This is a genomic window from Pseudomonas sp. 18058, from assembly GCF_902706155.1.
GTDB classification, from domain to species: Bacteria; Pseudomonadota; Gammaproteobacteria; order Pseudomonadales; family Pseudomonadaceae; genus Aquipseudomonas; species Aquipseudomonas rustica.
The window spans coordinates 1-54,409 of record NZ_CACSJY010000040.1 but is presented as its reverse complement, the minus strand read 5'-3'; the positions used below and the strand labels follow the sequence as shown (position 1 = coordinate 54,409).

The window sequence follows — 54,409 nt, the reverse complement described above, 5'->3', positions numbered from 1 at the left end:
CCAAATAGCCGCCTTGAACGCTGTATCCGCCTGCCGCAGCCAGGAGGACAACCCCGCCAAATTTGGGATACAGCGTACCGGCATTAAATCCAAGATTTTCGAGGGCATTGCCCGCAGTGGTGGCGCCAGTTCCGCCTTTGGCTACGGGCAAGATGTCGTAGTTGCCAGTCGTGCCCAGTGCGGCCAGCTTGTCGCCAAACTGATTGACCAGCGCACGCAGGGCGTCTGCTGAATCCTTGACGTAACCCTGCATGGGCGCCAGTGCATAAATCTGCAGGCGGAAGTGTTCGATCTGGAAGCGCTCATCAAGGCGGTTGCCTACGGCCAAGCCCCTATTTCGGTGCTGACCGTGAATTGGGAAAACCTCGACGCGCTGGTTGCCTCTCAGGGCAGCGAATTCAGCATGGCCGGCGTGAAGCTGGTCAGGGCGGCGGCATGATTAGCAACCACCTCAACCTCGTCGAGCAGCACCGACCCGACGCCGAGTCGATCGCTGAACGAATCGCTCAGCACCTGGCCGCCGGCGGGCGGATCGAATTGCCGAAGCCTGCCCCAATCAAGTTCACCAGCACCTCGGAGTGGAAGGGACGGCCAAGCTTCCTACGACTGGCGGTGGGGGACGAAACAACCGCACGTGTATCCCCATTTGCGAACTTGCCAATAACGTCATCCGAATGGAGTTCTGCGCGAAGACAGGAATAGAACTGCGCACGCTGAAAGGCGCCGCACCGCTCTATCCGATCAAGCTCCACGTTAAGCAGAGAACACGAAAACATGTCGCAGGAGGTTTTTCGTGATGACTTTACTTATTAAAAATACTTGGCCCAAGCGATAAGATCTATGAGTCACTGTTTGCAAAAATTTTCAATACATCTTCATTTCGCCCATAAGCCTCTCTGTCGAGCCGCAAAACGTGAGAGATACTGAGCAAAAGCTTCGGATCCAAGTTGTCAAACAACGCAAATTCATTTGCAAAATTTTTAAATTTAGCACCTCGAAGCGAAAGGCAATTATAAAAAATCATTACCAACTCGTAATCAGAAATTAAAGATCGCACCACTGTACCAAGCCACCGACTATCGGCATATTTGCAACGAGAGCAAAATTTAAAGAGACTATACAAACTTCTAAAATAAATACTTAAATCCCCGCGATGCTTATTCCAAACCAAGTCGTAAGCATCGATTGTAAAATCCACATCATCGTCATCCAATGCATTTTCGAGCTCTTTATAAGCACGTTTTAGTTGCAAGGCCCACGTCCTAAAACAATCCCTCCCTGTTATTGAGTCTGGGCGCGTAGTATTTCCGATTGTATCAAAGTGAATTTTTACCACATCAAAGCCACGAACCACACTTTGTTGCAAGCCTAGCATATTATAAAACTGCGACTCTTCTTGCTGTCGAGCAGCTTCAACCTGCTGCCTCTCAACTTGCTCTTGACTATTTTTTATATCCTTTCGCTGAAGATAAAGAGTGACTACCACACCAGCAAATGCCAATCCTGAAAATAAAGCATTTAGAGTTCCGAACGCGTCTCCAAACGTACCAGACCTTATACCAATAAGCGCACCAGAATCATCAGCGGCTATAGGGAAGCCGGAGAATAAAAACCAATAATAAAGGGCGTAGCCCCCAAGCACGAATAGAAAAACCAATGCAATAGTCAACACTACCATAAAATCTCGTTTCATTTTTACGCCTTAATGCGGCTCCATGCCGGATCCCCGATATACGCCAACCGAAAACAAATTGCCACCATAGGCTTCCGGGCTGCCTCTGGCTTTTTGAGATGGCTGCGTGAGACGAAACATCAACCGTGCGGCCGACAGACCTGGCTGGACTTGCCAGCCAGCGGTATTGAAGAGGTAGGCCATGGCCAAGAGCAATGCAGATCGCTCAGCGAAAGCCGCGGCGAAAAGGAAGGAGCGCGGCGAAGAGGAAATCAGATTTCACGCGATGGCTGGCACACGCCAAGCACTTGTTGATCTGATGGCGTGGAGCGGCATTGAAGAACAGGGCGAAGCAATTACGCTGATGATTCATCATCTACACGGCCTTGGCCCGGGCGGCGCTCTTCCCCTACTCACGCCGCCGCGACACGAATACGTGATATCCGAAAACGTGTCGAGGAAATTGAAACTTGCTCATGATCGCTAAGCCGTTCGCATCTGTAACGATGAGTCACTTCGACGAAACAAATCAGAGTGAAGTCTACTCTAGTAGTTTCCCGTGTTTCGCTTCATGAGCATCTTTAAAAGTTCCAAAACCCGCCTGCATTAAAGCATTCTGTTGCTTCATTCCCTCCAATGGCCCCATATTTTCCGGAAAATCCATACTCTGTCCTCCAGCCACAACAATCTCCGTTTCGCTGATGAACTTAACGAACGTGGCGAGTACGGTTCCATGAGCGACAACTAATTCATACGAACCAAGCTCATACACTGGTATTCCACGAAGTGCATGAAGGTTAGCTTGGGTAACTTCTTTAAGATGAGTATTCCAAACAGCTTTCATCATTTCTATCGACTGATCCTCGGCAACAGTTTCGTAAATTGCATTGCACAACGTTGCGGCGCAATCAACGACTGCCAAAAATGCTATTGCACGATCAGTCACTTCCTGCTTTTTGGCGGCTATTTGATGGTTAATTTGCTCCACAGCTACGGCGTTTTGCGTAGCGCTCTGGCTGCGCCCTACAGCCAATGCGCCAACTATAGCGAGTATTGAACCCACTGCCTGAACCCAGCTAGCCAACTCACCGCTAGTGAGCTCCGACCGCTTAACCAAAAGAACTAAAACAAAAAGTGCTGACAAACCCAGAACAACGTTGGAAACCGAAAGCCAGGGTTTAAAAAGGCTCTTTCCATAATCATTCAACATCATAGCTCCCCCCTCTAAACAGCCAAATATACCCGGCGAGGCCCCTCTATGTCCGCAAAACAGATCGACGAAAAGAAACTCGAGCGCGCGATCCGTAAGATCAAGCACTGCTTGGCACTGGCCCAGAGCACCAACGAGAACGAGGCCGCCACGGCGCTCCGGCAGGCACAGGCCCTGATGCGCGAGTACAGGCTGACAGAAATGGATGTGAAGTTGAGCGACGTCGGTGAAGTCGAGTCGGAACTTCACCGCGTAAAGCGTCGGCCGGCATGGGATCAGCAACTGAGCATCGCCGTAGCAGATGCATTCAACTGCACGACCCTGCGGCGCAGGAAGTGGAGTTCTGCGAAAGAACAAGTCATCGAGTGCGCGACATTCGTCGGCGTTTCTCCCGCTCAGAACATCGCCCTGTATGCGTATGAGTCACTGCACACCAAGCTCACCCAAGCGCGCAAGGAATACTGTTCAGCAGTCAGGTCTGGAGTTCGGCGCAGTGAGTATTCGGCAGAAACTGCGGGCGATCACTTCGCACTGGGGTGGGTCTGGGAGGTTCAAACGAAGCTGAAAGGGCTCGTGCCTCAAGGTGAAGACGACTCAGCCGGACATCCCGGCACTGGGCAAGACCTCATTGCGGTTCAAGCGCAGGACAAGGCATTAATAAGCGAATACCTTGCGACTCAGGACATCAGAGAGTCGCGGAAAAGAAAGGGCGTCGAGCTGGATATTAACGCCCAGATCGCTGGGATACTTGCCGGCAGCAAAGTAGAACTGCACGCAGGCATTACGCGGGGCGGCAACGAAATTCTGGCCCTATCCGCAAGCACATGAGCCGCCCTCACCTATTTCGATACCCCCCCGATACCGACGCCGCAAGCATCTCACGCCACCGAGCAAGATCAGCAATCAGACGAAGCCCGTCTTCTACCTCGGCATCCAACTGCTCATCAGGAAGGCTGAGCAAGCGAACAACCTCGTAGCCGGTCAGCCGTAACGCCTGAACATCGGTTTTCCCGCTCATACCTGTCACTGCTCAGTGTCACCAAGCTTCACAGATACTCCATTTGTGCAAATCACGCCAGCCGGCGAGGTATTCGGCTGTCTGGAGCAACTCCACGGGCATATTTGAACTGTTTGGAATGGCAATCGAGGTAGCCACCGAAGAGGCGTGTAAGGTGGGCGGATTTGTTCTAGAACGTCACGAAGTGCTTCTCTTAATAAACTTTCTTTGGATCTCCGAGAACAGCGGCGAGAGGGCATGATCCATAGCCTTCTCAACGCTAGCTTTCCCTGTGCCAACTATAGGAATCACATAATTGAACGCGTCAGTAATTTGCTCTGCAAGCGCATCTTTGGCGGCATTTGAGGTGTCGCCGCTAGACCAGAGCAGATACCCTTCGATGCACTCAGAGTATTTTTCGCCTGGAAGAAGCACACTCTTAAACTTCAGAAACACCCGCTCTCCCCAAACAATTTTGCACTCTAGGGACAAAGCTTTAAGACTTTCAATCGCCGACTCAAGGCGCTCAAGCTCACGTCGAATGCCATCTGTTTGATGTGGTTTTATCCCGCCTTTTCCGATTTCGGATGCAACCCTTACCTCCAGAAATTCGGCAACCTGGCTGGCACGTATAACTGCTGCCAGATAAGTGTGTAACGCAATAGATGCTCTTCTTGCCAAATCGTGATCTGAGGTGGCCAGAATTTGTAGTTTCCATGCGTTGAGCCCTGCCGCAGCTAGACATACCGCTAACACCGTTGCGCCGGCACCAGCAATTTCAAACAGGTCATGGACATCTTCAACTTTAAAAAAATCGGTCGGAATCGGAACCCGGCCCCAGATTACTCCTGTCACGAAAAGTGAAACACAACCAATCCATACAACCCAATCCGTTCTCATGGCGCCCTGCCGCAGTAGGTGAGTACGCATTATGCCAGCATCGTGGAGATACCAGACCCATGCCCACAGAAAACAAACCGAACGCACCCGTCACAGCAGTTGAAGAACTTGACGCGGTGTTGCACTGGCGCGACAAGCATGCGACCGCGATCAAAGAACGTGACGCCATGCAACTGCGCCTGAACGCAGCGGATCAGCAGATTGATGAGCTGGAGAGAGACAAGCACCGGCTGGATTCGCTGGAATCGAACTGCTGGGACATCCGCTTCGACAGCAGCCCCAACGGCGACGCTGGCGACAGCAGCATCAACATCGAAGTCGTCGGCCACTGGATGGATAAGCCGTTCGAGCGCGTCATCGGCGAGAACTACAGCGAGAACCTCCGCGCTGCCATTGACCAGGCGATGACGGCACCAGCTTATCCGCCTGAGCGCCCTGAATATCCAGAACCAGACTCCGTAAAGGATGATGACTGGCATATGAACCCGTGCAAGAAAGGTCACCGCGATGTCGGCGCGGCCGGCGGCGTTGCCCACTGCTACACCTGCGACGAGAAGATCGAAGCCGCAACTACTCAGGAGGCTTTCGAGCGCTGGAACGCCACACACCCAGCCATCGAAACAGCCGAATCTCGATAAGAGTACATCTGTACTCCTGCCGCAAATCTACTCCCTCCTCCTTCAAAGTCAGCCTCTATAGCGGCAAGGACGAAGTCATGCCTGAAGAAATCAAATTGATCCAGCCAGCACCAGTCGTGCGCGACGAAATGGGTTCGTTCCAACATCCGTATATGCCCGACTTCGACGAGGGTGACGGCGACAAGTGCAAGACCTGGGTACCGGAGCAGGGTTTGACCGTTAGACCTGCGGAAGGATCAGCAGCATGCACCACCATCAATTACTGCTGCTCAGCCGACCTGCCAATCTCTTCGCGCGCAGGCATTGTCCAATCCGAGGCTCTTTTCTCATAGATTGATTGTTCTTGCTTTGTAGGCTCGTAACCAAAAGCTAAAAAATAAACTGCGAGTGAAAATGCCGCTAATCCAGCGCGGCCAACTGGATCCGCGTCCTTGGAAAGACGTCCGCCAGGCGCAATGTGAATGGCTGCTCCCCTTATAAATGCGAACACTGCTTGACCAAAAAACACCTGAATAAGAAGCACAGTCCAAAAACTCTTCCAATCTCCAATGAACCGAATACAGACGTTTAGAAGCGAGGCCGTGGTCATGAGCAAGAGCAACCAATACTGACAGCGCGTCAAAAACCCCATAACTCGATCGACCGCTCTCAAACCTAATACTCCATTCAGTTAGTTTTCAAATCAGCGTACTCAGATATCGGCCAACGTAGCGCGATCCTAAACCACAACCCGCTCCCCTTCAAAGTCAGCCGCTATAGCGGCAAGGGCCGGGATTAACTCCTCACCACCTTCTGCCGCCACGCGCGGCATGGAGCATCACCTCATGGCAAACGCCACAGCGGCAAAGGCCAGCAGCATTCAACCGCGCTTCATCAGGTTTGGCGATGCTCCTGGTTACCTCGGCATGTGCCGGGACGAATTCAACAAAACAGTTCGCCCAAGCGTTCGGGAATTCCCGATCGGGAAACAAGGCGTGGCGTTCGACCGGATTGAGCTTGATGAATGGGCGGACGCCTACGTCGAGCGCAAGTCGGTTGAAAAGGCGGTGAATCAGGACAACAATCACCCCCGCAGCGAGCGCCAGGGTGAAGCCAAAGGAGGCAAACCATGGCGAGAAAAGCGATCTCCGGTCTCTACCAGAAAGGTGGAGTCTGGCAAATCGACAAGGTTTTCCGAGGTGAGCGACTTCGAGAAAGCACTGGAACTGGTGACAGGCAAGAAGCAGAGCAGTACCTGATTCATCGCCTTGAGCAGCTTCGGCAGCAAAAGGTGTATGGCGTGCGCCGAACCCGAACTTGGGAAGAAGCAGCAACGAGGTTTTTGATCGAGAGCAAGGATCAGCCGTCAATCAAACTGACGGCGCACCACCTGAAGCACTTGCACCCATATCTCAAAGACCTGCCATTGACCCACATCGATGACCAGGCACTTGAGCCGTTCGTGAAGGATCGTTTGAAGGGAATGGTGTTGCCGTGCGGGAAGCAATTAAAGCCGGTGGCACCTCGTACGATCAACATCTCAATCGAACGGGTAATTCGGGTTCTTTCGCTTTGTGCAAGGAAGTGGCGGGATGAAGAACGCAGGCCATGGCTCGATTCGGTGCCGATGCTTGCGAAGCTGGACTTGAAGAAAAAGGTTCGCGAGCCCTACCCCATGACATGGGACGAGCAGTCGATACTTTTTGGCGAGTTGCCGGCTCACCTGCAAACGATGGCCTTGTTCAAGGTGAACACAGGATGTCGCGAGCAAGAGGTCTGCAAATTGAGGTGGGACTGGGAGATATCGGTGCCAGAACTTGGCACCAGCGTGTTCCTGATCCCGTCAGACTTCGGCGGGCGCAACGAGCGATCAGGCGTGAAGAACGGCGACGAGCGATTGGTCGTGCTCAATACCGTGGCCAAGTCGATCATCGACAAACAGCGAGGCCTGAGTAAGGACTGGGTTTTTCCATACAACGGTAACGCGCTTCATCGCATGAACGACTCGGCGTGGAAAAAGGCGCGGGTGAGAGCGGCGAAACGCTGGCAGCAGGAAAACCTTCGCCCCGCTCATCTAGGGTATGCATCCATCAGGGTGCACGATTTGAAGCACACATTTGGTCGTCGCCTTCGGGCGGCTGGTGTCACTCAGGAAGACCGAAAGGCTTTATTGGGACACAAGAATGGCAGCATCACCAGTCACTACTCGGGCGCTGAACTCGGGCATCTGATCGAGGCTGCAAATATGGTATCAGCAACAGACTCACGTGGGCCGGTACTGACCATACTGAAAAGGAAAACTGGATGAAGTCCCGAAAAACTCCCCACCAATGAAAAAGCCCAACTGGCTAGAGTTGGGCTAAGTCATTGAATTATATGGTCGGGACGGAGTGATTCGAACACTCGACCCCTAGCACCCCATGCTAGTGCGCTACCGGACTGCGCTACGCCCCGACTGGTTTTTCATCTCACCCTTCACCTCGAAGAGCGCTCAAGAATATATCGCAAGCTTTTGAAAACTGGAAGTATTCAAAAGCAGCTTTTTATTTCTTGAGAACCACCAGCACGTCTTCCAACTCGGCAATCATCTGGCGAATCATCTGTTTGTATTGGGTGGTGTCGTCTTTGGCTTCATCGCCGGACAGGCGCAAGCGTGCGCCGCCTATGGTGAAACCTTGATCGTAAAGGAGCGCGCGGATTTGCCGGATCATCAGCACGTCCTGGCGCTGATAATACCGGCGGTTTCCGCGGCGTTTGACGGGGTTGAGTTGAGGAAACTCCTGCTCCCAGTAGCGCAGCACGTGTGGCTTTACGGCACACAGCTCGCTGACTTCACCGATGGTGAAGTAGCGTTTGCCCGGGATGACGGGTAGTTCGTCGTTATGACTTGGTTCCAGCATAAGCCTCAACTCGGGCCTTCAACTTCTGCCCTGGACGAAAGGTGACCACACGGCGAGCCGTGATCGGGATTTCTTCCCCCGTTTTCGGGTTGCGGCCAGGCCGCTGGCGTTTGTCCCGAAGGTCGAAATTGCCGAAACCGGACAATTTGACCTGCTCGTTGTCTTCAAGAGCGTGCCTGATTTCCTCGAAAAACAGTTCTACCAATTCCTTGGCTTCCCGCTTGTTCAGGCCCAGCTCTTCATACAGACGTTCCGCCATCTCAGCTTTCGTCAAAGCCCCCATACGTCACTTCCTTAACGTGGCGTTCAACCTTTGTTCGAGCGAGGTGAGGATATTTTGCGTCGTCGAATTCACCTCATCGTCATTAAGAGTGCGCGATGGATGCTGCCAGGTCAAGCCAACTGCGAGGCTTTTTCTATCAGGATCAATGCCTTTACCCTGATATACGTCAAACAGCCTGAGATCTGTGAGCCATTCGCCTGCATTTTCACGGATTACGTCCAGTACTGCCGAGGCCGCGACGTCTTTGTGTGCAATTAATGCAAGGTCACGACGCACCTCAGGAAAGCGCGACAACTCGTGGAATTTCGGCATTTTACCAAGTGCCACTTCAGCCAGAACCAGCTCGAAAACGAAGACTGGACGATCCAGACCCAAGGCTTTCGACAATTCCGGGTGAATGGCGCCGATGAAACCGACTTCACGCCCTTCTCGCTCGATGCGCGCGGTTTGACCCGGGTGCAGCGCCGGGTGTTTGCCCGGTGCGAAAGTGAACGAATCCAAGGCACCGGCGAAGCCCAGTACTGCTTCCACGTCAGCTTTGACGTCGAAGAAGTCGATGGTGTCGCGACCTTGTGCCCAGCCTTCCGGAAGACGGCTACCGCAGACAACACCCGACAACATCGGCTCTTGCTTCAAACCTTCGAGCTGACCGACGAAGCGCAGACCGCTTTCGAACAGACGCACGCGATCTTGCTGACGATTGAGGTTGTGCTGCAGCGCTTTGACCAGACCCGGCCACAGCGACGAGCGCATGGCGGCCATGTCGTTGGAGATCGGATTGGCCAGCAACAGTGGCTCAACGCCCGGATTGAACAGTTCGAACTGACGAGGATCGATGAAGCTGTAAGTAATCGCTTCCTGATAACCACGAGCCACCAGCAGACGACGCAGTTCCGGCAGATCGCTACGCGCTTCAGCCTTGGCTTGCGGCGCGAGACGCGCTTGCGGGTAACGAACTGGCAGACGGTTGTAACCGTACAGGCGAGCCAGCTCTTCGATCAGATCGACTTCAAGGCTGATGTCGAAGCGATGGCTTGGCACTTCTACACGCCATTGGTCAGCGCCGTCGGCGGTAATGCCCAGACCCAGGCCGCTGAGCAGACGCTCAACCTGAGCCGAATCCATTTCCATGCCGAGCATCTGAGTGATGCGCTGCGAACGCAGGGTGATCGGCGCGATCGACGGCAGGTGCTGCTCGCTGACGGTCTCGATGATCGGGCCGGCTTCGCCGCCAGTGATTTCCAGCAGCAGGCCAGTGGCGCGCTCCATGGCTTCACGGGCCAGTTGCCAGTCAACGCCACGCTCGTAGCGGTGCGAGGCATCGGTGTGCAGACCATAGGAACGAGCCTTGCCCGCCACAGCGATCTGGTCGAAGAAAGCACTTTCCAGAAACACGTCGCGAGTGGTCGCGGAAACACCGCTGTGCTCGCCACCCATCACACCGGCAATCGCCAGAGCGCGAGTGTGGTCGGCAATCACCAGCGTATCGCTACGCAGGCTGACTTCCTGACCGTCGAGCAGTACCAGCTTCTCGCCCTCTTCCGCCATGCGCACACGGATGCCGCCATTGATTTCAGCGAGATCGAAAGCGTGCAGCGGCTGACCCAGCTCGAGCATCACGTAGTTAGTGATGTCGACGGCAGCGTCGATGCTGCGCACGTCGGCACGACGCAGACGCTCAACCATCCACAGCGGCGTAGGCTTGGACAGGTCGACGTTACGAATCACGCGACCGAGGTAACGCGGGCATGCAGCCGGCGCCAACACTTCGACCGAACGCACTTCGTCGTGCACGGCAGCTACGGCCGGCACTACTGGACGGGTGACCGGAGCGTCATACAGCGCGCCAACTTCACGGGCCAGACCAGCCAGGGACAGGCAGTCGCCACGGTTCGGGGTCAGGTCAACCTCGATGCTGGCGTCTTCCAGATCCAGGTACACGCGGAAATCTTCGCCCACTGGCGCATCGGCCGGCAGTTCCATCAGACCGTCGTTGCCTTCACCAACCTGCAGCTCGGCTTGCGAGCAGAGCATGCCGTTGGACTCAACGCCACGCAGTTTGGCTTTCTTGATTTTGAAGTCGCCCGGCAGTTCGGCACCGATCATGGCGAACGGAATCTTCAGGCCCGGACGCACATTTGGCGCACCGCACACGACCTGAAAGGTTTCCGCGCCATTGCTGACCTGGCAAACGCGCAATTTGTCGGCATCAGGGTGTTGCTCGGTGCTCAGCACCTCGCCCACAACCACGCCGCTGAATACACCGGCGGCCGGCGTAACGCTATCGACCTCAAGACCGGCCATCGACAGACGAGCAACCAGCTCATCGCGATCTACCTGCGGGCTAACCCAGCCACGCAGCCATTGTTCACTGAATTTCATCCTGCTCTCCTAAGAATTCGTTACGACTAGCGAAATTGCGCGAGGAACCGCAAGTCGTTGTCGAAGAACAGACGCAAGTCGTTCACGCCGTAACGGAGCATGGCCAGACGCTCGACGCCCATGCCGAAGGCAAAGCCGGAGAACTCTTCCGGATCGATGCCGGACATGCGCAGCACGTTCGGGTGAACCATGCCGCAGCCCATCACTTCCAGCCAGCCGGTCTGCTTGCAGACGCGGCAGCCTTTACCGCTGCACATCACGCATTCCATGTCGACTTCAGCGGATGGCTCGGTGAACGGGAAGTACGAAGGACGGAAACGTACGGCCAGTTCTTTCTCGAAGAACACCCGCAGGAATTCTTCGATGGTGCCTTTGAGATCGGCAAAATTGATGTCGCGATCAACCAGCAGGCCTTCGACCTGGTGGAACATCGGCGAGTGGGTGATATCGGAGTCGCTGCGATACACGCGACCTGGGCAGACGATGCGGATCGGCGGCTGCTTCGATTCCATGGTGCGAACCTGTACCGGCGAGGTATGGGTGCGCAGCAACATGTTGGCGTTGAAATAGAAGGTGTCATGCATCGACCGGGCCGGGTGGTGGCCTGGGATGTTGAGCGCTTCAAAGTTGTGATAGTCGTCTTCGACCTCAGGGCCTTCGGCAATGCCGTAGCCGATGCGGGTGAAGAACTGTTCAACACGCTCCAGAGTGCGGGTAACCGGATGCAGACCACCGGAGGTCTGGCCACGGCCCGGCAATGTCACGTCAATGGATTCGGCGGACAGTTTGGCAGCCAGTTCGGCTTCTTCAAACAAGGCCATGCGCGCATTGAGAACGCCTGTTACACGTTCCTTGGCAACGTTGATCAGGGCGCCGACTTGCGGACGCTCTTCTGCCGGCAAATTCCCCAGGGTCTTCATCACCTGAGTCAATTCACCCTTTTTGCCAAGGTATTGAACCCGGATTTGCTCCAGGGCATTGATATCTTCAGCGCTTTGCACAGCCTCTAGTGCTTGAGAGACCAGCGCATCCAGGTTTTCCATGTACAGACTCCAGATACAAAATAGGGGAAGAGCTTGAAGGCTCTTCCCCTATTTAAGACGTTTACCACCTGACCCCACGGAAGTGAGGCCGGGTGATTGTCGGGGGTACTTAAGCCAAGGTGGCTTTAGCTTTCTCGACAATCGCAGCAAACACCGCTTTTTCGTTCACTGCCAGATCAGCCAGAACCTTACGGTCGATCTCGATGGACGCTTTTTTCAGGCCAGCGATGAAACGGCTGTAGGACAGACCGTTAACACGAGCACCAGCGTTGATACGAGCGATCCACAGAGCGCGGAACTGACGTTTTTTCTGACGACGGTCACGGTAGGCGTATTGGCCTGCCTTGATTACCGCTTGCTTGGCAACACGGAATACGCGCGAACGTGCACCGTAGTAGCCTTTAGCAAGTTTCAGAATTTTTTTGTGACGCTTACGGGCAATGACGCCACGCTTTACACGAGCCATGAGTTACTTCCTCTATTCTTGACTAAAATTAACGAAGGCGCAGCATGCGCTCGACTTTTGCCACGTCAGACGGATGCAGCAAGCTGCTACCGCGCAGTTGACGCTTACGCTTGGTCGACATTTTAGTCAGGATGTGGCTCTTGAAAGCGTGCTTGTGCTTGATACCGTTAGCAGTTTTCAGAAACCGCTTAGCAGCACCACTTTTGGTTTTCATTTTTGGCATGTTCGGATACTCCGCATTCAGTTGATAAACATAATCAGAAGGCCTGCCGTGCCCTGTTGATTACTTCTTCTTTTTCGGGGCGATGACCATGATCAGCTGGCGTCCTTCCATCTTAGGATGCTGTTCGACCGAACCGTACTCGAGCAGGTCAGCTTCAACCCGCTTGAGGAGTTCCATCCCCAGCTCCTGGTGGGCCATCTCACGGCCGCGGAATCGCAAGGATACCTTGGCCCTGTCCCCATCACTCAGGAAACGTACCAGGTTGCGCAGTTTTACCTGGTAATCCCCTTCCTCCGTCCCTGGACGAAACTTGATTTCTTTAACCTGAATCTGCTTCTGGTTTTTCTTGGCCGCGGCAACCTGCTTCTTCTTCTCGAAGATCGATTTGCCGTAGTCCATCAGTTTGCAAACAGGGGGTACTGCATCGGCGGAAATTTCCACCAAATCCAGTTTGGCCTCTTCAGCCTTAAGAAGCGCGTCTTCAATTGACACAATCCCAAGCTGTTCACCTTCAGCCCCAATTAACCGAACCTCGCGTGCCGAGATATTCTCGTTGATCGGGGCTTTCGGTGCAGCTCGTTTATCTTGTCTCATTTCACGCTTAATAATAATTACTCCGAATCTGGGCGACCACGCCGGGAAACCGCTTGCGCGAGAAACTCAGCGAACTGGGCGACGGGCATCGAGCCCAGGTCAGCACCTTCACGAGTACGCACAGCGACAGTCTGCATCTCGACTTCCTTATCTCCGATTACCAAGAGATAGGGAACCTTGAGCAAAGTATGCTCGCGGATTTTAAAGCCGATCTTTTCATTTCTCAAGTCGGACTTGGCACGAAATCCGCTTTCGTTGAGAGTTTTTTCAACTTCTGCAACAAAATCTGCCTGTTTATCAGTGATATTCATGATCACCGCCTGGGTCGGCGCGAGCCACGCAGGGAATGCACCTTCATAGTGCTCGATCAAAATACCGACGAAACGCTCAAAGGAACCGAGGATCGCACGGTGCAACATCACTGGGTGTTTGCGGCTGTTGTCTTCGGAGACGTATTCAGCGCCCAAACGGACAGGCAGGTTAAAATCGAGCTGCAAGGTACCACATTGCCAGACACGACCGAGGCAATCTTTTAGCGAAAACTCGATCTTCGGTCCGTAGAACGCACCCTCACCCGGCTGCAGATCGTACGGCAGGCCCGCAGAATCAAGGGCTGCAGCCAATGCGGCTTCAGCGCGATCCCACAGCTCGTCGGAACCGACGCGTTTTTCCGGACGAGTGGACAGTTTCATTTCGACGTCGGTGAAGCCGAAGTCGCGATAAACGTCCATGGTCAGCTTGATGAATGCAGCGGATTCGGCTTGCATCTGCTCTTCGGTGCAGAAGATGTGGGCGTCGTCCTGAGTGAACGCACGCACACGCATGATGCCGTGCAGCGCACCCGACGGCTCGTTACGGTGGCAGGCACCGAACTCTGCCAGACGCATCGGCAGCTCGCGGTAGCTCTTCAGGCCTTGGTTGAAGACCTGCACGTGGCATGGGCAGTTCATCGGCTTGATGGCGTAGTCGCGGTTTTCCGACTGCGTGGTAAACATGTTGTCGGCGTAGTTGGCCCAGTGCCCGGATTTCTCCCAGAGGCTGCGGTCAACGACTTGAGGGGTTTTGATCTCAAGGTAGCCGTTGTCACGCTGGATCTTGCGCATGTACTGCTCGAGCACCTGGTACAGAGTCCAGCCGTTCGGGTGCCAGAACACCATGCCCGGGGATTCTTCCTGGGTGTGGAACAGGCCCAGACGCTTGCCGATCTTGCGGTGATCGCGTTTTTCAGCTTCTTCGATGCGCTGGATGTAAGCCGCCAGCTGCTTCTTGTCTGCCCAAGCGGTGCCGTAAACGCGCTGCAATTGCTCGTTCTTGGCGTCGCCACGCCAGTAGGCGCCCGACAACTTGGTCAGTTTGAAGGATTTCAGGAAGCGAGTGTTCGGCACGTGCGGGCCGCGGCACATGTCGACGTATTCTTCGTGATAGTACAGACCCATGGTCTGTTCGTTCGGCATGTCCTCGACCAGACGCAGCTTGTAGTCTTCGCCGCGGGCCTTGAACACTTCGATCACTTCGGCGCGCGGAGTGACTTTCTTGATGACGTCGTAATCTTTCTCGATCAGCTGCTGCATACGCTGTTCGATCGCAGCCATGTCGTCCGGAGTGAAAGGACGTTCGAAGGCGATGTCGTAATAGAAGCCTTCGTCGATGACCGGGCCGATCACCATTTTTGCAGTCGGGTACAGCTGCTTGACCGCATGCCCCACCAGGTGAGCGCAAGAGTGGCGAATGATCTCCAGCCCCTCTTCATCCTTTGGCGTAATGATTTGCAGGGTCGCGTCGCTGCTGATGATGTCGCTGGCGTCGACCAGTTGACCATTGACCTTGCCGGCCAGTGTGGCTTTGGCCAGGCCAGCACCAATGGATGCGGCGACCTCGGCTACGGAAACCGGGTGATCGAATGAACGTTGACTGCCGTCGGGAAGAGTAATAGTTGGCATGGCGCCTCCTCTCCTAGTGGTGACCCCTACCAAAGGTCACGTGGGTTGGGATGAGCCAGTACAAGATCCGATCCAGGCCATTCAATGACGAACGCCTGCCTTACAGCGGCAGGAGCCTTGCGGCCAACCGGAAAACCGAACCAGAGTGACTGGGATTCAAATCAGAAATATTCGCACGTTGACCGCGTCCGGGACTGTAGGTCATCCGGCGCCTGAGAACGCTTGAGCCTGGCATGCTAGCACAGATGAGCGGTCACTTATGCCTCTGTTTGATCAGAAGGCAAATCGTCCGTTTTTATGCCAGAGTGCTGAACTTGATCGGCCTTTCAGCCCTCAGATAACAAGACATTGACCCACAAGGAGCATCCTCGCATGCGTCTGAATACCCTGTTCGCCGTCGTCGCCCCTATCGTTATGCTGCTGCCGTTGACTGCCCACGCCGATTGGCCGAAGGGCGAGCGCGAGAAGTACATGGCACAGTGCACTCAGGCTGCGACCCAACAAATCGGTGCTGCGGCAGCGAAATCTCATTGTGCTTGCGGCGCTGACGCCATCAAGTCTTATCCGGCCAGCGACATTCAGGCGCTGATGGACAACAAGGCGACCCCTGAATTGCAGCAGAAAGCGCTGGGCCAAATCGCCAAATGCAAGGCAAATACACCGGTGAAAAAGTGATCAAAAAAGTCTTTTGAATCGACTCAGCGCCTCTAAAAAGGGCTGAATTTGAGCCTTTTCGGAGGATTTATGCAGGTTTTACAGGTTTTTTTATTGTCTTTACGTTCCGCGCAAACCCTTGTAAACCGGGGCTTTCAGCCGAAACAGGCAGTAAAGAAAACACGACTGATTGGCAAACAGCACGTCCGGGGGGCTACCAAAGCGAACATTTCGACTATGATACTCCGGTGTGCCCAGTTGGCCTGAGCAGCACAGCACTACTGAAAATATATGTTTCTTGGAGATACACCATGTCTAATCGCCAAACCGGCACCGTTAAATGGTTCAACGATGAAAAAGGCTTCGGCTTCATCACTCCTCAAGGTGGCGGTGACGACCTGTTCGTACACTTCAAAGCTATCGAATCCGACGGTTTCAAAAGCCTGAAAGAAGGCCAGACCGTCTCCTTCGTGGCTGAGAAAGGCCAAAAGGGTATGCAAGCTGCACAGGTTCGCCCAGAGTAATTTCTCGGCGCACTAAAAAAACCCCGTCCATGTGACGGGGTTTTTTATGCCTGCAACAAAAGCCTTGTGAAATTAGCCGCAGTTGACGCGGGTGATCACCAGGTTGTTGTCGGTGTTGAGGTTCAAGCGATCGGAACGGTACTCAAGCGTGATCATGTCGTTCGGCTTGAGGAAGCGGGCATTCTGCGCGCCTGCTTTGGTGCGGGCTTGCTCCAGCAGTTCCGGCGAGGCTTTCTTGCCGATGGTGAATTGCGCTGCCGAAGCATCACAGCGGCTGTGACCGGCTTCGGTCGCCACGGTATCCTTTGCCGACTCGCTGGAGGTCGTGCTGCAACCGGCCAACATGGCAGCGGCCATAAGTGCACCCAGTGTCGCGAACTTCAAAGGCATGAAGCCTCCTTATTTCAAAAAGTTAAGCTGAGATCGTGCGACCGCCATTCCGGCGTTTGGTTTCACGGGCGATGCCATCACCCTGCCCCACGATCGGAAAAACGCCGAGTGTGCCTGAGCGGCGTTCATGACTTCATCAATCAATCGTGACTGAATATTAACGGCGCTCAATAGACGTCGATGTAGTCAAACGGCGGATTCGGCCAGTTGTCCTTGAGCGCGTTGAAAATCTGCATCACCCAGACCTCATCACTGGCCGCGACATTGCCCACATAGCCCGAGCCCTTGGCCCAGGTTTCAAGGCGAAACAACAAGCCGTCGATGTCCTGCCCACCGGTAATACCCGAAGAAAGGTAAGCGATGCCGCCCTTGGTTACGCGCAGTTGCGTATGTTCGTCATCACTGGCTGAAGCGAGCAACTGGCGCACCGCGTCGAGCGTAAGGCCGTCAGGGGTATTCAAATCGATCTGCACAGCACGATCCTTGGAAAGCCGGAAAAGACCAAGTGTCGCATAGCGCTCCGCTCATGCCTAAGTCGCAGTGCCAAACGCCCGACAAAATGGTTAACTCGGCACACAGACTTCCCGACTTTTCGAGCGCACCTCATGACCACCATCAGCATCGACGCCGACATCAAAGCCAAATGGGCAGACGGACACAGCTCCTATAGTCCGGGGACGACGGAAGAATTGGCGCTGATCGGGATCGATTTATTGGTCAAAGAGCTGGGCACGGAAGCGGCCAAGCAATTCATCAAGCAGATTTTTGAGCGTTACCCGAGCGAACAGGTCGAGCACGCAGAGAAAGGGTAAACACCCGCAGGCTTGCACCTGCGGGCTTAAGACTTATTTCAAGCGCTTCAGGCGCTCGGTCAGCAAGTCGAAGAAGCCCTGAGCGTCACCGTTTTCAACCCAGAAGGCATTCTTCGGCGCTTTCAGGCCGTCATACCAGTCAACAACGGTCTGGCCGAAAGTCGGGCCTTCACGACTATCAACCACGACATTCACCGAACGACCGGTGAACAGCTCAGGCTTGAGCAGGTAAGCGATGACGGTAGCGTCATGCACCGGGCCACCCGGGATGCCGTAATGCTCCATGTCGCCTTTGATGTACTCGTTGAGGATGTCGCCAACAATCTTGCTCGCATTGTTGTTGAGCGCAGCGATCTGCTTCAGGCGTGCGTCGCTGGTGAGGATCTTGTGGGTCACGTCCAGCGGCAAGTAGGTCAGTTTCACGCCGCTTTTGAGTACCACTTCAGCCGCTTGCGGATCGGCAAACAGGTTGAATTCGGCCACCGGGGTGATATTGCCGCCATTGAAGTGCGCACCGCCCATGATCACCACTTCCTTGATGCCCTGCACAATCTCGGGCTCCTGGATCAGCGCCAGAGCCAGGTTGGTCTGCGGGCCGAGCATGGCGATGGTAATGCTGTGCGGCTTGGCGCTCTTCAGGGTATCGATCAAGTAGTTGACAGCATTGCCTTGCGCCAGGCCTTTTTTCGGCTCATGCACGGTGACACCCGACAGGCCTTCCTTGCCATGGATGTTTTCGGCGTAGATCGGCGTGCGCATCAGCGGCTTTGGTGCACCGGCGTAAACCGGCACATCCTCGCGACCTGCCCACTCGCGAGCCAGACGTGCATTACGCGAGGTTTTGTCGAGACGCACGTTGCCGGCAACGGTGGTCAGCGCGCGAATGTTCAGTTCTTCTGGCGAGGCCAGTGCGAACAGCAAAGCGACCACGTCGTCAGCACCCGGGTCGGTGTCGATGATCAGGTCGATTTTTTCCGCCGCCTGAGCGCCGGTGGCAGTGATGACGGACAAAAGCAGCAGACTCCGGAGCAAATGGTGCAGTTTCTGAGCATAGCGTTGCATGGCGCATTCCTTGTGCTGGTGAAATCAAAAGTTAGAAGGTGACCCCGGCGACCAGCACGATGTTGCAGTACGGCTGGCATTCGCCCGTACGAACAATCGCTCGCGCCTGTCGGCTAAGAACCTTGAATTGCTCATGACTGAGCAGATCGCGGCGCCCCAAAGCGCCCTCTTCGTTCAACGCGTCCAGCGTACTGAGCGCCGTCGGTTGCTTGTCGAAAATTTCTTTAGCCAGCGCATGGCTTTCCACCTGCATCTCGCTGAGCACGACTTTCAACGTGCTGACGAAATCCGGCACGCCATGGGTCAGCGCCAGATCGATCAGCTCGACACCCGGCGGCACCGGCAGCCCGGCGTCACCAATGACTACCATGTCGCCATGGCCCAGGGAGGCGATCAATCGCGACAGGGCGACGTTGAGCAGAGGAGTCTTTTTCATGCGGGTTTAAACGCCTGTACGTCGGATTGGGTGGGAATGGACGGTTGCGCGCCAGCGCGAGTGACCGACAGCGCGGCGGCAATCTGCCCGTAGCGAATCGCTTCGGCCTCGGACTTGCCAGCGGCCAGCGCAGCGGCGAAACCACCGACAAAGGTGTCCCCCGCTGCCGTGGTGTCGACGGCTTTCACCTTCGGCGCCGGGAAATGCTCGAAGCTTTGACCATTGGCGAACAGCGAACCTTGCGCGCCGAGGGTGATGATGACTTTGCCCGCGCCCATGGCGATCAGGTGGCTGGCCGCTTTTTCTGCGGACTCCAGCGAGTCCACCGGCAATCCACTCAACGCGGTCGCTTCGCTTTCATTGGGAATCAGGTAATCAATGGCGGTGAACCAGTCAGCGGGCAGCGGGCGGCTAGCCGGTGCCGGATTGAGGATCACGGTTTTACCGAGTGCGCGGGCACGTTTGAGCGCATGGCCCACGGTTGCGTCGGGAATTTCCAGTTGGCAGATGACCACGTCGGCCGCCTGCAACACCGCATCGAACTGGTCGATCACCGCAGGCGTCATCGCGCCATTGGCCCCGGCGACGATAACGATGGCGTTCTGACTGTTGTCATCGACCACGATCAACGCCACACCGCTGGAATCCTCAACGACACTCACTGCCTGGTAATCGATCTGCTCGGCCAGCAAGGCGTCGCGCAATTGCACGCCATAGTCATCGCTGCCCACGCAACCGACCATCGCCACCTGCGCGCCCAACCGGGCAGCAGCGACGGCCTGATTGGCACCCTTGCCGCCGGAAACCGTGGCGAAGGAATGACCGATCAGCGTTTCACCGCCGACGGGAAGGCGTGGCGCCCGGGTCACCAGATCCATGTTCAGGCTGCCTATTACCACTACATTTGCTGGCATACATCACTACTCGTCAATTCGGTTTCAGCGGTATTCGGTGAACACGCCGGACAGCGGCGCTGTCGATTCGCGCAGGACAATACTCGGGGTCACGATGCGTTGATCGGTGCCCAGATTCGGGGTGGCAATCCTTCGCAGCAGTACTTCGGCCGCCATCTCGCCCAGTTGCAGGATCGACTGGCCGACGGTGGTCAGCGCCGGGTACACGTAACGGCTCATCTGAATATCGTCGAAGCCGATCACCGACAACTCGCTCGGCACGCGCACGTTGCGCTCAGCCGCCGCGCGCAACACGCCGATACCGATCATGTCGTTACCGGCGAAAATCGCGCTCGGCGGATTGTTTTCCAATAGGATCGCCGCCGCGTTGTAGCCGCCGGTGCTGGTGAAATCGCTTTCCAGCATGCGTTCCTGCCGGACTTCGATACCGGCCTCTTTCAGCGCTCGGCAATAACCGGCCTGACGCATCTGCGCCACGCTGGTAGTCGCCGGCCCACCGATGGTGGCGATGTCGCGATGGCCCAATTCCAACAGGTGGCGAGTCGCGAGGTAAGCGCCGTATTCGTGGTCGATGCGCACCAGATCCGCGTCGACACCGTCCAGTCCCCGGTCGACGATGACCATCGGCGTTTTAACACCGGCCAAGCCTTGCGCCAGACCGCTGTCACCCCCGGCGGAGGCGACGATCAAACCGTCGATGCGTTTTTCCAGCAGCACGCGTAAATAACTGCGCTGCTTTTCCGGGTTGTCGTCGGAGTTGCAGAGGATCACGCAGTAGCCGTTACGCTCGCAATAATCCTCGATGCCCCGCGCCAGCTCGGCGAAGTACGGGTTGAGACTATTCGGCACCAACAGGCCGATGGTCGCAGTGGTTTTGGCTTTCAGTGAGCGCGCCACGGCACTCGGCACGTAGTCGAGGCTCTTGATCGCCGCCTCGACTTTCAGCCGCACTTCCTGGCTGACTGGCCGGGTTTTGTTCACCACATGGGACACGGTCGTGTAGGAAATCCCCGCGAGCGCCGCCACATCCTTGATCGTTGCCATAAGTCTTTCTCAGCCCCGTCGACTGGCGCGTTGACTGCGATAAGTGTCGAGCACCACGGCAATGACGATCACCGCACCGGTGATGATGCGCTTGGTCGGCTCGCTCGCGCCAATCTGCGCCAGACCGGCCGCCAGCACCGAGATGATCAATACGCCAAAGAACGTGCTGATCACCGAACCGCGTCCGCCCATCAGGCTGGTGCCGCCGATGACCACGGCCGCAATCACTTGCAGCTCAAGGCCAGAACCGGCGTTCGGATCCGCCGCTTCCAGTCGCGAAATCTGAAACAGCGCCGCGATACCGGCCAGCAACCCCATCAGGCTGAACACCAGAATCTTGTACGGCTTCGGATTGATCCCGGCGAGGCGCACGGCCTCTTCGTTGGTGCCGATGCCGATCAGGTAGCGACCGAACACGGTGCGGGTCAAAACTGCTTGGGCAATGATGATCACCAGCAAGGCAATGATGAACGACGGCGAGATACCGAACGCCACCGGATTCGACAGCCAGGCGAACGAGTCACCAATGTACGCGGTGCGCGACCCGGTCATCTGATAGGCCAGACCCCGAGCCATTTCCAGCACACCGAGGGAGACGATGAACGACGGAATGCGCCAGGCCACGGTGATCGAACCGGTGACGGTACCGGCCAGTGCTGCCACTGCCATGCCGAGCAACGCCGAAGGCAACACACCCCAGCCCCAGCCGAGAATCGCCACGCTGACCGTCGACGCCGCCAGCGCCAGCACCGAGCCCACTGAGAGGTCGATGCCGCCGATGATCAGCACGAACGTCATGCCGACCGCCAGCACCATCAAGTCCGGAATCTGGTTGGCCAAAGTGCTGAAAGTGTTATAGGACAGAAAATGGCTGCTCAAGACCGAGAACAGCGCAATCATCGCCAGCAAGGCCCCGGCCAGGCCCAGATAAGTGCCCAGACCGTAGAAATTGCCACTACGTTTGCTGGCAGGAGATGCAGTTTTCATGGGAGATCCCTAGGCGCCGCTTCGTTGAGCAACGCATCACGTTTTTGGTAGCCGGCGAATGCGGCGGCAAGCAAATCATCCTGAGTCCAGCTGTCACGCTCGAAGGTGTCGATCAGGCGCCCCGCCGACAGCACACCGATGCGGTCGCAGATCAGCATCAACTCACGCAGATCGCTGGAGACCACCACCAGCGCTTTGCCTTGGCGAGTCAGTTCGCCGAGCAATGCATAAATGTCGAATTTGGCGCCGACGTCGATGCCTCGGGTTGGCTCGTCGAACAGCAGTACCGAGCAATCGCGCTCCAGCCAACGGCCGATCACGACCTTCTGCTGGTTGCCACCGGACAACTCTGAAACAAGCTGTGTCGGGCTCGAACTGCGGATGCGCATGGCGTCGATCTGACGCTTGGCCAAGGCGATTTCATCGCTGTTATTAACGACGCCGCCACTGGAAATTTCCGGCATGTTGCCCAGTGCGATGTTGGCGCTGATCGACTGACTGAGCAGCAGACCTTCGCCCTTGCGATCTTCGGTGATCAGCGCGATACCGTTGCGCACCGCATCAACCGGCGAACGCACGCTGACTACTTTGGCGGGCGAACCGAGGGCGATGGTGCCGCTGTCGGCCAGATCCGCACCGAAGATCAGCCGCAGCAATTCCGTGCGCCCTGCCCCGATCAATCCGGAAATCCCGTAGATCTCGCCGGCGCGCACTTCGAAGGAAACATCGCGAACCTTGTCGGAGCGAGTCAGGCCGGTGACCGTCAACGCTGGCGCGCCAATATTGCGCGCGCCCATATCAATATGCTCGCCCAGCTCGCGGCCGACCATCAGCGTGACCAGTTGCTCGCTGTTGTAATTGGCCATCGGCTCGACGCAGACCAGATTGCCGTCACGCAGCACGGCGATGCGCTGCGCCACACGGGCAAGCTCTTCGAGGCGATGGGAAATGTAGATGATCGAGACGCCGCGCGCCTGCAATCGGGTGATCTGCTCAAAAAGCATTTCGACTTCGCGCGCCGTCAGCATCGCGGTCGGCTCATCGAGAATCAGCACATGGCAATCGCCGATCAGGTTGCGGGCGATTTCAACCATCTGCTGATGGCCGATGCCCAGCTCGCCGACCAGTGTGTCCGGGTCGATCGCGTCGAGGCCGACTTGCGCCATCGCTTCGATCGCCGCTTTACGCAGTTGCTTGCGACTGATCCAGCCACCGTTGCTCGGCAAGTTGTCGAGAAACAGGTTCTCCGCCACCGACAAGGTCGGCAACAAATTGAGTTCTTGCATGACCATGCGCACGCCAAGCTCTTCGGCCTGAGTACGACTGCCCGGGCGATAGTCCTTGCCCTGAAACTGCATCTGGCCGGTGGTCGGAGTGACCAGTCCGCCAATGATTTTCGACAAGGTGCTTTTGCCGGCGCCATTCTCGCCGGTCAGCGCCAGCACTTCACCGCGCATCAGCGTCAACTCGATGCCGGTCAGCACCGGTTGCGCATAGGTCTTACCGATACCGCTGACCGAGAGGACAGCGTTCGGGGCGGAAACTGACATAAAAACTCTCCATGCGCTCGCCCGGACGGACGAGCGCCGTTGTGCCGCCAGAAGACTTACTTGGTGACCAGCTCGACCGGCGTTTCGATCACGCCATTCGGGCCGCTGTCGACTTTCTCGCCTTTGATGATTTTCAGCGCAGTCTCGATGCCGAATACAGCTTGTTTGGCAGCGTATTGATCAGCAGTGGCGAGCACACGACCGTCCTTCAGCATCGGCTTGATCGCGTTGATGTTGTCGTAACCAACGACCTGCACCTGACCAGCCTTGCCGGCGGCACGTACGGCGGAAACGGCGCCAACGGCCATGCTGTCGTTACCGGCCAGCAGTGCTTTGACGTCCGGGTATTCGCTGAGGATCGAGGCGGCAACCTTGTTGCCCTTGTCGATTTCCCAGTCGCCGGATTGCAGCGACACCACTTTGATCTGCGCCGCGTCCATCGCGTCCTTGAAGCCCGCGGTTCGTTGCTGGGCGTTGGTGGTCGTCGACACACCTTCAATAATGCCGACTTCGTCACCGGCCTTGAGCTGCTTGGCCAGGTATTCACCGACCAGACGCGCGCCTTTACGGTTATCCGGGCCTACGAAAGGCACGCTGATGTTTTTGCTTTTGACGATTGCCGGATCAAGTTGATTATCGATGTTGATCACGGTAATACCGGCGTCGACGGCTTTCTTGATCACCGGCACCATGGCCTTGGAGTCAGAAGGCGCGATCACCAATGCGTTGACCTTGGCGAGAATCATCTGCTCGACGATGCGCGTCTGGCCGGCGGTATCGGTTTCATCTTTGATGCCGTTGGAGATCAGATCGAAATCGGCGGAGTGTTCTTTCTGGTAGGCCTTGGCGCCGTCTTCCATGGTCAGGAAGAATTCGTTGGCCAGGGATTTCATGACCAGTGCGACTTTAGGTTTTTCGACAGATTCGGCGAACGCCGAGGAGACAGGTAGCGCGGCGGCGGTGGCAGCCAGCATAGCGACAGCAAGAAGACGTCCAGCGAATGGCAGCTTCATGGGTTCACTCCGATCTTATGATTATTGTGAGCAAAGGTTGCGCTGGCGTAAGCTGCGTGGTCTTCCCTACAAGGGAAACCAGCCGATAAAGTCGCGCAAACGTTTGCGTAGACCGAACTATGCGAATCCCGCCGACATTTGTCAATAAACAGAAATCAGTATTTTGCGGCAGGGCAAGTCATCGGACTCGCCCTCGTCTCATGCCGTGGTATTGACCACGCTGCCGGTGCTCGAACCCTTGGCCATCTCTTTGACCAAGCTGGCCGCCACCTCCATAAGCGCTGCGTTGGTATCGGCGATCTGCCCCTGAATCGACATGACTGCGGTAGTCTTGGCTTCCGGAGTTGGATACTTAGCGGCTTGCGCGGCGGCTAGTTGCTGCTGCTGTTCCTGCAACTGCTTTTGCAGTTCCTGCATGCGCTTGAGCAGCAGTTTTATGGTGACGCTTTGATTGCCGCCGCTTTCAGCCTTGCTCTCTTCCTGCGCCGGCCCGCCGGTTCTCACCGTTTTGCTATCAGCCTCTTCCTTGCCCACTGCATTGGGTGACGCTTCTGCATCCGCTTTGGCCAGCGCATCGATCGTTGCCGCCGTTTTACCACCGATGGTGACCGCGCCGGGGTTGGCAAAACCGACTGTCAGTGACATGTGAAACTCCTGAAAAAATGGATTCCTTGAACAGGCATCGGCCTGCCTGACGCTTTCTTTAATAAGACGCTGGAAACGTCGGACTCCCGACAGGCAATCAACATCGCCATGCTTTTCGGTGAGCCGAACATAAAAGCCCGTTCTGTTCGGAAAGCCGGATATGCACTTGGTTACGACACGCTATCGATCGAATAAATCATGATATAAATCATTAACTTAAACATTTTTCTCAAACACAGTACGAATGGTACAGATCCTGCTCCCTACCCTGCACCCCGGCATCCAGATCGGCCGGGGCGCATCTAGATGAACCTGCATCAGCACCGTCTCACTACTAGAGAGAAAAATAATGAAATCTGCTTTCAACACTTTGGTTCCGGGCGCTTTGGCCCTCCTTATGCTCCTGCCCACCGCCCTCCAGGCAAAAGAAGTCGAAACCCAGACCAAACTCGCCAACGTTGTGGTGCTTGCCACGGGCGGCACCATTGCCGGTGCGGGTGCCAGCGCCGCCAACAGCGCGACGTATCAGGCGGCCAAGGTCGGCGTCGAGCAATTGATCGCCGGTATTCCCGAACTGAGCAAACTGGCGAACGTGCGTGGCGAACAAGTCATGCAGATCGCGTCCGAAAGCATCACCAACGACAACCTGCTGCAACTCGGTCGTCGTGTCGCCGAACTGGCTGACAGCAAAGACGTCGACGGCATCGTCATCACCCACGGTACCGACACCCTCGAAGAAACCGCGTACTTCCTCAATCTGGTCGAGAAGACTGACAAGCCGATCATCGTTGTCGGTTCGATGCGCCCAGGCACCGCCATGTCCGCCGATGGCATGCTCAACCTGTACAACGCCGTGGCCGTGGCCAGCAGCAAAGACGCGCGCGGCAAAGGCGTACTGGTGACCATGAACGACGAGATCCAGTCGGGTCGCGACGTCAGCAAAATGATCAACATCAAGACCGAAGCATTCAAAAGCGCCTGGGGCCCGCTGGGTATGGTCGTTGAAGGCAAATCCTACTGGTTCCGCTTGCCTGCCAAGCGCCACACCATGGATTCGGAATTCGACATCAAGAACATCAAGAGCCTGCCTGACGTAGAAATCGCCTATTCCTACGGCAACGTAAGCGATACAGCCTACAAAGCCCTGGCCCAATCCGGCGCCAAAGCAATCATCCATGCCGGCACCGGCAACGGTTCGGTGTCTTCCCGCGTGGTGCCAGCGCTGCAAGAGCTGCGCAAGGAAGGCGTGCAAATCATTCGTTCGTCCCACGTCAACGCCGGCGGTTTTGTTCTGCGCAACGCCGAACAGCCTGACGACAAGTACGACTGGGTGGTTGCTCACGACCTGAACCCACAGAAAGCCCGCATTCTGGCGATGGTCGCGTTGACCAAAACCAACGACAGCAAAGAGCTGCAGCGGATGTTCTGGGAATACTGATTGACCTTCGCCCGATCATTTCTCGATTGGGCACACTTCACACCACTCGTTTACCGGGCGAGTGGTGTGTCGCTCACAACCCTTCTGCATTTTTCCTACAAAAAAATCGACTCGCCTCACATTAAAATCAAAAAGCCGCTGTCAGAGGATTTTCTTGAATTTTAAGCAGTTGCGAAAATGCCTACAGTTAAATACTGTATGCACGTACAGCTTAATAAGGATAACCTCGTGGCCACCTCCCCTGATGCTCCTGACGCCTTTGAACGCATGGGTATGCGCGTTCAAAAGATCATCAATTCCCCTACCGCACAAAAAGCCAAAGCCGCACTGATCTTCCGTCTGCCGGACGAGCCGATGGATGACTGGGAGCGCTTGCTTGAGGAAATCGACGAGAACGACAACGTTACCCTCGCCTATCGCGACGATGGTGGTGTGCAGATTTTTTGGGTTGTGCCGAAGGAAGATTGATTCAATGAGTGTCCGCTGTTTTGTTCTGCTGTTGTTGTCGTTCATCGCTCTTGGCGCACAGGCCGGAGCGCCACGCACGTTTTCTGAAGCCAAGAAGGCTGCGTGGAAGCTCTACGCGCCACAGTCCACGGAGTTTTATTGCGGGTGCAAATACTCCGGCAACAAAGTGGATTTGAAGGCCTGCGGTTATGTGCCGCGAAAGAACGCCAAGCGTGCGTCGCGCATCGAGTGGGAACACATCGTGCCGGCCTGGCAGATTGGTCATCAGCGCCAATGCTGGCAGGACGGCGGCCGCAAGAATTGCACGCGCTACGACCCGACCTATCAGAAGGCCGAAGCCGATTTGCACAACCTGGTGCCGAGCATTGGCGAGGTTTATCTGCTAGCGGTCATCTGAAAGCGTTTTGTTGACATACCTCCTCCCTGTTCTACGCTTTCAGGTAGTGCTTCAGAGGAGCATGCCAAATGCGTTTGCAAGAAGTGGAGAACATCGATTGGGCAGGAGGAGTGCTTGGGGCTTACGTCCTTCTCAAGGATGGGCAGCTTGAGCAAGACTCAATCATCCTAGCTCCTAGCCTGTATCTATTGCAGGTAGCAAGGCAGAGCCCCGGCAAGCTAACGGTACGTGCTGCCGGGTACGATCTGAAAAAATACTTTGAAGCATTAGCCCAAAGCGGACGCCGATGGCAGGACATCACCGATGGTATGATGTCGGGTTATTTAGAAAGCACGTTACATCATGATTTAGGACTAAGCGAAAAATCGATACAGCGCCATTGCGCGAACTTGAATGGTTTCTACAAGTTTGCAGAAAGTCGCGGCTTGATCAGCCATGCTTGCGACTTCAGCTTCTTATATCACACCATCAATGGCGAAACAAAAATCGGTAGAGGCAAAAAAAACTTTAATCTAGCCCTTAATAAAAAATATATAAACCAAGAAATATTTGAAATTCTTCTTTCTAATGTAAATGAAACTCCAGGTTTCCTGCGGGCACGAGACGAACTAATATTAGAAATCGGCCTGCACATGGGCCTTCGTGCTTCTGAGGTTGTAGATCCTCTTAACTTTAAAATTTCAAAAATAAAAAATACTTTAAACAAAACCGGAGAATCAGGAACTGATTCAACGATAACTAATATTTTCGGGAAAGGAGGCAAGAAACTTCGCGGTGTTGAAATGCATCCGATTATTATTGAAAAAATCAGAAATTTTTTAGAGAAACATCGTCACAGCATACCAGGCGACCAATTAATATGCACAATCGATGGTTTCTCATTATCAGAAAGCCATGCAAGTAGGGTCTTCAATAGAGCAAAAAAAATCTCTATCCCAGCCATAAAAGAAAAAATTAAGGATCTAAGCAAACTTGAGACGGCGCCTTTCACAATATCATTCGCATCGGCAAAATCTTTAACATTTCATTGTTTGAGGCATACGTTCACTACTAATTTAGTTACCTTCTGCTATGCCCATGGGATCGATCCTAAATTCTACGTACCTGAACAGTTAGGTCATTGCGATTGGCGAACTACTAAGCAGTACATTGTGTTCGAGGCGAACGTATATAACCGTGACCAAACACGCAAAAAATTAAGTCCAGTCATGGGTGCATAGATGAATACCCCCGATAGAAATACCAATTCCGAATCTTCATTAAAAATTATCGATAACACTATCGCACATATCGAATACAAAGGTAGATGCAAAAAGATAATATATAAGACAATCTCTATACCCGCCAGATTTAGCACCATGCTTTTTCTTCAAATCATAATTCAATTTTTGAAGAACAAAACTGAAGAAAATTACGAATACCTGTATAAATTTTCCAGTGAAGCTGAGCGTTTTTTTGAATATCTAGATGATCATTACAAAACTCCAAGCGAAATTCCCACCATAGTTCTTCAGCTTTTCGCTACCTATTTATCTAAGGAAAAAAGTCAGAAACCATCCAGTATCCGTACATCATTAGGAATTCTGCAAGTAATGCTGGAGTGGGCGCTTGATGCATCTTGGATGAATACTGTTGACCACAAGGAAAGAGCTTTCTATTTAGCTGTCACGTCTAGTCGCCCCTCTATTCCTAAGTCTGACGAGTTAGATGGGAATGATCCCGCTATGTCAGAGCTTCTGCCATCACATAATTTTGATGACGGACAGCTTCTAATTTCCCTCCAAAGTTTCTGCTTCGGCTTTTTGAAAATATTCCAAGACCATAGAGCGACTATTTTAAATTATTCAGAAGTAAAAGAGCGCTTGGCTGAACTCCAACAGAACCCGACAAAGGATATAGACTGGCACTTTAAACTTCCAAACTCGCAAGACTACGATGCGATTTTTAACTCTATTATATTTAGCCAAAATGAAACATTGATAGAGCGGATAATTTTCTCCAATGAAAAATTTCGAAAGATTAGCCTCGAATCAGAAAGTACCGACTCACTGGAAACCCACTATAAAAAAATAAAAACTTGCGTCAGAACCAAATCCACAGGAACAATTCTACCCATATCAAAACTGACGGAATCCGCGCAGTACTTGACTTTTGAGGGCTTAGACTTACGTAGTCTTCTATCTGCTTGTGAGGCTGAAGAGATATGCCTTAGGTGGCTACTCGCAAGTGACCGAATTCAGCTCTCAGGTCAAGAATTGCTGACTTTGGAGGATGTGGATGTAACAGTTACTCATGCAACAGTGAATTACCTCAAAAACAGGGCAGAACCTAGAGAACGTGTATCAACAATGCATCATAGGGCAAGCTGGCAATATAAAATCCTATCGTATTATAAAAAACTAAAAATTCGCTTTGACGAGCTATATCCAACAGTAGCACAACGACCTGGCATGTTCTTTCAATATGAAACCCCATTCTCACGCCGACAGAACCTAAGCTCGATTTCTTACCGCCCATTATTTTTGGCTTGCTGGCCTCAAACCCACGCCGCTATCACGATAAACGATAGCAATCCAGGGGCAGATTACTTTCAAAAGTATTATCAACTTCTCATTCAAAAAAACAGCGTGCATTACCGTAACCGAAAAGCAGCAAATTCTCCCCGCTTAGACTGTGATATTGATGATGCGCCTCAAAATAATTCGGGAGAAATCACCAATACGTCTTTAACGGCGAATGTAATAGGGGTATCGCGCACAATCGTTAGCTATGACCATCCCGTGTCTACTTCTCCCTATGACCGCTTCTCTCGCGTCGAGGTTTCTGCAGACTCTACCGCACACACGCCTTGGACGAAAGAGTTCATCTACAAGCATCGTAGCATGACAGTTCATAGAATCACGGCACGAGGTAATTTTGTTGAAGCGGTAGGCCATCTCCAGGTCGTCGATGCTCAGAAACTAGCGTTTCTCGCCGAAAAAACCAAATGCATCACACTAGACGAAATAAACGACGTTCTGGGTCTAAAAATCAACCTATTTTCTAAAAACGCAATATCCGATTTCAATTATTTGGTAACACAACTCGAAGCAAAAAATTATACCTGCACGCCATTTGGTTATTTTCAATCAAAGAAAAACAAGAATAGAATTATTATTATACTACCAGTAACAGCTGCTCTAATAATCTCATATAAATTTACATGTGAGAGTGAACTCACAAAGGCAGACAGTGCCGAACGAAGAATGGATATCGCATTAAAATATGCCTATGCTGACTTTATTCTTACTAAATTCGACCAGCGTACAATTGAAGAAGGCAAGTCAATTTTAGCAACGCATAAGCTTCCGACGCCCTTCATTTGAGGTGCATAATGGCTACTAAAAATACCTTTGGCGACGACAAACTACTGATTCACGATATTATTACTAAAAAAAATAGATCAATCACTTTTGACTGGCAGTGTAATAACAACAAACGCCATTGGGCGCAGCAGTTGCTTCTGCAAACATCCTGCGTGGTAGGCAATGATCGCAAAGGGCCCATATTAGTAAAATCGGCAACACAATTCTGGAACACCACTCAACTTTTGAAAAAATTATGTGAACGTTGGGAGATATCAAATCCTCACAAGCCTCTTTGGAACTGGAGCAGACATGAGATAATTGAGCTTCTGAGACTACTCATGCAAAGGAATCAAAACAAAAATGGTGAAATACCTTTTTATTCATATAGCGTTTTTTCAAACTTCACTTCGCTACTTAGCCTGAGCAATTCAGCGAAAGCGCTCGGTAAAATCAATGATGGATGTAGCTTTCCCATAACAACTAAAATCAAACGAGAGGCTGCAGAGTCGCTGTTGACTTATCATGGCATTACATACGGCGAATGGATGCGCGGTGAAAGTTATCCTGCTGTTCCATTCTGCATAGCTTCTTTCATGCTATCCAGATCAATTGACATTATTGAATCCACCAAAACTCAAATTGCGGAATGCATTTTTGAGACGTGGCGATCAAACTACCCCATCGATATTAACTCGTGGTTTTCCAGAGATGGCAACCATGACATAGTCGGTCGCTTTCATACTTCCCAAAATGACTATTATGGATTAAATTCGTTGCTTAAAAGTCGAAATTTATTTATATCTTGCTTACCATGGAAAAACTCTAAAGAGTTCATGAGTTGGTGCGACAAAGTCATCGATGCCGCGTCAATAATCTGCTTTACTCAAACAGGCCATCGCTACTCAGAACTTATTTCAGCTCGCTCCACCGATCAAGGTACTAATCCTACAAATGGTACGGCATTATTATACGAGAACCTGGACAAATCATATGGAGGTATCCGAGTTCCCCGGCCAATACCTAAGCTGACTAAAAAAGCGGTAGACATCGCGTGGAATCTTTCATTTTTCGACTCAACCAATCAGCCTCTTTGCGTAATTCATAGAACCAATCGCGTCAATATCAGCCAAGACCTCATAGGAGGTAGTCCTATTCAAGATAAATACTTAACCAACGGTTATGGTTTTGATCATATAACTCTCATAGCTAGGATAAACCGATACTATAAGGAAGAAGTTTTAGATTTGGTACCAGAAGCGAAAACCGTCCACCCCAAAATAACATTTCATCAATTTAGGCATTCATTCGCGGAGTTCGCGTTACGTAGGTTTGATGAGGATGTACGGGAAAATATTCGCGAACATTTCGTTCAAACTAGCTATACATCGACAGATATATATCTTAGAAATAAACTAAATGAAGAAGTCCGCTCCATTGCTGAAAAAAACTACCTTTACGAGATTATAGGAAAAATAGCAGAGGGAGTATTGGACGAAAAGTTCTGGGGCCCTGCCTATATCAGGCTTAAAAATGAGATAAACAAAATACAGTTTCTGACTCTCGAAGAAGCTGAGAAGCAGTACCTAGGGCTGATCGATACCATTGAACGGATTGTAGCGTTCGAATGGGGATATTGTGTATATTTTAAAAATTCAAAGCGCGAAGCTCGTTGCCGAGATCCGCAAACCGGAATTCCGCAAATAGAAGGGGGAGCATGTGCAGAGCGTTGCACTGGGTGCCCTAATAACATGGGGAACACTATCCAAAAGGACAACCTAATTCGCTGTAGCATTCTTCATTCTGAAATCGCTGCGAACCATGAGATCAAAGCTCTCGCAAAAATTAGTGAAAACATGGCTTCACAAATCTCCAAAAGAATTGGTGTTTAATCATGGTAATCCGGCTCAGCGACTTTCGAACTCCTCCGCCACCTCGTGAGATACCAGACTGGGTAAAAACTCAAACTACTAAAAAATTATTTAATGCGGCAATCGACGAGTTTGAAATAATTAAGCAGAAGGCAAAAACACCTGCCAACCTTAAAATCAAAGAGCGTCACATAGTATTGAGGCAACTCGCATTACGATGTGGCGTTAGCCCAAGCACCATAACCCAACGTCGTCAACCTGACTTGATAGCACTCATTCAATCATTAAATTCCGATCTTGATATGTTTTTTCAAAGCGCAACAGCGGCCAGCTACTCTAGTGGTCGGAAACTCACAAAACAAGAACTGATAAGGCAGAACCGGGAACAAAAGCTTGAAATAGATCGTTTAACAAACCTTCGCTTAGTAGAGGCATTAAGCAGTGTGCTTGATAGTGAAATTCTCGAAAATAGCCGTACACAGGTCGTGACAATTAATCAGTTAAAAGAGGAAGTGCGCAGGCTCAATCGGGTTATCGCAGAGCAAGGGTTACTGAACCAACGATATATTGATAACGCATAGTAAGACTCTTTTGAAGTATCTGTTTACAGTCAGCCAGACGGCTTTGAATCGCATCGCACTGACCGTTCGTCGCCAGATCCAAACACGTCAAAAAACAGGCACATTATAAATCAGTAACTTGCATGACAAAACCTGCCGATTAAAACGTATATTGATAGCCAGAGTCTATCATTTGATTGCCATCAATAAAATAGTGAATTATACCTAATTGACTGCTTCAAAAGCGCAGTTTGAGTTAGGTGTATACATGGCCAAAGACTGGGGATACAAAGACACAATTCTGAACTCTCTCGCACAAGCTGCGTTCCTCGATATGGGCAGTGTGGAGCAGCTTGAGTTGCTGACGCATACCGCAATATTACTCTGGAGATTCGATGATAATATTCGGCCTTGCGCACCGTTGGATCTAGCTGAAAATCTTTGTAAACCGTTAGAAACATGGCTTCCCCCGCTTGTTCTGCTAGGCTTCAGAGGAGCTTTGATTGTTAACGGCGCTCCTCATGTAACAGCGCACGAAATTCTGCTAGAGACGAGCTCCAATCTTTTAGTTGATCGAGATAAGGAAATCGATAAATTAGTACAAACAGCTAACCAGGCCTGCGGCGCGAAAAATTTCAGAGAGCTGGTAAACACTTACAAAACGCCTTCTGTAGTTGATCAAAACACGAATATCCCAAAGGGATTATTTGACAGGATTTACAGGCCTGTTTCAATATCGAATTACGAAGGATATCTGCCTGTTTGCCCTGTTTGCAAATCACGGCCTTACATAAGCAATGACCGCTATTACTGCGAGTCTGTTATTTGTAATCAACGAATTGGCTATGACATTCAGACCTACAAATCCATTCCATTTCGGACTTACAGACTTAGATTATCCAAGGTTGTCGCCGTACAACCTCACGAACACTCAATCCTTTACTCTAAAACCGTGGCGATGCCGCTTCACATGGAGTTCAATATACGCTCTAAACTCTACCAACTGAACAGTATTTACCCTCGACTAGAGTTCCATGAAAATGCCACGTCCCCAGGATTCATCGCGACGTACGGCTCGCTGCAAATTAAAATTGAGCCTATCGCCCTTAGAAGGCCAGCGTCTATTTTAGAGTATTTCTCGAACAGTCCTATCCAGCACAAGTATTTAATTATCGTCCCCTCTGCCCACAAACATTTATTTAGTGGATTTAAACGAAGCTCGCTCACTAATTACGTTGTCGGCACTGCAAGTGGTTTCACGACAACTTTATCAGCTTACTTCAACCTAAAAAAACCTGACCAAATTCCATTAAGGTAAAGTGTCCCACCTCCTCCTCTGGCCATCCTGCTTCCTGCGTCTCGCGGTGACACCTGAAGGCGCTGATTACCTTAGTCATCAACGGCCTACCAGATTATAAGTCAGCGGCTCCGTTTAAGATTCTTGCCCCATGGACTTCCAGGACATCTTAGCGCCCAATGACATCGCAACACGCCATATTCTGAGGGTCGAATGATTTGGCTGTTATGGTGCATGAGAACCGCCAAAACCGGCACCACCCTCAATAATGCCGACATTGAAATTGGGCGGAGCAATGCTCATAGTTTTTCCACACCTTGGGTTTAGATAATCTTCACGCATCGACAGACTTCGTAGGTGAGCCAAGATGAACAACAAACAACGTAAGCTCCTAAAACGGGTACGTGAGAATGGCCACATCAGCATAAATCTCGCCGCCAATTGGGCCCATGTTGAGCAACGTACTTGGCGGTCGTGGGAGGCTGGCGACGACAAGGAGACAGCCCGCTCTCCCTCCCCTGCTGCGTTGTGGAGTTTCTTCGCCCGCTCTGGTCTCGAAGTACAGACTCTTGAGGAAGAAACTATGCGCAAGCCACGCGGCTTGGCGTTTTCTATTTCGAGCTCCAAAGGTGGGGTTGGCAAAACCCCCATCACCCTCAATGTTGCGGCCTGCTTGATAGAACTAGGTTTTCGCGTCGCGATAGTGACAGACGACTTGGTATTCCGCTGTGCATGTGAGGACGAAGAGCAACCGAAGCCAGGTAGCTTGGTCAGCAAAGTTGACTTCTATGATGAGCTCGACCTGATTACCTTCCCCGCCGCAGTAAAGCAGCGGCGCAGGGAGATGCGTGAGCAGCTGGCCAGCCTGCCACCGCATGAGGAGGCAATCTTCCGCTCGCATCACGCTGAGGCGCTCGAAGCTCTGGAACGTAAACAGCGAGCTACCGAAAAGCTCAAAGAGCTTATCGCCAGATACGACTACGTGCTGATTGATATGAATCGAACTACCGAGCTGATACGGCGATTCTCTAACCTGGTCGCAATCATCATTGACACGAACTGCTGGATGTCCGTGCGCAGTGCCAAAAAGTTTGCTTCCGCTCTGCGTCAAATCAAATGTCGTGAAACGACACCTAGCTATTTTGGCTTGCTCACCCACTGTGACGTAGGCGGTGTGAGTAAGGAGCTAGAAGAGTTCATTGGTGATCACTTAACGCTAGACAATGCGCAGAGCGAACGACTCGATGCGGCGAGGCACGCAAGCTGCCGAGCCCGTGAGCGCGTACTGGAGCAGATCGAGACACTCGACTTCCCGCATCTCAAAACTGAATTAACCAGTGCCTTCAGCATAGCGACTGATATGTACGAACAAAATGCTAGCGACCCACAAGAATGTGGTTACTTTGATTCCCTCCTAGACTTCGCTCCAAGATCCCACGCTGCCCGTGAAATTCGTCGACTCACTGACGAACTGATCAACTGGCGCCTATAGGATTGCACGATTACGGCGCCCTCAGAATCGACAAAGAAGACGTCCTGGGTGTGCGCCTGGCCCTTCACAACCTCCACGGTGAGTTCTTTGGTCATAAAAAAACGATGCGTATTCGTTCAGCGCATTTTAATGCGCTGTCACCCATCACACGCTATAACCATTAACGCCCCCTGAGGTAGGCAGTCGCTCAAACTATCATATTTGCTTCCTTCATTCGTCCTCAGGGGCGGCCCTAATGTAATACCCTCCCCCCCAAAGCCTTCCACAGTATGAGGGAACGTCATTCGGACACTGCGAGTGCAGCACAGCGAAATAACTGCTCCGGATGCCAAACCTTTCTTGTAACTGCTTGGAGAGCTCTACGGCTATGTCTTGGCGCTCACGGAGATCTCGGTGAGGATCCAATTCGTCCAGAGAAGCGAGATAGCGTCCCTGATCGTTCACCTTGACCCGACCCGTCTTTATCAAGGCCCTAACGTATCGGTGGGTATTATCCTCAAACCAGAGCCAGCAGCCCCCTTTTTCCACTACAGTTTTCTTGGGAGTCGAAGATTCAAAAGTCAACAGACGAGATGAAAAATCGAGCCAAGAAACGTGAGCCTCCAAAGTTGAAATTGCCATACATGATTTGAAATCAAAACAGGCCTCGGAGAAGGCAATTCGCATATCTTTCTCGCCTAGATCACCGATGTTCGCTGGAAGCATGTCGCAGACTAGGATGTGATCAAAATGTGTTTCCGAAACGACTCCCCTGTCGATCAAAGAAAGAATGTCGTACTGAAGTTTACGGGCCGCCGCCAGGTTCGGGACTACCACACCAATTCCCGACCATTTTTTCTGGGATAGCTTAAGTCCAGGGATAGTGTTGCCTTCCACCCCATCCGTCTCAATCTTATCGATACAACGATCATAGTTTCCGGGGTAATGCCAGCGCCACTCTGAACTCCAATTTAACTGATCAGAGAGGTTATCTTCGGCGCCGACGTATCTGAAGTGATTCTGGACATCCTCACGTCCCTCCAGCTGAAGCGCCGTTTTGTCCTGCAGGTTCGTCTGCCCATTAGGCCAAGGAGCGAATGGCCTAATGCCGCCCTTCTCCGCGATCTCTTTTGGGAAAGTGAGGGCGTATTGAGTCGCTGCCTCATTGTTCGGACGTAAACGATCGCGTACAGCGATCAAGTCAGCAAGATTGAAGTTCGTAAAGCACACGGCCGGTTGCGAGCCATGAATAGCCCTCTTGCCCTCCCTGATGCCAAAAGTGGCCCAAAGGTGTCGGAAACGCACAGCAACCCTGAGAAGAAAACCAGCCGACCATTGGTCATCATCATTCTGGCAGTTCAGTGGGAACCCTTCAGGGACAAACTCCGGACAAGACTTACCAGTCAGATCAACATTTCGAAAATAGTGCGCAATACGTGGAGTAGTCCTCAAGTCGATTTTTTTAGGCATCTCATAGGGCTCCACTTTCCAAGGGCAATGTACCGACACCTTCAAAGTATTTTTGAAGGTTGTGAATTTAGATTAACTAGCCGACTTACAAAACATAGACGCAAGCAACCAACGACGCAAGTATCCCACCGACATTTTTCTAAAATTCTCCGACCCCATTAATAATATAAATATTGAAACATCAAAATAAATTGCCTCGACAGCCATCAATAAAGCAGGAAATAACGATATCATTAATTTTCAAAACCAATCTCCACTACGCTATAAAAATATCAATATTGTGAAAACTAGATAGCTGGAGAGGCAGCAAATTAATTGGATTTCACAACTTGGAAACAGCGTAGAAAGCCCTAACCACGCCTTGATCGGTTAAAGCTTTTAAATGGCGCTGAGCATTTCTTCGCGACTTGGCTAGTGTCCTGGTTCCTGGCCGGATACAAAGACCCCTGCAACGGACGGAAACATTAATCCAACCGCAAATCGCTGTCCTGCCGGCGTCACCTGCTGAAAGCCTTGCGGATTGACTACCCTGACACTCGAAGATAACGAACATGGAATGTTTGTTATGCAGAGATCTGTCCATGCCTATCGATTTATTTTCCCCTCAGGTCGCTGCCTCTGCTCAGCACCCACTCTTTCAGATGATGAAAGGTGACCATTACAACCCTGAACGCGCCGTGCTGCCTCAGTGGGCTGAGGGCTTTGAAGATCGTGATCGGAAATTCGTCAGAGACTTCAAACCTCCTCGAATCGTCATTCTGGGAGCTGTACCTGTTTGCGGCTCTGCGGGAATGGGGTCTACTGAGTGATCTTCGTTACCATGCGCCTGACTTCGTCGTAAAAGGGTCAGCACCATTTTGCCTGGAGGCAACGACCGCGAATCCGCCGGCTGGCGGGCAGCCACCATATGGTTTCTCTATGACCCTTCCGCCAACAGATTTCACCGACTTCAATATCGAATCCACCTTGAGGATTTGCAACAGCTTCGATACCAAGGTCAAGAAACACAGAAACAGCTACTCAAAACTCGCCCACGTTCAAAACAAACCGTCATCGGCATTGCATCATTCAACAGACCTAACGCACATTTTGCAGCTGGGCTGCCCAATCATGGCAGCACTCTATGGGTTGTACCATGACGAGTCAGCTACAAGACCCGACGATGTTTATGTACAGCCATACAACGTTACTGCGGCCCCGAAGAATGCCAATACGAACATCGACGTAGGGTTGCTCTGCGATGACACTTATACCGATGTATCTGCGGTTGTTTATAGCAGCCTAGATACGTGGGGAAAGCTTAGAGCCTTGGCCGAGAATCCAGACGTTCTCTCGGTGTACACTACGCTCCACCCCAGGAGGCTGATACCAGTCGTGCGCACCTCGCTGAAACAGGACTACAGCGAACATCTGATGGATGGACTGTACGTGCTCCACAATCCCGTTGCTCGGAATCCTATTCCTTCCGTGCTACTGAGTCATCCCAGAGTGTGTGCAGTAAATGTCGCCTAGGATGGAGAACTCATCATCAATTCCCCGGATGATTTTTTGCTATTGAGGGTGTTGAGCTCCATAAACCGATGACCGACATGGGCATTCCGATGATGAACTCGGTGAATTGCCCTTCCGTCGGCAGACGTTAAGCCGTGCGTATAATGCGCACCCCCTAATCTCCCAATGGTTTCCAATGAAAAAACTGCTGTCCGTAGTAACGCTCACCCTCGCAGTAATTACCCCCGCCTTCTCTAACCCTCCCTCGACCTTCTCCGAAGCTAAGGTCATAGCAAAGCAGAAGATCTACCTCGACCAGGCAAACAGTGCAATGGGCGAGCTGTATTGCGGCTGCAAATGGACATGGGTTGGTAAGTCGGGTGGCCGGATCGATGCTGAATCTTGTGGCTATCAAGCCAGGAAACAACAGAACCGCGCTGAACGGACTGAGTGGGAGCACATTGTTCCCGCCTGGACGTTCGGTAACCAGCGTCAATGCTGGCAGAACGGAGGTCGAGAACATTGCGTTAATGATGATCCGGTATTCCGAGCAATGGAGGCAGACCTGTTCAACCTCTATCCATCCGTTGGGGAGGTGAATGGCGACCGCAGTAATTTCAACTATGGAATGGCCACCGGGGTCGCACCGCAGTATGGACAGTGCAAGACCCGGGTTGACTTCAATCAAAAAGCTGCAGAACCGCGTGACGAGGTCAAAGGCCTGGTCGCTAGGACTACTTTTTACATGTTCGACAGATACAAATTGAGCATGTCTCGTCAGCAGCAACAGCTTCTGATGGCTTGGGACAAGCAGTACCCGGTTTCAGCGTGGGAGAAAGAGAGGGATCGACGCATTGCCGCAGTTATGGGGCATTCCAATCCATTCGTTACCGGCGATCGTCACTGGACGCAAGGATACAAGGTGATTGGTGATGGAGTGGTTAGCGCCCTTCCCGTTAGTCCTCCACGAGCCGCAGCCCAGCCAATCCTAGCGAGCGTGACCGGGGTCAGTACGATCATTGGTAATAGAAAGAGTCAGGTGTACCACCTCTCAATGGGGTGCCCTAGTTATGGTCAAGTATCGGCGAAAAACCAAATTGCATTTGATTCTGAATCTGATGCTCGTGCGGCGGGTTATCGAAAGGCGGGCAACTGTAAGTAGCTGCTCCTCACGGAGAAAATGCAGGTATGGCAGTTAGACTACTCAGAGCTTTATGGGGCAAGGAACACCTTAGCGGAGGGCAAATGCAGGCATGCTCTCTCCCTCCAGCTGAAAGCAAAATGAGAAGCTTAGAGATCGGACTGAAATTACTGACCAGCCAGAGCTGATGCACACCGCCGATGCAGCCATGCGTTTGAAAGCCGCTCGCGAGCAGTAGCTGAAGCTACAAACCAAGCTGTTTACCCTACTAGCATCCGGTCGATCTCGCAGCTCGCGAGACTCAGGCGTAATGAGAATGGTGTGTCTGAGCTCTGAGCCGAAATCAGCTTTCGCCGTAACATTAACCTTGATGAGCGCTTAGCGTGCCTAAATCGGTTTGCCTGGAGAAGAGAAGGGAAGGGAAGGCCAAAGCTGGCCTTCCTTTTCAGGGCGGCTGCAGCGTTGAGATCTACCGGATTCAGGTGAGCTAGGCTTATCGTTAGACCGAACTTCTTGAACACAGCATGTTTGCGACCCCGCAGGGGGCAGGTTGGCAGGTTGGCAGGTTCATTATTACCGACGCTCGTCCCTCCAGCACGGGGCTTTGCTCGCCAGTTAGCTAAACAAGAGGGATTTCATAGCGACATATGCAAGCGCCACCATACAGGCGAGATGAATCAACAAAAGTACGGTGGGATTACGAGTAAGGAGAAGTAATGGAGAAGGCGCAGCGCGCCTGACTAGAATATTCATGCCCCCGCTCACTATGATTAGGAGAAACATGGTGACGATAAATAACGCAAGGAGACCAAACTCTTTACATTCAATCTTGATCTGGAAAGCAACCAAGATAAATGAGGACAACATAGTAACTGCGGCCCCTAACAACCACAAAGAAAGATCGCCAGCAAGACGGCGGATTACGCCCGCAACCCGCCCTTTCATGCGATCTTTATTTTCTTGTTTTTCGACAGTCTCTTCCAGATCTTTAAAAAGCAGGGCGGGAAGACAAAGGAGTAAAGCCGCGCTACCCAAACTGTTTACCAGTTTTACGAGTGATTTCCCCATTCGGTCAAGGTAATCCAGCGGGTCAATGGCCATAACGGCGATAGCGTAGTACGCCGCAAGCGTTGAGATCAACGCCCAAACAATTGCTCTGAAGATCAAATCGCGGTACAGCTTGCGTTTCAGCCAGTCATCAAATTCGTTTTTATCAGTTGCCACTTAGTGCTCGCCCCATTTGGAGAATCAATGAAGGCCAAATGATATCACACAACCTGACAGCTCAATCCTTGGTGTAAAAGATTCAATAAATCGAATCGCACCACCTACTAGGTTTGCTTGTGTGCAGCACGATCTGATTATGAAGCTCAGCGGAAACAGAGAGCTCTTGTACCTTTTTCAGGTCGACTGGAAGAATAGGCACTTCGGCTTTGTTATCGTCTGATAGATCCGTGTAACGCCAAGCAAGCTCGCGACCAGACAATGGTTTGGACAATGGCCGGTCACCGAATAGGCTCGCTCTCTCAAAACAGCGACGAAACAAATTCCGCAATCGGCTGCGGCAACAGGTCTTGAGGGTGATCCCCACCTAACGTAGCCAGTCCGCTGCTACCTTTGATGATCCCAGAGCTTATGACGGCGCCCGTTTGAACCTGGATGACTTCGACCTTGATTTCCACTTTATCTGAAATCATCGACCATTCTGTGGCTCGATCTTCCCAATGCAGGATGGTCGGGAAGATCAAAATATCTTGCTCTGCCCCCTGAGCCTGGTTGATAGCATCCTGATAGTTTTCGGCCAAACCACCGATGCGCACCAGGTGAGACTTGGCACTGGCGGCGTTGTAGATGATCTTCGCGGTGTTACGACCAGAACCGCTGTAGACGTTATCACCGTATTCACCATCTGCGGGCGTCGTGATGAAGATCCGGTCACTGGTTGTAATACGAGCTGAGCCATTTTGTTGTGGTGACCAACGATGTGAGTCCGCGCAACCTGCGAGCACCGTCACTAAAGCGAGAATCATGGGAACGCGCATCAACACTTCCTTGTAAGGGCCGGAATGGCCTGAACGAAATATAACAAACCCACCGTTTCCCAGTGAATAAACGTACGCGGGCTAACGCATTCATACGTTCTGGAAACATCATTGATCAGATGGGGGGCCCGCGTCTTTCAAGCCTGGATAATCATCGAGCGCAATCCCCGCATCACCATCATTAGTCTGGGTGGGCCCGGGCCTATGAATCACCCCGGCCTCAGCATCTGCACGCATTTGTTCGAGTTCTTTGACGAACGCTTTGTCTTGAACAGTGGGCTTACTGGTGTACCGCTTACGCTCAGGTTCGGGCTGCGCGGCATACGTCGTGACCGCATCAGGATTGGCCTGCAGCTTTTCTTTTACTTGAGATTCCAGCAGCGCGCGAAGCGCATCTTTATCTGGGCGCGTTAACACCTTATTACTCCATTACCAAAAATTGGCCCTTAATAATGAGCTGGGGCCATGGGTAACTAGCGATTGGCGAGGTTCAGAGGTGTCGTGCGCCTCATAACACTGCCTGGATCGGTACTGCAGATCAGACCGACTGGAACACTGTCACAGACTCCCGTTCTGAAAGGACGCTTCGTAGGCGCTCCACATTAAGCCATTGGCACACGTTTTCAGCTTCTACTCGGGTCTGATAGGTAATCTTGAGCCGTAGCGTCTCCTCATTATCGAAGAGGTTGAAACCTATCGGTGCAGTTTGGCAGTAGAAGCGCGTTCCGTTACGGACAGACCCCATCTCTTCCGGGATTGCAGGCACTACAACGAATTTCGACATCATTTTCACGTCCTCTGAGTGCCATCTCCACTATTAACGGCCAGAAGCCACCACGGCAAGAACTCCAGACCAGTTTCTGATGAAAACCATCGATCAAAGGAAAGGCAGTTGGAGTGTAACAAACGTGGGTGATCTCCTATGTCCTCGTACCCGGGGGGTGGCGCGAGCTAGCTCCCAGGTAATGTTCTGCTTTCACCCCCCTATCTGTCCCATAGGTAGCTCGTGAAATGTGGTCATAAATTGTCTCAGCTCAATTCGAGTTGGGTGTTGGAATCGATGCGTGTTATCGGTATCTCTTAACGACAATTATCGCCAGGGACGCATCATGCAGCCAAGATTTAAGCTTATCGAGACGACCAGAATGAACGTCGGCAGTAAACGATACAGGGTCGTCGATTAAGTAGAGGGCGGCTCAGCCAGCAAGCATGGGGTGTTCGAGGATAGACCGGAGGCAGATGCGCTTTGCAGCACGTTGAATGACGAGCGTTCGAAGGCGCCTGCCGGCAGTTCTTGAATGTGAACTGCTATCTGGCCCCCCTCTCCCCGCTCACTACGCCCCTATCCAATTGAAATCCTAGATATTTTTTAAGAAAGTGCCAGATAATCTCTATATACCAGCGTGGTACATAGACTTTATATGGAAGGCATCCTTCCAGAGCCTGGCGCTCCTGGCACCCGATGAGCAGCAAACCCTGCGCTTTCGCAATCCACCCCAGCACAAAGACAGTCAAAGCGGCCTTTTTTATGAAGTTGTCCCGTCCTGAATAAGGTTCACACATTCAGACTCACGCCGGCCTTCCCCGCCAAATGCAGGCGATATAATATCACCACCCAAAAAACCGGCATGGACAGCAAGACTGATGAGCGAAGGTTACGAAATTGATTTCTTACCAGTGGGCAAAGGGAAACACAGCGGAGACGCGCTGGCACTGCGATGGCTAATGAATGGGCGTTACTACGTCATGGTCTACGATGGCGGAGATCAGGACGCGGGCCGCAGCCTTGTTCGACATATCAAAGAGTTTTACGAAACCGATACGGTTGATTTCGTCGTCAACTCACACCCCGACAATGACCATGCCAGTGGCCTTTCCGTCGTCCTCGAAGAGCTCAACGTTAAAGAACTCTGGATGCATAGGCCTTGGCAATACTCGTCCGAAATCCTTCATTACTTTAAAGATGGCCGAATCACCGATGCCAGCCTGGAGCGTCGCCTCAAGGAAAAAATGAGTGCGGCCTACCGGCTAGAGCAACTGGCTATCGAGAAAGGCATCACAATAAATGAGCCGTTTCAGGGCGAGCAGATTGGGCCCTTTACCGTGATGTCACCCGAAAGGGATTGGTATGTCCATGACTTGGTGCCGAAATTTACCAAGACCCCGGAACTGGCGCCGATTGACCTCCTGATGGATGGGGTGGCTGCGGCAATGGAGTCTGTGAACGAAATGGCGGCGTATGCTGCCGATAAAAATATGATCGACTCATGGGACATCGAGTTTCTTCGGGAAAACGTTAAGACGTCGGCTGAGAACGATAGCTCGTGCGTGCTGTTCGGGAGAATCGCCAATCGCGGCATCCTGCTGACGGGGGACGCAGGCGTTCAGGCCTTGCAGCAATGCCTTGACTACGCTCCGTTCGCCGGCGCGACATTCCCTGCCGATCTCAACTTCATCCAAATCCCTCACCATGGCGGCCGCCACAACGTCTCGACGAAAGTGCTGGACGAGCTTCTGGGAACGAAAAAGAGTCATGATGATGGGCAAACCCCATTCATGGCGTTTGTTTCAGCATCTAAACTTGCCCCCACTCATCCGAAGAAAATGGTGACCAATGCCTTTATTAAAAGAGGGGCGAAAGTGTATGCCACCAAGGGACAGTCGATTCGTCATGCGCGAGGCATGCCAAAGAGAAATTGGAGTGCCCTCACCCCGATCGATTTCTCGGAACTGATCGAGAAGTGGTGATACCGCGCCGAACACCTGACACGTTCTCGTGCCTCTCTGCGTCAACGCCAGCGCAAGCGAGGTTCGAGGAAGTGTAAAGGTTGACTACGGCACAGGTGACTGGGCAACAACACGCATTAAGCCCCTCAGAGCGCAGCAACATCTGCATCAAATATCGATGTCCGCGCCAAAAGACATCACTGACTGCCACTTAATGGACGACGATGGTGCTCCTACTTATTGTTGCTTATTTACTGATGCTTCTGTTTTTTGCCACGTATTCCATTGGAAGCATGGCACTGGGTTGGCTACCACAACCGTATGAGGTGATCAGAATCCCTCTGATGTGCGGCGCAATCGCCTGTGTCGGTGGATGTGTTTACTGTTTACGCGCCATCTACCTGAACAAAAGCGTCCGCAAAACCTGGGATCCCGCGTGGCACACTTGGTATTTCCTTCGCCCCATCACCAGTTTGGCTTCAGGCGCAATCAGCTATTTGTTCCTGAAGGCAGGCCTGCTTGTCTTGGAGTCGAAGACAAGCACGGATTCCAGCGATTACGGTTTCTTTGCATTGGCCTTTATCGCGGGTTTCAACGTCGATAAATTTCTTGCCAAGATTGAAGACGTCGCGAGAGCAGTCTGGGGTATAGAAAAAACAAGAGCCTCAAGCTCCACCGCTGTTGAGAACCCTGATCAGAAAGCTGATCTAAACGCTGATCAGAAAAAATGACGGCACCCTTGCTACGCCCTCACAACGCCCAACGATGCTGATGAGCCCTAAATGAACGGCGGTGCTTAGGCCTCCCTAAAACACCGCGCGCTCCCAGCATCAAGACCTGTTATTCGCCAGCCCCCTCCAGGGACTTTGATGCTGATTTTCGCGATCGTGGGGTCGGCAGCGATGGGAGGCACTCAAACAAGCGCTCTGCATAAGCAATCCCCATGCGTTTGACCGCAGCGGAGTCAAAGTAGAACAGCCAGGCCATGAGCAGAGCGCTTGAAATCAGCAGCGTCAAACCAGCGGCGAGTCCCGGGTCAGCAAAGTGGATAAGATCAACCTCGGGAGGCTTGACCCGAAGCACCCCGGCTATCAGACACCCATAGACCAGGCCAGAAAGGCAAGAAAGGATGCCTACAACCTTCATCGCCACCATGTTTCGATGAAATCCGTAGGCTATATTTTCCTTCAAAAGAAGCTTCTTGTTGGTTCGAGTCAGTTCCCGAAGCCGCTTAGTTGCCCCGACGTAGATGTCATCGGCCTTTTCCGGATCCGCTGCCTCCTCCTCAGCCGTTGGCATCGCTATACCCAGCTTCAAAGTAATAGCGTCGTGGTACCGCTTCTTACTGATGCTGTCCAAAATCTTTTTTTCTCGGTGACGCAATGCCAAGGTAGTCGGCATGCCGCCCCACCGTGCCACCAATTTCTCTTCGAGCTTCTTACCCCTGCCTCGCGCAACACTCGCCAGCGCATAGATCGCACCACAGCCGCCGAGCAATCCGATAACACTGGTCAGCACGGGGTGTTTGGCACCATAGACGCACAATAATGGGACAAGGAGTGGTAAAGAGACCAACAGCCCAGGAATCACCCTCGCCTTGCGTTCGTAGGGATCCTTTACCAGCTCGAATATCGCAATCATGAACACAGCCTATGTTTTTAAGCCATCAATGTATGGCTGAATGTCAGCCCGGTTTTTTAGAAAAATATGTTGTATGACGGGATCATCAGATTGCTCGTTCATTAGGCCAAGTCTTTTAAGCGTATAAAGTAAAAACGCTTGGCGACAAGGGAGCTCTGCCTCTCCCCGGATCATTCCATAATCCAGCTCAATTACTCTTTTCTTTGAAAGCTCTAACTTAGGATTGGCAGCAAGTACTAAGGTTACCCAAGTATGCCAGTGTGCATCGTCACTCGCATCAACGTATTCCGGCGCAAAACCTTCTAAATTCAGTATTCTCGCCAAAACAAAGTCATTGAAACTTTTGCGCCGGTGACAATAAGCCCTTACATGCCAACGAAACCCATCGAACCCTAACGAATGCGGCGACAACAGTCTTGCAGACTCGTCGAGAGAAGACATCGATTGATAGTTAACGAATATGGACAGCTTTTCCCGAATCGCTTTAACTACAGCAGCTACTATCGTCTCGTTCAAATTTCTACCAGGTGTCGGCACCAGGACTGTTTCAGGGACAACGCCAATGAAACTACTTGAACCATCGAGTACACCGGTTTTGGTTGCGAGCAGCTCTGCTAAATAATGATGCGCGGATGTTTGCGGAAAAACCGAACGAAAGCTTGAGGTCGCCACATAGGTTTTCGAACTGCGATCATATTCGAGGTTAGCCGGTGCGAGCTCGGTGTATTTGGATATATCAAGAGAAGCTTGTGGTATAGAAACACCAAAATGATCTGTTAAGTCCGCTCGATTGATGCGCCCTTCCCAACGCAAACGAAAATCGATGAACTGAAGCCGTCGTTCAGCGCCCCAACTCCTACCTTTCGACTCTGAAGAAGTCGATGCTCCCACTGATGAATCTTGCATAATCACGCCCACAGATCAAAACGGATATAAAAACTATTCGTATAGAAGGTATACGCGTTTCCCGTCAAACCGTCCAGCATGCCTTACTGGAGCGATGCAAAAACCACCGACACTAAGACACCCACCATCACTAAAGATAGGAATCATCACCACAAAGGCAAAAACCCACCACCAGAAAGCTACCCCGCCCCCTCCATGGGAAGCGCGCGAACGAGCTCATTACGCGTATAAAAAATATTCGTATAAAAACTAGACGCGCATAATTTCTATGCGTATCGTCTGTCCGTAACCAAAATTTCAGGCATCGATTTTAGGCCGGCGGTTTCAGGCCTCATCCGTGCACCGATTTCAAGCAACGTTATGGGGAACAGAATGTCAGCGAAAATTACGTTTTTCCCGGTGGACAATGGCGATATGACGCTCGTACGACTGGCTGATACCCGGGTGACGACGCTGTTGATCGACACGAACATTCGTGTCGCCGCCGATGACAAGGCAGACGCCACCCCCGACGTTGCGTTGGAATTGAGGAAACGCCTGCAATACGACGAGAAAGGCCGCCCGTTCGTTGATGCCTTCCTGCTGAGCCATCCGGACAAAGATCACTGCACGGGGCTGGCGAAGCATTTTTGGTTGGGCGCACTTGAAGACTACCCCGACGACGATCTGGACAAACATGACAAGCGGATCGTCATTCGTGAGCTGTGGTCTTCTCCGATGGTGTTCAGACGTCGGTCGAAAAACCATACGCTTTGCGCAGATGCCGTTGCCTTCAATAAAGAAGTACACCGCAGAATCAACCTGTGGCGCACCTTCCGCTCGGCCGGTAATGGTGATCGCATCAAAATCATGGGCGAGGACGAGAACGGCAAGACCGATGACATCCTGGCGATCGTTATCAAAACGGGGCAGAAATTCAGCGAGATCAATGGCGAATACTCCTCCCTCTTTTCGGCGCACCTGCTGGCACCGGCACCTCGACAAGAAGATGAGCTGGAAGAATTGCTGTCCAAAAACCACTCCAGCGTCATCATGAATATTGAGCTTCTGGCATCGATCTTTTCGTCTAAGCGCGTCCGGTTTCTCACGGGAGGTGATGCTGAAGTCGCTATTTGGAAACGCCTCTGGGAAAAATATCAGTACACCCCAGACGTCCTTGAATACGATTTGCTTCAAACACCTCATCACTGCTCCTGGCATTCCCTGTCATTCGACAGTTGGTCGACATATGGGGAAGAGGTTGAGGTTTGCCAGGAAGCGCGCAACGCGCTGGGCCAAGCTCGACCTGGCGCAACGATCGTGGCCAGCAGCAAGAAGATTCTGGACAACGAGGACAACCCTCCGTGCATCCGTGCCAAGCGAGAGTACCTCTCTATTCTGAAACCCGTGGATGGCATCTTCCATTGCGTAGGTGATGGCAAACGTCCGGAGACAATTGAGTTCGAGGTGTCTTCGACTGGCGTATCGAAGATTCCTGCTGGTCTCGCAGTCGGCGCAAGTGCAGCGGCGGCCGCAGCCCCCAGAGCGGGTCGCAAATGAACGAGTTGCCCGTGAGCGAGTACTACGATTGGGGCACGCCATTTGACGATGAAAAACGCTCGCTTCATGAGGCGACGGTCAGTCTGATCAAGGCTTGCGAAGAGCATCCGTCCATTGATGTTTTCGGCGTGCGGTTCGTCAATGAAGGCTTAGGCCCCATGGATGCCATTATCATCGAAGCCGGCGATGGAACGTTTGAAACAGACAACCCAGGCGGTATTCACCGACGTGAAGTGTTGGCCATTACGGTGAATCCGCTCACCACTATTCCCATAGTGGTACGCACCCTGCGCAGAAGCTTTCCCGGTCTTTCACATCAGTATGGGACGCCGCCAAATTCTCCCCGCGCTCTTTGCCTGTACAACATCGTGTGGAGCGCTGTTGAACGCAACTGGACGCCGGAGCGATTTCTAGAGCGGATGTTCTGGTGGTTACGCGAGTCGGCGCACCTGCGGCTGCATCGCACTGACCAACCCTTGGAACAACTGTTTTACAGCAGTCGCTATCAGCTGATTTTGCCTTCTGATTACATTAAGCAAGCTGAGGATGCCGACAAAAAACTCGTCATTGAAGACGTCCCAGGCGCGCCGGGACGACAACACACGCTGAAGGGGAAATTCATTACGCGTGATCAACATGCTGGGCCGGCAGCGTTGGCCTTACATGCACTGAATCTCGCCGTCGCGGGGGTCAGCTCCTCCCAAGTTGAAGCAGCCCCAAATACACTCGGTGAGCTGCACGATCGCTTGGTCAGTAGGAGTAGCAATTTAAAAGACCCGCTGTATTCGACTGTATTTGAAGCAGTCACCAATGAAGGACTTCCACCGGACTCCCCAAGCGTGTCCAAAGCAATGTTCGTCATTGTCTGGGTTCCTCGCTTAGGTGCAGATGGCATCGAGCGCCATGATGTCCTCGGTTACACGATCCCATGCTCGTTGCTGGAATTGGGCAGAGCATTCGATATGCTGCAATTCGACTCGGAAAAAACTCGTTGGTATCGGACAGCGTTGATAGGAGTAGATGCGCCATCTTGCGATGACAGTCAATGGCGCGACCTCGAAGTGCTGCCCATGCAAGTCCGATTGGCGATCGGCGCTGAAGGCGGCCGTCAGATGTCTGCCATTGAGTCTGACGCTGCTGATTTTGACGCGGTGCTTGCAGGAGTAGGCTCTCTTGGCAGTGCCCTTGCCGACACATGGTTACGTGAAGGATGGGGACGCTGGACGTACATTGACCCTGATCAACTCCTGCCACACAACCTGGCTCGCCATGTAGGATTCGACTACGAACTGGGCTACGCGAAAGTCGATGTCCTGAGGAGCCGAGCTCGTAACATCTATCCGAGTGAGCCGCGTCCTGAAGCTATTGCTGAAAGTGTCACGAACCCATCCAAAGTCGTACTTGAGACGTTGAAAGGTGCGAGCCTGCTCGTCGATGTCACGACCACATTCGATGCTCCCCGAGACCTGTCTCAGCGCGACGATGCCCCTCGCACCGTGAGCCTGTTCATCACACCCTCAGGACTTGGCAGTGTCATGCTTCTGGAGGACACCGCGCGGACGCTGCGGTCGCTTGCATTGGAGGCTCAGTACTATCGTGCGATCTTGAGTAATTCCTGGGGTGAAAAGCATCTCGACGGCCATTTGGGTGACCTGTGGGTGGGAGGGGGTTGTCGCGATATTTCGTTGAGAATGCCGTTTGAACGCATTCATCTGCATGGCGCCATTCTTTCAAAACAGCTGCGTAAAAGCGTGGCGGGAGATAGCGCTCGGATTTGCATATGGACAGTGGATGACGATTCTGATGCCGTCGTTGCTTCTGAGATTGTGCCCTATCCGGTGCACTCAGAAACTTGTGATGGCTGGACAATCACCTATGACGAAGCGCTGGTAGAAAAAATCCAGCACACTCGTCTGTCGGCTCTGCCCAATGAAACAGGCGGAGTCTTGCTCGGTGTGACTGACCTCAAAACGAAGACCATTGTACTCGTGGACACGCTCCCACCACCCCCTGATAGCGAGGGAAGCCCCAAGCACTTCATTCGAGGTAGAGAGGGCCAGGAGGAAGCGCTAGCACAGGTGCACAGACGTACCGCCCGAGTGGTGGACTATGTCGGAGACTGGCACTCTCATCCCGATGGGTACCCTGCAACGCCGAGTGGTGATGATCGAAAGCTGCTGTCATCGCTATCAGAGCTGATGTCTATCGAAGGATTGCCCGCACTGATGGTGATTGCGGGGGAGCACGAGATTACGTTCCATGTCCAATGATGATTAGGGTTTTGCGCGACTAAAAGCAATCAAGGGAAGAGAAAGTTTCTTCCCTTGCCGAATCGTGAGTCATTGCGCCATCATTCAATCAGCGACTGCTTTGCACAGCCGCTTTTCGCTAAAAATCCAACCTATTCATTCGAGTAAAAACTTTGCGCTCGCATTGAAGGCCGCCACTTGCTTCACGTCCCACTGGTCGAAGAAAACACGCTTCGAACAGTCGACGCCCTCCCCCCCAACATTGGCATGTCGTTTCCCGGAGTATCTGAGGTGGTAGGCGCATCCTACGATTTCAATGTAGGAGCCATTTTCACTGTGAATTCGAAAATCACCCGCGACCCGAAGTATTTCCTCAGGTTTGCTTTTTGGCAGAACGAAAACGACTCGAAAAGTCGATCCATCCTTATATCCGCTCACCTTCCCGGAACTCCATTTATAGCCTGGCAACTGGAAGGAGCCTGCTATCTGACTGCTAGTGGACTGCTGAATATTCATGGTTCCGGACTGTCCACCTAGGTCGACATTCCATTCCCCAGACAAGTCCACGCGGTTGGTATCACTTTTGTTGAAGTGGGGAAACGTCATAACCAATGCAGGCTTTACGGTAATTTGCCGAATATTGGAGGTAGCCTCAACCTCGCCAGCACGGTAATGCGCAACTAAATCTATCGGATTATCGGCAAGCTTTAACGCCTTAAGCTTGATCGCTTGGGACACCAACGCAGAGCCTTCAATTACTCCAACCGAAAAGGTTGAGGATGGCATGATCTTGATGTAGTTCTTATCTGCGCGAATTTCCATAATCCCTGCGGGAAGAGACTTGGCAGAGCCTACGGAATCCACCCGAATATCGACAGAAAATTCCTCTCCAACAAACACGCTATCCGGCGTAATGATTTCCACTTCAGCCTTTGGTTTTTTCCAATACGTGGAGATTTTTCCAATGGCCTCGTCGGCGCTAGAAATGGTGGTGATCAACGCTGGCACACCAACAACCAACACCGTCCAAACGATCCTTGCCTTTATCGACAGCCGCTTCCAAAAATTTGATAACCACTGCATCTTACTTTTTCCCAGCAAGCTGAGAGTCGAGTCTCATAGCATTAGGAAAGTATGAGCGGCCGGTGTCGCCAAACCTCAGCTTTAGTGATGGGATAAAAATTTGAGCACCCGCACCACCATCCATCGCAAGCGCTCGCAAGATTTGAATGCCGCGCTCATCTGCTATTTTTTTGTAAATTTCAGCAAAATCAACCAGCGTTGCCGTTTGGCCAAACGTATGAAATGCACCAACCAATAAAATATCGCTCTCGCGGGTGAAGCCGATAGCCACGCGATTGAATTCCGCATCCCGTTGGTTTTTTCTGACATCCACTTTGCCGCTATTGATAATGATGGGCTTGGACTGAAGAGCATCTGACCACGCACCTCCATTGGATCTGTTTGCAGCAGGGATAATCTTGGCCAATCCCTTTTTATCGGACACGACCACCCCCCCATGACTCCAGGGAATCATGTTCACCAAGCGTTTCCCGTCAGACCTTACAAGGCCAAGCGGTTGCTCCTTACCGTTTGACCTGAATCCAAAAAAACCACCACTGGCAATTACCAAGGTATTTTTTTGCACGAGGGGACTGTACAGCGCCTCCGCCGTGTTCTTCTTTTCTATTTTATGGATCGAAAGATTGGCGGCACCATAAGGCAGATAAACGGCGACGACTTGATACTCACCAAATTGGTGAACAGTGACTTCCCCGCCTTTTGCCAACGGCCATTTGGAGACTTCATGTTCCGCATCGAAAAGCGAGACGACGTTTGCACCAAACGCTGGAAAAACACTGAATATCGATAGTAGGCAAAGCAGTGCTGCAAACGTCCTTTCCATACAACCTAAGCTTCCTGATTTTTCAGATCAACCACGCAAAACGACGTGTCAATTATTGTTGTGAGTATTTTTGGGGTACTGCATTTCTTGAGTCGTTCGCCTATCGCAGCTGTCCTCGCTGATGGCTGAAATGCATGTCCATCGAGGTCACGTCGCTCTGGGATGCAGCACTGCAATCGAAGAATTTTCGAGGGCGCCATTCTGCGGTAACAATGAACGCAAAGCTAGGGAAACGGGGCTATTGTTCCGTGTTCGCAGGCTCCAGATTTCACATTGGATGCTGTCAATAAAGGGCCGTTGGTTTTCACTGAAAGACCCGGAGCACCGTCCCAGATTTTTACCTACCCACCTTTCGCTAATCTAGCCAGATCGCCTGAGGAAATCTGCGAGCGAACTCAGTGCCAACGCCTCTTTTGAAGCAGCCCCCAGAGCATCTGAGTCGCAGCCCCACCGATACTGGATGCGTGCATCCGCGTTCGTGCATTAAAACCAGGTGCGCGCCTGTAACTGTCCATCGCAAGACTGACCGCGCTGATAAAGCTTGCCCGGTCGTGAGACGATTGTGCGATCTCCCAAATTGAAAACTCCAGGTCATTCATCGAGCATGCCGAACGACGGTGGATGCACGAAGGCGTTGGGTGATCTGAAAAGGAGGGTAAATTGAACGCTACAGAACAAACCCTTCAGCTCCCTGAGCCAATAGCTCCTCTACTAGGCGGGTACCTGGAACGGTGCAAACCATCGCCATGGGGCTTTTGCCCGAAAATCGTTGCTTGGATGAGAAGAGCCAACGTTTGGCCTTCTCATCGCACGCAAAGATCGACTCAGCGATTGCAAAGATATGAGCCGTACGGAAAAGGTATTCGCTCTCGTCCACCGTTAAGCGCCCACCTCGCGCCAATGCCGCATCAAGGTTTCCTAGCAGCGCGATCTGCTCTCGCTCTGCTTGGCTGAGGGCACCGGCGGCACATAAGACATCGAGGGTATCAACTGTAAAACCCGCCCCGATCAGTTGGTCTATGTCTTGTTGAGACGCGTCGGTGGGAATATTGAGAAGCGCCTGCAGTGTTGCCGCTGACCGAAAACTGACCCAGTAAAGGCTGTTCTGCCGACTGAAAACTGACCCAGGTGTTCAACTGCTTCTGCTCACTTTTCGAGCAGGAGAATACAGGGTGATCAGCATGGAAATGTTG

At 52.3% G+C, this 54,409-nt stretch carries 55 protein-coding genes, 1 tRNA gene and 3 pseudogenes; 25 read left to right on the top strand and 34 right to left on the bottom strand.

Features of this window, described 5'->3' with window-relative positions:
• Positions 1-328 (bottom strand): annotated as a pseudogene (locus tag GVL50_RS29120) (hypothetical protein); the annotation flags it as partial.
• On the opposite strand from GVL50_RS29120, the pseudogene GVL50_RS29115 reads away from it, so the two are divergent.
• Positions 269-439: pseudogene (locus GVL50_RS29115) on the top strand (Heme peroxidase); the annotation flags it as partial. The pseudogenes GVL50_RS29120 and GVL50_RS29115 sit on opposite strands and share 60 nt — an antisense overlap.
• On the opposite strand, the gene GVL50_RS29110 reads toward GVL50_RS29115, so the two are convergent.
• Positions 385-513: a hypothetical protein gene (locus GVL50_RS29110; RefSeq protein ID WP_256671903.1), complete on the bottom strand. Its 129-nt coding sequence runs from the start codon at positions 511-513 to the stop codon at positions 385-387. The pseudogene GVL50_RS29115 and the gene GVL50_RS29110 sit on opposite strands and share 55 nt — an antisense overlap.
• Positions 514-838: 325 nt before the next feature.
• On the bottom strand, positions 839-1,693 hold the full coding sequence (locus tag GVL50_RS20275) for a putative phage abortive infection protein (protein WP_159814891.1): 855 nt from the start codon (positions 1,691-1,693) through the stop codon (positions 839-841).
• Positions 1,694-1,874: 181 nt separating this feature from the next.
• Here GVL50_RS20275 and GVL50_RS20270 point away from each other — a divergent pair, with 181 nt between their 5' ends.
• Positions 1,875-2,159, top strand: coding sequence for a hypothetical protein (locus tag GVL50_RS20270; protein WP_159814890.1), 285 nt, complete (start codon positions 1,875-1,877; stop codon positions 2,157-2,159).
• 54 nt (positions 2,160-2,213) lie between these two features.
• Here the strand turns inward: GVL50_RS20270 and GVL50_RS20265 are convergent, their stop codons facing one another.
• Entirely contained in the window at positions 2,214-2,882 is a 669-nt protein-coding gene (locus GVL50_RS20265) for a hypothetical protein (RefSeq protein WP_159814889.1), read from the bottom strand.
• A gap of 48 nt (positions 2,883-2,930) precedes the next feature.
• On the opposite strand from GVL50_RS20265, the gene GVL50_RS20260 reads away from it, so the two are divergent.
• Complete coding sequence (locus tag GVL50_RS20260; protein ID WP_159814888.1) at positions 2,931-3,710, top strand: DUF2786 domain-containing protein; 780 nt, start codon at positions 2,931-2,933, stop codon at positions 3,708-3,710.
• Between the two features lie 367 nt (positions 3,711-4,077).
• Here the strand turns inward: GVL50_RS20260 and GVL50_RS20255 are convergent, their stop codons facing one another.
• Positions 4,078-4,809 (bottom strand): hypothetical protein, encoded by a 732-nt coding sequence (locus tag GVL50_RS20255; protein WP_159814887.1) that lies wholly within the window; start codon positions 4,807-4,809, stop codon positions 4,078-4,080.
• Between the two features lie 29 nt (positions 4,810-4,838).
• Between GVL50_RS20255 and GVL50_RS20250 the strand changes: the two genes are divergently transcribed.
• From GVL50_RS20250 to GVL50_RS20240, 4 genes are all read left to right on the top strand, one after another.
• Positions 4,839-5,417, top strand: a complete 579-nt coding sequence (locus GVL50_RS20250; protein WP_159814886.1) for a hypothetical protein — start codon at positions 4,839-4,841, stop codon at positions 5,415-5,417.
• A 77-nt stretch (positions 5,418-5,494) separates the two neighbouring features.
• A complete protein-coding gene (locus GVL50_RS20245) occupies positions 5,495-5,749 on the top strand; it encodes a hypothetical protein (protein ID WP_159814885.1) in 255 nt (84 codons plus the stop codon).
• Between the two features lie 492 nt (positions 5,750-6,241).
• Positions 6,242-6,655, top strand: coding sequence for a hypothetical protein (locus GVL50_RS29105; protein WP_256671902.1), 414 nt, complete (start codon positions 6,242-6,244; stop codon positions 6,653-6,655).
• Positions 6,541-7,704 (top strand): tyrosine-type recombinase/integrase, encoded by a 1,164-nt coding sequence (locus GVL50_RS20240; RefSeq protein WP_256671909.1) that lies wholly within the window; start codon positions 6,541-6,543, stop codon positions 7,702-7,704. The genes GVL50_RS29105 and GVL50_RS20240 overlap by 115 nt, the downstream gene beginning before the upstream one ends.
• Positions 7,705-7,773: 69 nt before the next feature.
• Here GVL50_RS20240 and GVL50_RS20235 read toward each other — a convergent pair.
• The 9 genes from GVL50_RS20235 to thrS form a co-directional block, all read right to left on the bottom strand.
• A tRNA-Pro gene (locus tag GVL50_RS20235) sits at positions 7,774-7,850 on the bottom strand.
• 89 nt (positions 7,851-7,939) lie between these two features.
• Positions 7,940-8,296, bottom strand: coding sequence for a MerR family transcriptional regulator (locus tag GVL50_RS20230; RefSeq protein WP_003179985.1), 357 nt, complete (start codon positions 8,294-8,296; stop codon positions 7,940-7,942).
• The gene (gene ihfA / locus GVL50_RS20225; protein WP_002553164.1) at positions 8,277-8,579 is read right to left on the bottom strand and encodes an integration host factor subunit alpha; all 303 of its coding nucleotides are present in this window, start codon (positions 8,577-8,579) and stop codon (positions 8,277-8,279) included. The genes GVL50_RS20230 and ihfA overlap by 20 nt, the downstream gene beginning before the upstream one ends.
• Positions 8,580-8,582: 3 nt before the next feature.
• A complete protein-coding gene (gene pheT / locus GVL50_RS20220) occupies positions 8,583-10,961 on the bottom strand; it encodes a phenylalanine--tRNA ligase subunit beta (RefSeq protein WP_053119004.1) in 2,379 nt (792 codons plus the stop codon).
• Positions 10,962-10,987: 26 nt separating this feature from the next.
• Positions 10,988-12,004, bottom strand: a complete 1,017-nt coding sequence (gene pheS / locus GVL50_RS20215) for a phenylalanine--tRNA ligase subunit alpha (protein WP_003226365.1) — start codon at positions 12,002-12,004, stop codon at positions 10,988-10,990.
• A gap of 109 nt (positions 12,005-12,113) precedes the next feature.
• Positions 12,114-12,470 (bottom strand): 50S ribosomal protein L20, encoded by a 357-nt coding sequence (gene rplT, locus GVL50_RS20210; protein ID WP_007913489.1) that lies wholly within the window; start codon positions 12,468-12,470, stop codon positions 12,114-12,116.
• Between the two features lie 28 nt (positions 12,471-12,498).
• The gene (gene rpmI, locus GVL50_RS20205; protein WP_002553160.1) at positions 12,499-12,693 is read right to left on the bottom strand and encodes a 50S ribosomal protein L35; all 195 of its coding nucleotides are present in this window, start codon (positions 12,691-12,693) and stop codon (positions 12,499-12,501) included.
• A 60-nt stretch (positions 12,694-12,753) separates the two neighbouring features.
• On the bottom strand, positions 12,754-13,305 hold the full coding sequence (infC, locus tag GVL50_RS20200) for a translation initiation factor IF-3 (RefSeq protein WP_170947229.1): 552 nt from the start codon (positions 13,303-13,305) through the stop codon (positions 12,754-12,756).
• Positions 13,305-15,227 (bottom strand): threonine--tRNA ligase, encoded by a 1,923-nt coding sequence (gene thrS / locus GVL50_RS20195; protein WP_150705695.1) that lies wholly within the window; start codon positions 15,225-15,227, stop codon positions 13,305-13,307. The genes infC and thrS overlap by 1 nt, the downstream gene beginning before the upstream one ends.
• A gap of 372 nt (positions 15,228-15,599) precedes the next feature.
• On the opposite strand from thrS, the gene GVL50_RS20190 reads away from it, so the two are divergent.
• Positions 15,600-15,902, top strand: coding sequence for a hypothetical protein (locus tag GVL50_RS20190; protein WP_159814883.1), 303 nt, complete (start codon positions 15,600-15,602; stop codon positions 15,900-15,902).
• A gap of 290 nt (positions 15,903-16,192) precedes the next feature.
• Positions 16,193-16,405, top strand: coding sequence for a cold-shock protein (locus GVL50_RS20185; RefSeq protein WP_003179963.1), 213 nt, complete (start codon positions 16,193-16,195; stop codon positions 16,403-16,405).
• 72 nt (positions 16,406-16,477) lie between these two features.
• Here the strand turns inward: GVL50_RS20185 and GVL50_RS20180 are convergent, their stop codons facing one another.
• The gene (locus GVL50_RS20180) at positions 16,478-16,795 is read right to left on the bottom strand and encodes an I78 family peptidase inhibitor (protein ID WP_159814882.1); all 318 of its coding nucleotides are present in this window, start codon (positions 16,793-16,795) and stop codon (positions 16,478-16,480) included.
• Positions 16,796-16,962: 167 nt separating this feature from the next.
• The gene (locus GVL50_RS20175) at positions 16,963-17,268 is read right to left on the bottom strand and encodes a hypothetical protein (RefSeq protein ID WP_159814881.1); all 306 of its coding nucleotides are present in this window, start codon (positions 17,266-17,268) and stop codon (positions 16,963-16,965) included.
• Between the two features lie 132 nt (positions 17,269-17,400).
• Here GVL50_RS20175 and GVL50_RS20170 point away from each other — a divergent pair, with 132 nt between their 5' ends.
• Entirely contained in the window at positions 17,401-17,607 is a 207-nt protein-coding gene (locus tag GVL50_RS20170) for a hypothetical protein (RefSeq protein WP_053118994.1), read from the top strand.
• A 33-nt stretch (positions 17,608-17,640) separates the two neighbouring features.
• Here GVL50_RS20170 and GVL50_RS20165 read toward each other — a convergent pair whose 3' ends face one another.
• From GVL50_RS20165 to GVL50_RS20130, 8 genes are all read right to left on the bottom strand, one after another.
• Complete coding sequence (locus tag GVL50_RS20165) at positions 17,641-18,669, bottom strand: nucleoside hydrolase (RefSeq protein ID WP_053118992.1); 1,029 nt, start codon at positions 18,667-18,669, stop codon at positions 17,641-17,643.
• A 31-nt stretch (positions 18,670-18,700) separates the two neighbouring features.
• Positions 18,701-19,105, bottom strand: a complete 405-nt coding sequence (rbsD, locus tag GVL50_RS20160; RefSeq protein ID WP_053118990.1) for a D-ribose pyranase — start codon at positions 19,103-19,105, stop codon at positions 18,701-18,703.
• Positions 19,102-20,019 carry a ribokinase gene (rbsK, locus tag GVL50_RS20155; protein ID WP_159814880.1) on the bottom strand — a complete coding sequence of 306 codons (918 nt, stop codon included), beginning with the start codon at positions 20,017-20,019 and terminating at the stop codon, positions 19,102-19,104. The genes rbsD and rbsK overlap by 4 nt, the downstream gene beginning before the upstream one ends.
• Positions 20,020-20,043: 24 nt before the next feature.
• The gene (locus tag GVL50_RS20150) at positions 20,044-21,063 is read right to left on the bottom strand and encodes a LacI family DNA-binding transcriptional regulator (RefSeq protein ID WP_159814879.1); all 1,020 of its coding nucleotides are present in this window, start codon (positions 21,061-21,063) and stop codon (positions 20,044-20,046) included.
• Between the two features lie 9 nt (positions 21,064-21,072).
• Entirely contained in the window at positions 21,073-22,050 is a 978-nt protein-coding gene (locus GVL50_RS20145; protein WP_053118984.1) for an ABC transporter permease, read from the bottom strand.
• On the bottom strand, positions 22,047-23,600 hold the full coding sequence (locus GVL50_RS20140; RefSeq protein WP_159814878.1) for a sugar ABC transporter ATP-binding protein: 1,554 nt from the start codon (positions 23,598-23,600) through the stop codon (positions 22,047-22,049). Before GVL50_RS20140 ends, GVL50_RS20145 begins: the two co-directional genes overlap by 4 nt.
• A gap of 56 nt (positions 23,601-23,656) precedes the next feature.
• The gene (locus GVL50_RS20135; RefSeq protein WP_159814877.1) at positions 23,657-24,613 is read right to left on the bottom strand and encodes a sugar ABC transporter substrate-binding protein; all 957 of its coding nucleotides are present in this window, start codon (positions 24,611-24,613) and stop codon (positions 23,657-23,659) included.
• A gap of 198 nt (positions 24,614-24,811) precedes the next feature.
• Positions 24,812-25,258 (bottom strand): hypothetical protein, encoded by a 447-nt coding sequence (locus tag GVL50_RS20130; RefSeq protein ID WP_159814876.1) that lies wholly within the window; start codon positions 25,256-25,258, stop codon positions 24,812-24,814.
• A 349-nt stretch (positions 25,259-25,607) separates the two neighbouring features.
• Between GVL50_RS20130 and GVL50_RS20125 the strand changes: the two genes are divergently transcribed.
• From GVL50_RS20125 to GVL50_RS20085, 9 genes and pseudogenes are all read left to right on the top strand, one after another.
• A complete protein-coding gene (locus GVL50_RS20125) occupies positions 25,608-26,696 on the top strand; it encodes an asparaginase (protein ID WP_159814875.1) in 1,089 nt (362 codons plus the stop codon).
• A 198-nt stretch (positions 26,697-26,894) separates the two neighbouring features.
• Entirely contained in the window at positions 26,895-27,164 is a 270-nt protein-coding gene (locus GVL50_RS20120) for a DUF1654 domain-containing protein (RefSeq protein WP_371262368.1), read from the top strand.
• 4 nt (positions 27,165-27,168) lie between these two features.
• Positions 27,169-27,540 (top strand): annotated as a pseudogene (locus GVL50_RS20115) (endonuclease); the annotation flags it as partial.
• Between the two features lie 89 nt (positions 27,541-27,629).
• Entirely contained in the window at positions 27,630-28,781 is a 1,152-nt protein-coding gene (locus GVL50_RS20110; RefSeq protein ID WP_159814874.1) for a tyrosine-type recombinase/integrase, read from the top strand.
• On the top strand, positions 28,782-30,926 hold the full coding sequence (locus GVL50_RS20105) for a hypothetical protein (protein ID WP_159814873.1): 2,145 nt from the start codon (positions 28,782-28,784) through the stop codon (positions 30,924-30,926).
• 8 nt (positions 30,927-30,934) lie between these two features.
• Positions 30,935-32,797, top strand: a complete 1,863-nt coding sequence (locus GVL50_RS20100; protein ID WP_159814872.1) for a hypothetical protein — start codon at positions 30,935-30,937, stop codon at positions 32,795-32,797.
• A 2-nt stretch (positions 32,798-32,799) separates the two neighbouring features.
• Positions 32,800-33,357, top strand: a complete 558-nt coding sequence (locus GVL50_RS20095) for a hypothetical protein (RefSeq protein WP_159814871.1) — start codon at positions 32,800-32,802, stop codon at positions 33,355-33,357.
• A gap of 247 nt (positions 33,358-33,604) precedes the next feature.
• Positions 33,605-34,654, top strand: coding sequence for a hypothetical protein (locus GVL50_RS20090; protein WP_159814870.1), 1,050 nt, complete (start codon positions 33,605-33,607; stop codon positions 34,652-34,654).
• A gap of 346 nt (positions 34,655-35,000) precedes the next feature.
• Entirely contained in the window at positions 35,001-36,125 is a 1,125-nt protein-coding gene (locus tag GVL50_RS20085) for a ParA family protein (protein WP_159814869.1), read from the top strand.
• 210 nt (positions 36,126-36,335) lie between these two features.
• Here GVL50_RS20085 and GVL50_RS20080 read toward each other — a convergent pair whose 3' ends face one another.
• Positions 36,336-37,574 carry a DUF4427 domain-containing protein gene (locus GVL50_RS20080; RefSeq protein WP_256671899.1) on the bottom strand — a complete coding sequence of 413 codons (1,239 nt, stop codon included), beginning with the start codon at positions 37,572-37,574 and terminating at the stop codon, positions 36,336-36,338.
• A gap of 651 nt (positions 37,575-38,225) precedes the next feature.
• Between GVL50_RS20080 and GVL50_RS20075 the strand changes: the two genes are divergently transcribed.
• Both GVL50_RS20075 and GVL50_RS20070 read left to right on the top strand, forming a co-directional pair.
• A complete protein-coding gene (locus GVL50_RS20075) occupies positions 38,226-39,086 on the top strand; it encodes a glycosaminoglycan attachment site (protein WP_256671898.1) in 861 nt (286 codons plus the stop codon).
• A gap of 175 nt (positions 39,087-39,261) precedes the next feature.
• Entirely contained in the window at positions 39,262-40,227 is a 966-nt protein-coding gene (locus GVL50_RS20070) for an endonuclease (RefSeq protein ID WP_159814868.1), read from the top strand.
• Between the two features lie 594 nt (positions 40,228-40,821).
• Here GVL50_RS20070 and GVL50_RS20065 read toward each other — a convergent pair.
• From GVL50_RS20065 to GVL50_RS20055, 3 genes are all read right to left on the bottom strand, one after another.
• On the bottom strand, positions 40,822-41,430 hold the full coding sequence (locus GVL50_RS20065; RefSeq protein WP_159814867.1) for a hypothetical protein: 609 nt from the start codon (positions 41,428-41,430) through the stop codon (positions 40,822-40,824).
• 302 nt (positions 41,431-41,732) lie between these two features.
• Positions 41,733-42,248, bottom strand: coding sequence for a DUF4823 domain-containing protein (locus GVL50_RS20060; RefSeq protein ID WP_159814866.1), 516 nt, complete (start codon positions 42,246-42,248; stop codon positions 41,733-41,735).
• Between the two features lie 108 nt (positions 42,249-42,356).
• Complete coding sequence (locus tag GVL50_RS20055; protein WP_256671897.1) at positions 42,357-42,665, bottom strand: hypothetical protein; 309 nt, start codon at positions 42,663-42,665, stop codon at positions 42,357-42,359.
• Between the two features lie 1,227 nt (positions 42,666-43,892).
• On the opposite strand from GVL50_RS20055, the gene GVL50_RS20050 reads away from it, so the two are divergent.
• Both GVL50_RS20050 and GVL50_RS20045 read left to right on the top strand, forming a co-directional pair.
• Positions 43,893-44,996 (top strand): ComEC/Rec2 family competence protein, encoded by a 1,104-nt coding sequence (locus tag GVL50_RS20050; RefSeq protein ID WP_159814865.1) that lies wholly within the window; start codon positions 43,893-43,895, stop codon positions 44,994-44,996.
• A 203-nt stretch (positions 44,997-45,199) separates the two neighbouring features.
• Complete coding sequence (locus GVL50_RS20045; RefSeq protein ID WP_159814864.1) at positions 45,200-45,706, top strand: hypothetical protein; 507 nt, start codon at positions 45,200-45,202, stop codon at positions 45,704-45,706.
• Positions 45,707-45,815: 109 nt separating this feature from the next.
• Here GVL50_RS20045 and GVL50_RS20040 read toward each other — a convergent pair whose 3' ends face one another.
• Both GVL50_RS20040 and GVL50_RS20035 read right to left on the bottom strand, forming a co-directional pair.
• Positions 45,816-46,616 (bottom strand): hypothetical protein, encoded by an 801-nt coding sequence (locus tag GVL50_RS20040; protein ID WP_159814863.1) that lies wholly within the window; start codon positions 46,614-46,616, stop codon positions 45,816-45,818.
• Between the two features lie 9 nt (positions 46,617-46,625).
• On the bottom strand, positions 46,626-47,522 hold the full coding sequence (locus GVL50_RS20035; protein ID WP_159814893.1) for a WYL domain-containing protein: 897 nt from the start codon (positions 47,520-47,522) through the stop codon (positions 46,626-46,628).
• Between the two features lie 372 nt (positions 47,523-47,894).
• Between GVL50_RS20035 and GVL50_RS20030 the strand changes: the two genes are divergently transcribed.
• Both GVL50_RS20030 and GVL50_RS20025 read left to right on the top strand, forming a co-directional pair.
• Entirely contained in the window at positions 47,895-49,061 is a 1,167-nt protein-coding gene (locus GVL50_RS20030) for a metallohydrolase (RefSeq protein WP_159814862.1), read from the top strand.
• An 11-nt stretch (positions 49,062-49,072) separates the two neighbouring features.
• Positions 49,073-51,331: a Mov34/MPN/PAD-1 family protein gene (locus GVL50_RS20025; RefSeq protein ID WP_256671896.1), complete on the top strand. Its 2,259-nt coding sequence runs from the start codon at positions 49,073-49,075 to the stop codon at positions 51,329-51,331.
• A gap of 135 nt (positions 51,332-51,466) precedes the next feature.
• Here the strand turns inward: GVL50_RS20025 and GVL50_RS20020 are convergent, their stop codons facing one another.
• The 4 genes from GVL50_RS20020 to GVL50_RS28835 form a co-directional block, all read right to left on the bottom strand.
• Positions 51,467-52,393: a hypothetical protein gene (locus GVL50_RS20020; RefSeq protein ID WP_159814860.1), complete on the bottom strand. Its 927-nt coding sequence runs from the start codon at positions 52,391-52,393 to the stop codon at positions 51,467-51,469.
• 1 nt (position 52,394) lies between these two features.
• Complete coding sequence (locus GVL50_RS20015) at positions 52,395-53,216, bottom strand: phosphodiester glycosidase family protein (protein ID WP_159814859.1); 822 nt, start codon at positions 53,214-53,216, stop codon at positions 52,395-52,397.
• 667 nt (positions 53,217-53,883) lie between these two features.
• On the bottom strand, positions 53,884-54,093 hold the full coding sequence (locus GVL50_RS29100; protein ID WP_256671894.1) for an MbcA/ParS/Xre antitoxin family protein: 210 nt from the start codon (positions 54,091-54,093) through the stop codon (positions 53,884-53,886).
• A gap of 109 nt (positions 54,094-54,202) precedes the next feature.
• Positions 54,203-54,409, bottom strand: a 207-nt coding sequence (locus tag GVL50_RS28835) for a hypothetical protein (protein WP_218586046.1), incomplete at its 5' end; no start/stop codon positions are given.

Coding starts and splice junctions, on each gene's coding strand:
- GVL50_RS20275 (WP_159814891.1), bottom strand. CDS start 1,693: ATGAAACGAGATTTTATGGTAGTGTTGACTATTGCATTGGTTTTTCTA.
- GVL50_RS20270 (WP_159814890.1), top strand. CDS start 1,875: ATGGCCAAGAGCAATGCAGATCGCTCAGCGAAAGCCGCGGCGAAAAGG.
- GVL50_RS20265 (WP_159814889.1), bottom strand. CDS start 2,882: ATGTTGAATGATTATGGAAAGAGCCTTTTTAAACCCTGGCTTTCGGTT.
- GVL50_RS20260 (WP_159814888.1), top strand. CDS start 2,931: ATGTCCGCAAAACAGATCGACGAAAAGAAACTCGAGCGCGCGATCCGT.
- GVL50_RS20255 (WP_159814887.1), bottom strand. CDS start 4,809: ATGCGTACTCACCTACTGCGGCAGGGCGCCATGAGAACGGATTGGGTT.
- GVL50_RS20250 (WP_159814886.1), top strand. CDS start 4,839: ATGCCCACAGAAAACAAACCGAACGCACCCGTCACAGCAGTTGAAGAA.
- GVL50_RS20245 (WP_159814885.1), top strand. CDS start 5,495: ATGCCTGAAGAAATCAAATTGATCCAGCCAGCACCAGTCGTGCGCGAC.
- GVL50_RS29105 (WP_256671902.1), top strand. CDS start 6,242: ATGGCAAACGCCACAGCGGCAAAGGCCAGCAGCATTCAACCGCGCTTC.
- GVL50_RS20230 (WP_003179985.1), bottom strand. CDS start 8,296: ATGCTGGAACCAAGTCATAACGACGAACTACCCGTCATCCCGGGCAAA.
- ihfA (WP_002553164.1), bottom strand. CDS start 8,579: ATGGGGGCTTTGACGAAAGCTGAGATGGCGGAACGTCTGTATGAAGAG.
- pheT (WP_053119004.1), bottom strand. CDS start 10,961: ATGAAATTCAGTGAACAATGGCTGCGTGGCTGGGTTAGCCCGCAGGTA.
- pheS (WP_003226365.1), bottom strand. CDS start 12,004: ATGGAAAACCTGGATGCGCTGGTCTCTCAAGCACTAGAGGCTGTGCAA.
- rplT (WP_007913489.1), bottom strand. CDS start 12,470: ATGGCTCGTGTAAAGCGTGGCGTCATTGCCCGTAAGCGTCACAAAAAA.
- rpmI (WP_002553160.1), bottom strand. CDS start 12,693: ATGCCAAAAATGAAAACCAAAAGTGGTGCTGCTAAGCGGTTTCTGAAA.
- thrS (WP_150705695.1), bottom strand. CDS start 15,227: ATGCCAACTATTACTCTTCCCGACGGCAGTCAACGTTCATTCGATCAC.
- GVL50_RS20190 (WP_159814883.1), top strand. CDS start 15,600: ATGCGTCTGAATACCCTGTTCGCCGTCGTCGCCCCTATCGTTATGCTG.
- GVL50_RS20185 (WP_003179963.1), top strand. CDS start 16,193: ATGTCTAATCGCCAAACCGGCACCGTTAAATGGTTCAACGATGAAAAA.
- GVL50_RS20180 (WP_159814882.1), bottom strand. CDS start 16,795: ATGCCTTTGAAGTTCGCGACACTGGGTGCACTTATGGCCGCTGCCATG.
- GVL50_RS20170 (WP_053118994.1), top strand. CDS start 17,401: ATGACCACCATCAGCATCGACGCCGACATCAAAGCCAAATGGGCAGAC.
- GVL50_RS20165 (WP_053118992.1), bottom strand. CDS start 18,669: ATGCAACGCTATGCTCAGAAACTGCACCATTTGCTCCGGAGTCTGCTG.
- rbsD (WP_053118990.1), bottom strand. CDS start 19,105: ATGAAAAAGACTCCTCTGCTCAACGTCGCCCTGTCGCGATTGATCGCC.
- rbsK (WP_159814880.1), bottom strand. CDS start 20,019: ATGCCAGCAAATGTAGTGGTAATAGGCAGCCTGAACATGGATCTGGTG.
- GVL50_RS20150 (WP_159814879.1), bottom strand. CDS start 21,063: ATGGCAACGATCAAGGATGTGGCGGCGCTCGCGGGGATTTCCTACACG.
- GVL50_RS20145 (WP_053118984.1), bottom strand. CDS start 22,050: ATGAAAACTGCATCTCCTGCCAGCAAACGTAGTGGCAATTTCTACGGT.
- GVL50_RS20140 (WP_159814878.1), bottom strand. CDS start 23,600: ATGTCAGTTTCCGCCCCGAACGCTGTCCTCTCGGTCAGCGGTATCGGT.
- GVL50_RS20135 (WP_159814877.1), bottom strand. CDS start 24,613: ATGAAGCTGCCATTCGCTGGACGTCTTCTTGCTGTCGCTATGCTGGCT.
- GVL50_RS20130 (WP_159814876.1), bottom strand. CDS start 25,258: ATGTCACTGACAGTCGGTTTTGCCAACCCCGGCGCGGTCACCATCGGT.
- GVL50_RS20125 (WP_159814875.1), top strand. CDS start 25,608: ATGAAATCTGCTTTCAACACTTTGGTTCCGGGCGCTTTGGCCCTCCTT.
- GVL50_RS20120 (WP_371262368.1), top strand. CDS start 26,895: ATGCACGTACAGCTTAATAAGGATAACCTCGTGGCCACCTCCCCTGAT.
- GVL50_RS20110 (WP_159814874.1), top strand. CDS start 27,630: ATGCGTTTGCAAGAAGTGGAGAACATCGATTGGGCAGGAGGAGTGCTT.
- GVL50_RS20105 (WP_159814873.1), top strand. CDS start 28,782: ATGAATACCCCCGATAGAAATACCAATTCCGAATCTTCATTAAAAATT.
- GVL50_RS20100 (WP_159814872.1), top strand. CDS start 30,935: ATGGCTACTAAAAATACCTTTGGCGACGACAAACTACTGATTCACGAT.
- GVL50_RS20095 (WP_159814871.1), top strand. CDS start 32,800: ATGGTAATCCGGCTCAGCGACTTTCGAACTCCTCCGCCACCTCGTGAG.
- GVL50_RS20090 (WP_159814870.1), top strand. CDS start 33,605: ATGGCCAAAGACTGGGGATACAAAGACACAATTCTGAACTCTCTCGCA.
- GVL50_RS20085 (WP_159814869.1), top strand. CDS start 35,001: ATGAACAACAAACAACGTAAGCTCCTAAAACGGGTACGTGAGAATGGC.
- GVL50_RS20080 (WP_256671899.1), bottom strand. CDS start 37,574: ATGCCTAAAAAAATCGACTTGAGGACTACTCCACGTATTGCGCACTAT.
- GVL50_RS20070 (WP_159814868.1), top strand. CDS start 39,262: ATGAAAAAACTGCTGTCCGTAGTAACGCTCACCCTCGCAGTAATTACC.
- GVL50_RS20060 (WP_159814866.1), bottom strand. CDS start 42,248: ATGCGCGTTCCCATGATTCTCGCTTTAGTGACGGTGCTCGCAGGTTGC.
- GVL50_RS20050 (WP_159814865.1), top strand. CDS start 43,893: ATGAGCGAAGGTTACGAAATTGATTTCTTACCAGTGGGCAAAGGGAAA.
- GVL50_RS20045 (WP_159814864.1), top strand. CDS start 45,200: ATGGTGCTCCTACTTATTGTTGCTTATTTACTGATGCTTCTGTTTTTT.
- GVL50_RS20040 (WP_159814863.1), bottom strand. CDS start 46,616: ATGATTGCGATATTCGAGCTGGTAAAGGATCCCTACGAACGCAAGGCG.
- GVL50_RS20035 (WP_159814893.1), bottom strand. CDS start 47,522: ATGCAAGATTCATCAGTGGGAGCATCGACTTCTTCAGAGTCGAAAGGT.
- GVL50_RS20030 (WP_159814862.1), top strand. CDS start 47,895: ATGTCAGCGAAAATTACGTTTTTCCCGGTGGACAATGGCGATATGACG.
- GVL50_RS20020 (WP_159814860.1), bottom strand. CDS start 52,393: ATGCAGTGGTTATCAAATTTTTGGAAGCGGCTGTCGATAAAGGCAAGG.
- GVL50_RS20015 (WP_159814859.1), bottom strand. CDS start 53,216: ATGGAAAGGACGTTTGCAGCACTGCTTTGCCTACTATCGATATTCAGT.